Annotated in this window: 43 protein-coding genes and 1 pseudogene (1 of these 44 running past the window's edge); 16 read left to right on the plus strand and 28 right to left on the minus strand. The window is 58.5% G+C overall.

All coding sequences use genetic code 11. The features are described 5' to 3' along the window. The 3 genes and pseudogenes from ACJ8PE_RS15395 to rlmKL all read right to left on the minus strand — a co-directional run. A pseudogene (locus ACJ8PE_RS15395) lies at nt 1–200 on the minus strand (paraquat-inducible membrane protein A); the annotation flags it as partial. Between the two features lie 73 nt (nt 201–273). Next, the gene (locus tag ACJ8PE_RS15400; RefSeq protein WP_046686785.1) at nt 274–2,178 is read right to left on the minus strand and encodes an ABC transporter ATP-binding protein; all 1,905 of its coding nucleotides are present in this window, start codon (nt 2,176–2,178) and stop codon (nt 274–276) included. Between the two features lie 5 nt (nt 2,179–2,183). Then, on the minus strand, nt 2,184–4,310 hold the full coding sequence (gene rlmKL / locus ACJ8PE_RS15405) for a bifunctional 23S rRNA (guanine(2069)-N(7))-methyltransferase RlmK/23S rRNA (guanine(2445)-N(2))-methyltransferase RlmL (RefSeq protein ID WP_197793211.1): 2,127 nt from the start codon (nt 4,308–4,310) through the stop codon (nt 2,184–2,186). A gap of 103 nt (nt 4,311–4,413) precedes the next feature. Here rlmKL and ACJ8PE_RS15410 point away from each other — a divergent pair, with 103 nt between their 5' ends. Further along, entirely contained in the window at nt 4,414–5,517 is a 1,104-nt protein-coding gene (locus ACJ8PE_RS15410) for a YcbX family protein (RefSeq protein ID WP_197793210.1), read from the plus strand. A gap of 6 nt (nt 5,518–5,523) precedes the next feature. Here the strand turns inward: ACJ8PE_RS15410 and ACJ8PE_RS15415 are convergent, their stop codons facing one another. After that, entirely contained in the window at nt 5,524–6,072 is a 549-nt protein-coding gene (locus ACJ8PE_RS15415) for a cell division protein ZapC (protein WP_004928171.1), read from the minus strand. Nucleotides 6,073–6,248: 176 nt separating this feature from the next. Beyond that, nucleotides 6,249–7,259, minus strand: a complete 1,011-nt coding sequence (gene pyrD, locus ACJ8PE_RS15420) for a quinone-dependent dihydroorotate dehydrogenase (RefSeq protein WP_019454516.1) — start codon at nt 7,257–7,259, stop codon at nt 6,249–6,251. A 258-nt stretch (nt 7,260–7,517) separates the two neighbouring features. Here pyrD and ssuE point away from each other — a divergent pair, with 258 nt between their 5' ends. From ssuE to ssuB, 5 genes are read left to right on the plus strand one after another with little or no spacing between them, the layout of a single operon-like run. Further along, the gene (gene ssuE / locus ACJ8PE_RS15425) at nt 7,518–8,096 is read left to right on the plus strand and encodes an NADPH-dependent FMN reductase (RefSeq protein ID WP_033642583.1); all 579 of its coding nucleotides are present in this window, start codon (nt 7,518–7,520) and stop codon (nt 8,094–8,096) included. A gap of 24 nt (nt 8,097–8,120) precedes the next feature. Continuing rightward, on the plus strand, nt 8,121–9,086 hold the full coding sequence (locus tag ACJ8PE_RS15430; protein WP_033642582.1) for a sulfonate ABC transporter substrate-binding protein: 966 nt from the start codon (nt 8,121–8,123) through the stop codon (nt 9,084–9,086). Nucleotides 9,087–9,105: 19 nt separating this feature from the next. Further along, nucleotides 9,106–10,254: an FMNH2-dependent alkanesulfonate monooxygenase gene (ssuD, locus tag ACJ8PE_RS15435; protein WP_016928301.1), complete on the plus strand. Its 1,149-nt coding sequence runs from the start codon at nt 9,106–9,108 to the stop codon at nt 10,252–10,254. Nucleotides 10,255–10,265: 11 nt separating this feature from the next. Further along, nucleotides 10,266–11,060, plus strand: coding sequence for an aliphatic sulfonate ABC transporter permease SsuC (gene ssuC, locus ACJ8PE_RS15440; protein WP_033650683.1), 795 nt, complete (start codon nt 10,266–10,268; stop codon nt 11,058–11,060). Next, nucleotides 11,057–11,830 (plus strand): aliphatic sulfonates ABC transporter ATP-binding protein, encoded by a 774-nt coding sequence (ssuB, locus tag ACJ8PE_RS15445; RefSeq protein ID WP_182073913.1) that lies wholly within the window; start codon nt 11,057–11,059, stop codon nt 11,828–11,830. The genes ssuC and ssuB overlap by 4 nt, the downstream gene beginning before the upstream one ends. Nucleotides 11,831–11,882: 52 nt before the next feature. On the opposite strand, the gene pepN is transcribed toward ssuB, so the two are convergent. After that, entirely contained in the window at nt 11,883–14,501 is a 2,619-nt protein-coding gene (pepN, locus tag ACJ8PE_RS15450; protein WP_033642579.1) for an aminopeptidase N, read from the minus strand. Nucleotides 14,502–14,837: 336 nt separating this feature from the next. On the opposite strand from pepN, the gene ACJ8PE_RS15455 reads away from it, so the two are divergent. The 5 genes from ACJ8PE_RS15455 to ACJ8PE_RS15475 all read left to right on the plus strand — a co-directional run bounded on the left by ACJ8PE_RS15455 (nt 14,838) and on the right by ACJ8PE_RS15475 (nt 22,471). Next, nucleotides 14,838–16,532, plus strand: a complete 1,695-nt coding sequence (locus ACJ8PE_RS15455) for a GGDEF domain-containing protein (RefSeq protein WP_197793209.1) — start codon at nt 14,838–14,840, stop codon at nt 16,530–16,532. A 255-nt stretch (nt 16,533–16,787) separates the two neighbouring features. Next, a complete protein-coding gene (pncB, locus tag ACJ8PE_RS15460) occupies nt 16,788–17,993 on the plus strand; it encodes a nicotinate phosphoribosyltransferase (protein ID WP_197793208.1) in 1,206 nt (401 codons plus the stop codon). Nucleotides 17,994–18,210: 217 nt separating this feature from the next. Further along, nucleotides 18,211–19,611 (plus strand): asparagine--tRNA ligase, encoded by a 1,401-nt coding sequence (asnS, locus tag ACJ8PE_RS15465; protein WP_033642576.1) that lies wholly within the window; start codon nt 18,211–18,213, stop codon nt 19,609–19,611. A gap of 300 nt (nt 19,612–19,911) precedes the next feature. Beyond that, nucleotides 19,912–21,036: a porin OmpC gene (gene ompC, locus ACJ8PE_RS15470; RefSeq protein WP_269474700.1), complete on the plus strand. Its 1,125-nt coding sequence runs from the start codon at nt 19,912–19,914 to the stop codon at nt 21,034–21,036. Between the two features lie 244 nt (nt 21,037–21,280). Then, complete coding sequence (locus tag ACJ8PE_RS15475; RefSeq protein ID WP_197793207.1) at nt 21,281–22,471, plus strand: amino acid aminotransferase; 1,191 nt, start codon at nt 21,281–21,283, stop codon at nt 22,469–22,471. A 74-nt stretch (nt 22,472–22,545) separates the two neighbouring features. Here ACJ8PE_RS15475 and ACJ8PE_RS15480 read toward each other — a convergent pair whose 3' ends face one another. The 7 genes from ACJ8PE_RS15480 to cmoM form a co-directional block, all read right to left on the minus strand. Further along, nucleotides 22,546–23,193, minus strand: coding sequence for an MBL fold metallo-hydrolase (locus ACJ8PE_RS15480; RefSeq protein WP_197761430.1), 648 nt, complete (start codon nt 23,191–23,193; stop codon nt 22,546–22,548). 64 nt (nt 23,194–23,257) lie between these two features. After that, entirely contained in the window at nt 23,258–23,806 is a 549-nt protein-coding gene (locus ACJ8PE_RS15485) for a YcbK family protein (protein WP_004928217.1), read from the minus strand. 180 nt (nt 23,807–23,986) lie between these two features. Next, the gene (ldtD, locus tag ACJ8PE_RS15490) at nt 23,987–25,795 is read right to left on the minus strand and encodes a L,D-transpeptidase (protein WP_071991639.1); all 1,809 of its coding nucleotides are present in this window, start codon (nt 25,793–25,795) and stop codon (nt 23,987–23,989) included. Between the two features lie 221 nt (nt 25,796–26,016). Continuing rightward, a complete protein-coding gene (mukB, locus tag ACJ8PE_RS15495; protein ID WP_033642571.1) occupies nt 26,017–30,465 on the minus strand; it encodes a chromosome partition protein MukB in 4,449 nt (1,482 codons plus the stop codon). Continuing rightward, the gene (mukE, locus tag ACJ8PE_RS15500) at nt 30,462–31,190 is read right to left on the minus strand and encodes a chromosome partition protein MukE (RefSeq protein ID WP_004928226.1); all 729 of its coding nucleotides are present in this window, start codon (nt 31,188–31,190) and stop codon (nt 30,462–30,464) included. Before mukE ends, mukB begins: the two co-directional genes overlap by 4 nt. Then, nucleotides 31,171–32,493 carry a chromosome partition protein MukF gene (mukF, locus tag ACJ8PE_RS15505; RefSeq protein ID WP_004928228.1) on the minus strand — a complete coding sequence of 441 codons (1,323 nt, stop codon included), beginning with the start codon at nt 32,491–32,493 and terminating at the stop codon, nt 31,171–31,173. The genes mukE and mukF overlap by 20 nt, the downstream gene beginning before the upstream one ends. Further along, nucleotides 32,490–33,275, minus strand: coding sequence for a tRNA uridine 5-oxyacetic acid(34) methyltransferase CmoM (gene cmoM, locus ACJ8PE_RS15510; protein WP_197761428.1), 786 nt, complete (start codon nt 33,273–33,275; stop codon nt 32,490–32,492). The genes mukF and cmoM overlap by 4 nt, the downstream gene beginning before the upstream one ends. A gap of 151 nt (nt 33,276–33,426) precedes the next feature. Between cmoM and elyC the strand changes: the two genes are divergently transcribed. After that, complete coding sequence (elyC, locus tag ACJ8PE_RS15515) at nt 33,427–34,200, plus strand: envelope biogenesis factor ElyC (RefSeq protein ID WP_042784114.1); 774 nt, start codon at nt 33,427–33,429, stop codon at nt 34,198–34,200. Nucleotides 34,201–34,209: 9 nt separating this feature from the next. Here the strand turns inward: elyC and ACJ8PE_RS15520 are convergent, their stop codons facing one another. From ACJ8PE_RS15520 to cspE, 6 genes are all read right to left on the minus strand, one after another. Then, on the minus strand, nt 34,210–35,106 hold the full coding sequence (locus tag ACJ8PE_RS15520; protein ID WP_042784113.1) for a YcbJ family phosphotransferase: 897 nt from the start codon (nt 35,104–35,106) through the stop codon (nt 34,210–34,212). 151 nt (nt 35,107–35,257) lie between these two features. Continuing rightward, nucleotides 35,258–36,007, minus strand: a complete 750-nt coding sequence (kdsB, locus tag ACJ8PE_RS15525; RefSeq protein WP_033642567.1) for a 3-deoxy-manno-octulosonate cytidylyltransferase — start codon at nt 36,005–36,007, stop codon at nt 35,258–35,260. Beyond that, nucleotides 36,004–36,186: a Trm112 family protein gene (locus ACJ8PE_RS15530; protein ID WP_004928237.1), complete on the minus strand. Its 183-nt coding sequence runs from the start codon at nt 36,184–36,186 to the stop codon at nt 36,004–36,006. Before ACJ8PE_RS15530 ends, kdsB begins: the two co-directional genes overlap by 4 nt. Before the next feature lie 297 nt (nt 36,187–36,483). Then, complete coding sequence (locus tag ACJ8PE_RS15535) at nt 36,484–37,710, minus strand: winged helix-turn-helix domain-containing protein (protein WP_197793206.1); 1,227 nt, start codon at nt 37,708–37,710, stop codon at nt 36,484–36,486. A 113-nt stretch (nt 37,711–37,823) separates the two neighbouring features. Next, nucleotides 37,824–38,045: a cold-shock protein gene (locus ACJ8PE_RS15540; RefSeq protein ID WP_004928241.1), complete on the minus strand. Its 222-nt coding sequence runs from the start codon at nt 38,043–38,045 to the stop codon at nt 37,824–37,826. A 222-nt stretch (nt 38,046–38,267) separates the two neighbouring features. Then, complete coding sequence (gene cspE, locus ACJ8PE_RS15545; RefSeq protein WP_004928244.1) at nt 38,268–38,477, minus strand: transcription antiterminator/RNA stability regulator CspE; 210 nt, start codon at nt 38,475–38,477, stop codon at nt 38,268–38,270. Between the two features lie 525 nt (nt 38,478–39,002). On the opposite strand from cspE, the gene hglS reads away from it, so the two are divergent. Continuing rightward, nucleotides 39,003–40,409 carry a 2-oxoadipate dioxygenase/decarboxylase HglS gene (gene hglS, locus ACJ8PE_RS15550; protein ID WP_197793205.1) on the plus strand — a complete coding sequence of 469 codons (1,407 nt, stop codon included), beginning with the start codon at nt 39,003–39,005 and terminating at the stop codon, nt 40,407–40,409. Between the two features lie 2 nt (nt 40,410–40,411). On the opposite strand, the gene lpxK is transcribed toward hglS, so the two are convergent. The 9 genes from lpxK to ansB all read right to left on the minus strand — a co-directional run bounded on the left by lpxK (nt 40,412) and on the right by ansB (nt 52,710). Then, the gene (gene lpxK, locus ACJ8PE_RS15555) at nt 40,412–41,392 is read right to left on the minus strand and encodes a tetraacyldisaccharide 4'-kinase (protein ID WP_197793204.1); all 981 of its coding nucleotides are present in this window, start codon (nt 41,390–41,392) and stop codon (nt 40,412–40,414) included. Beyond that, complete coding sequence (gene msbA, locus ACJ8PE_RS15560) at nt 41,392–43,140, minus strand: lipid A ABC transporter ATP-binding protein/permease MsbA (protein ID WP_033642563.1); 1,749 nt, start codon at nt 43,138–43,140, stop codon at nt 41,392–41,394. Before msbA ends, lpxK begins: the two co-directional genes overlap by 1 nt. Nucleotides 43,141–43,175: 35 nt before the next feature. Beyond that, nucleotides 43,176–45,452: a ComEC family protein gene (locus ACJ8PE_RS15565; RefSeq protein WP_404768976.1), complete on the minus strand. Its 2,277-nt coding sequence runs from the start codon at nt 45,450–45,452 to the stop codon at nt 43,176–43,178. Between the two features lie 270 nt (nt 45,453–45,722). Beyond that, a complete protein-coding gene (gene ihfB, locus ACJ8PE_RS15570; protein ID WP_004928264.1) occupies nt 45,723–46,007 on the minus strand; it encodes an integration host factor subunit beta in 285 nt (94 codons plus the stop codon). 62 nt (nt 46,008–46,069) lie between these two features. Then, on the minus strand, nt 46,070–47,743 hold the full coding sequence (rpsA, locus tag ACJ8PE_RS15575; RefSeq protein WP_004928267.1) for a 30S ribosomal protein S1: 1,674 nt from the start codon (nt 47,741–47,743) through the stop codon (nt 46,070–46,072). Nucleotides 47,744–47,927: 184 nt separating this feature from the next. Beyond that, the gene (gene cmk / locus ACJ8PE_RS15580; RefSeq protein WP_004928270.1) at nt 47,928–48,617 is read right to left on the minus strand and encodes a (d)CMP kinase; all 690 of its coding nucleotides are present in this window, start codon (nt 48,615–48,617) and stop codon (nt 47,928–47,930) included. A gap of 258 nt (nt 48,618–48,875) precedes the next feature. Continuing rightward, a complete protein-coding gene (gene aroA / locus ACJ8PE_RS15585; RefSeq protein WP_197761422.1) occupies nt 48,876–50,162 on the minus strand; it encodes a 3-phosphoshikimate 1-carboxyvinyltransferase in 1,287 nt (428 codons plus the stop codon). Between the two features lie 113 nt (nt 50,163–50,275). Then, complete coding sequence (gene serC, locus ACJ8PE_RS15590; protein WP_028127991.1) at nt 50,276–51,361, minus strand: 3-phosphoserine/phosphohydroxythreonine transaminase; 1,086 nt, start codon at nt 51,359–51,361, stop codon at nt 50,276–50,278. A 302-nt stretch (nt 51,362–51,663) separates the two neighbouring features. Further along, nucleotides 51,664–52,710, minus strand: coding sequence for an L-asparaginase 2 (ansB, locus tag ACJ8PE_RS15595; RefSeq protein WP_197761420.1), 1,047 nt, complete (start codon nt 52,708–52,710; stop codon nt 51,664–51,666). A 148-nt stretch (nt 52,711–52,858) separates the two neighbouring features. On the opposite strand from ansB, the gene ycaO reads away from it, so the two are divergent. The 3 genes from ycaO to pflB form a co-directional block, all read left to right on the plus strand. Then, on the plus strand, nt 52,859–54,622 hold the full coding sequence (gene ycaO / locus ACJ8PE_RS15600; RefSeq protein ID WP_197761418.1) for a 30S ribosomal protein S12 methylthiotransferase accessory factor YcaO: 1,764 nt from the start codon (nt 52,859–52,861) through the stop codon (nt 54,620–54,622). A gap of 460 nt (nt 54,623–55,082) precedes the next feature. Further along, a complete protein-coding gene (gene focA, locus ACJ8PE_RS15605; RefSeq protein ID WP_019454548.1) occupies nt 55,083–55,943 on the plus strand; it encodes a formate transporter FocA in 861 nt (286 codons plus the stop codon). 54 nt (nt 55,944–55,997) lie between these two features. Further along, a protein-coding gene (pflB, locus tag ACJ8PE_RS15610; RefSeq protein ID WP_004928286.1) for a formate C-acetyltransferase crosses the window boundary here: on the plus strand, nt 55,998–57,671 show its 5' portion. 609 nt of this gene lie beyond the right edge of the window; only the first 1,674 of its 2,283 coding nucleotides appear in the window; its start codon is at nt 55,998–56,000; the stop codon falls past the right edge of the window.

Genomic DNA, 57,671 nt, shown 5'->3' on the forward strand with positions numbered 1-57,671 from the left:
CCGATCGGCCGCTTGCGCGGCTCGTCCCAGCGGGCGCTGAGCGTGGTTTTGCAGCGCGGGCATACCGCTTTGCTGCCATAGGCCAGCGGCGGCAGCGCCACCAGCATGTCGCACTGCGGACACAGCATCAGGTTATCCTGCTGCGCCGCCGAGGGTGCAGAATGACTATGCTGCTGATGATTGTTGTGGGAACACACCATATTCCTCCTAAATAACGTTGCTCACCGGCACGTCGATACCGCCCGCAGCAGCGCGCGGACGGTATCGCAACGGTCAGCCGTTTTTCATCGCTTCCAGCTCTTCCCAGCGGGCGAAGGCCTGCTCGAGCGCCTGCTCAGCGTTAGCCAACGCCGTCAGCACTTCTTGCGTTTCGCTGTGCGGCCGCGTGAAGAAGTCGGCATCGCTCATCTGCGCCTGCAGCGCTTCGATTTCCGCTTCCAGCTGTTCGAGCCGCTGCGGCAACTGTTCCAGTTCGCGCAGCAGGTTGTAACTCAGCTTGGCCGCCGCTTTCTTCGGCTGTTCGGCCTTTTTCTCCGCCGCCGGTTTGCTCGCGCTCGGCGCCGCCTGACGAATCGGTTTCGCTGTCGCGCGCTGGTGATGCGCATCGTAGTAACCGCCGACGAAGGCGTTGATCACGCCATTGCCTTCGAAGATCCAGCACTCGGTCACCGAGTTGTCGACGAACTGACGATCGTGACTGACCAGCAACACAGTGCCCTGATAGCCGTCGATCAGCTCTTCCAGCAGCTCCAGCGTTTCGACGTCGAGATCGTTGGTTGGTTCATCGAGGATCAGCAGATTGCTCGGTTTCAGAAACAGCTTAGCCAACAGCAAGCGGTTACGCTCACCGCCCGACAGCGCCTTCACCGGCGTCATCGCACGTTTCGGGTGGAACAGGAAGTCCTGCAGGTAGCCCAGCACGTGGCGAGGACGGCCATTAACCATCACTTCCTGCTTGCCTTCCGCCAGGTTGTCCATCACCGTGCGCTCCGGATCGAGATCGGCCCGGTGCTGGTCGAAATAGGCCACTTCCAGCTTGGTGCCGCAGTGCACGCGGCCGCTGTCGGCTTTCAGCTGACCGAGCATCAGTTTCAGTAGCGTGGTTTTGCCGCAGCCGTTCGGCCCCACCAGCGCAATCTTGTCGCCGCGCTGCACCTGGGCGGAGAAACCGCGCACCAGCACCTTTTCGCCAACCTGATAATTGACGTCTTCCAGCTCGAATACGATTTTGCCGGAGCGGGTCGCCTCTTCCACCTGCATCTTGGCGGTGCCCATCACTTCACGTCGCTCTGAACGCTCGACGCGCAGCGCCTTCAGCGCGCGCACGCGGCCCTCGTTGCGGGTGCGGCGCGCCTTGATGCCCTGACGGATCCAGACCTCTTCCTGCGCCAGCTTGCGGTCGAACTCGGCGTTTTGCAGCTCTTCCACCCGCAGCGCTTCTTCTTTGCTCTGCAGGTACAGATCGTAGTTACCCGGCCAGGAAACCAGCTTGCCGCGATCCAGATCGACGATGCGCGTCGCCATGTTGCGGATAAACGAACGGTCGTGCGAGATGAAGACGATGCTACCGTCGAACTCTTTCAGGAAACCTTCCAGCCAGTCGATGGTTTCGATATCCAGGTGGTTGGTCGGTTCGTCGAGCAACAACACGCGCGGCGAGCTCACCAGCGCGCGGCCCAGCGCCGCTTTGCGCAGCCAGCCGCCGGACAGCGAGGAAAGCTCTGCGTCGCCGTTCAGCCCCAGCTGCAGCAGCACTTCGCTGATGCGGCTGTCGAGCTGCCACAGCCCCTGGTGATCGAGGATCTCCATGATTTGCGCCATGCGCGCCAGGTTTTTCTCGCTCGGGTCGCTTTCCACCAGGTGGGAGATCGCGTGATACGCCTTCAGGTGTTCCGCCTGCTCCGCGACGCCTTCCGCCACAAAGTCGAATACGCTGCCGCCGATATTGCGCGGCGGATCCTGTTGCAAACGCGCCACGATCAGATCCTGTTCGTAGATCACCCGGCCGTCATCCAGCGGGATCTCTTTGCCTAGGATCTTCAGCAGCGTGGATTTGCCGGCGCCGTTGCGCCCGACCAGACACACGCGCTCGTTGTCTTCGATATGAATTTCGGTGTTGTCTAACAATGGCGCATCGCTGAAAGAGAGCCAGGCGCCGGACATGCTGATTAACGACATAGTAATTATTTTCCTTCGCCGGCGTGAGTCACCAGCCAGCAGTTGTGGATCTGACGGTTACGGGCAAAATCCTGCGACAGCGTCTTGGCGGTGATCTCTTTCGCCTCCAGGCCCAGCGCACTCAGCCCTGCCATATCCATTTGGAAACCGCGCTTGTTGTTCGAGAACATGATGGTCCCGTTGCGGCGCAGCAACCGTTTCAAATCTTTCATCAGCGCCAGGTGATCGCGCTGCACGTCAAAGGTGTTCTCCATCCGCTTGGAGTTGGAGAACGTCGGCGGATCGATGAAGATCACGTCGAACTGTTCATTGGCATTGCTCAGCCACGACAGGCAGTCGGCCTGGATCAGCCGATGCTGGCGGCCGGTCAGGCCGTTGGCGCGCAGGTTCTTCTCCGCCCATTCCAGGTAGGTGCGCGACATGTCCACCGTGGTGGTGCTGCGCGCGCCGCCCAGCCCGGCATGCACGCTGGCGGTGCCGGTATAGGCGAACAGGTTGAGGAAGTCCTTGCCGCCGCTCATCTCGCCCAGCATACGGCGCGCAATGCGGTGATCGAGGAACAGGCCGGTATCGAGATAGTCGGTCAGGTTGACCCACAGCTTGGCGTTATACTCTTCCACCAGCAAGAACTCGCCCTTCTGCGCCAGTTTCTCGTACTGGTTTTTGCCCTTCTGCCGCTCGCGGGTTTTCAGGATCAGCTGATTCGACGGCAATTCCAGCACCGCCAGCGTCGCGTTGATCACATCGAACAGGCGCTGACGCGCCTTCTGCGCATCGACGGTTTTCGGCGGCGCATACTCCTGCACCACCACCTTGCTGCCGTAACGGTCCACCGCGACGTTGTATTCTGGCAGATCGGCATCGTACAGGCGGTAGCATTCGATGCCTTGTTGCTTCGCCCACTTGTCGAGCTTCTTCAAATTCTTGCGCAGACGGTTGGCGAAATCTTCCGCCACCTGCACGCCGCCGGTAGCATTGCCGGCCGGGCTTGCCGCCAGCTGATAGTTTTTCTGCACGCACTCCAGCGGGCCGTTCTTCGCCTTAAACTGGCGCTCGGCGCGCAGCTGCAGGCAGCTCAACAGCTCCGGCGAGGCGCTGAACAGCGACAGCTGCCAACCGCCGAAGGCGCTTTTCATCACGCGCCCCAGCATGTTGTGCAGCGCGATCAGCGCCGGTTCGCTTTCCAGACGCTCGCCGTACGGCGGGTTGCTGATCACCGTGCCGTGCGGGCCTTCCGGCAGCGGGTTGGTCAAGCGCGCGACGTCGCCGACGTTGAAGGTGATCAGCTCGGCGACGCTGGCGCGGCGGGCGTTGCCGCGCGCCATCTCAATCACCCGACGATCGATATCGGAACCGAAGAAGCGAGAGGTAGTTTCCTGCAGGCCGCGACGCGCGCGCACCTGCGCTTCGGTGGTGACTTCACGCCACAGTTCGGCGTTGTGACCATTCCAGGCGCTGAAGCCCCAGTGTTGACGGTGCAGGCCCGGCGCGCGATCGGCGGCGATCATCGCCGCTTCGATCAACAACGTGCCGGAGCCGCACATCGGATCGAGCATCGGCGTGCCCGGCTGCCAGCCGGAACGCAACACGATGGCGGCCGCCAGGTTTTCCTTCAACGGCGCCTGGCCGGTGAGATCGCGGTAGCCGCGCTGGTGCAGGCCTTCGCCGCTCAGATCGAGCGCCACGCTGGCCATATCGCGTTGCAGGAAGACGTTAACGCGAATGTCCGGCTGCTGTTTGGCAACCGTCGGGCGTTGGTCGAGCTTACGGGTGAAGCTGTCAACGATGGCGTCTTTCACCTTCAGCGCGCCATACTGGCTGTTGCGGATCTCTTCGTTCACGCCGCTGAAATGCACGGCGAAGGTTTTATCCACGCCAAAAATGCTCGGCCAGTCAATCGCCTGCACGCCGAGGTACAGATCCAGGTCGCTGTGCACGCGGAATTCGTTCAGCGGCAACAAAATGCGCGAAGCCAGGCGGCTCCACAGCAGGCTTTGGTACAGAAGACGATCGTCACCCTGAAAATGTACCCCGCCCTGCACCACTTTGCAGTCGTGAGCGCCAAGCGTTTCCAGCTCGCTTTTTAACAGTTCTTCCAATCCACGCGCCGTGCTGGCAAACAGAGAGTTCATATCGTACTTATCACCAAAAAGAAAATTGTTGCGCATTATAGCTAATCCGCACCGCTTGTCATAAAGTTGCTCCCTTCTATTTAATCATCGTACGGAGATAAGGGTGATCACGCTTTCCAGACTCTACGTCCATCCGGTTAAATCACTGCGCGGCTTGCAGCTTTCCTACGCCCAGGTCGGCAACAGCGGTCTGGCCTTCGACCGCAACTTTATGATCACCGAACCGGACGGCACCTTTATTACCGCGCGCCAATATCCGCAGATGGTGTTGTTCACGCCGGCGCTGTTGCCGGACGGGCTGTTTCTGACCGCGCCGGACGGTGAAAGTGCCGCCATTCGCTTCAGCGACTTCGCGGCCGCGCCGCAGCCGACCGAGGTGTGGGGCAACCATTTCACCGCGCTGATCGCGCCGGATGAGATCAACCGCTGGCTGAGCGGCTATTTCCAGCGCGACGTGCAGCTGCGCTGGCTGGGGCCGGAGCTGACCCGCCGGGTCAAGAAACACCCTGAAATCCCACTGACGTTTGCCGACGGCTACCCTTATCTGCTGATTAACCAAGCCTCGTTCAACGACCTGCAGCAGCGTTGCCCCGGCAGCATCAAGCTGGAACAGTTCCGCCCCAATCTGGTGGTGGGCGGCGCTACCGCCTGGGCTGAAGACGGCTGGCAGGTGATCCGCGTCGGCGATGTGATGTTCGATCTGGTGAAACCCTGCAGTCGCTGCGTGCTCACCACCGTCAGCACCGAGCGTGGCCGCAAGCACCCGAGCGGCGAACCGCTCAGCACGCTGCAAAAATTCCGCTCCGCCGACAACGGCGACATCGATTTCGGCCAGAATATGATCGCGCGCAACAGCGGCATCATTCGCGTGGGTGATACGGTGGAAGTCTTGTCAACCAAGCCGCCGCGCCCTTACGGCGCAGGTAGAGTGGTGGAGAGCGTGCAGGCGCCGCAGGACAGCGCGCACAGCGTCACGATCGAATATGAAGGAAAGGTATTTACCGGCAATAACCAGCAGATCCTGCTCGAACAACTGGAACAGCAAGGCATTCGCGTGCCTTACTCGTGCCGCGCCGGGATTTGCGGCAGCTGCCGCATTACATTGCTGAGCGGTGAAGTCGCGCCCCTGAAGAAAAGCGCGCTGGGCGACAACGGCACCATCCTGTGCTGCAGCTGCATCCCGAAAACTGATTTGACGTTGGCGTAATCCGCCTTATACCGCCCTGTCGTAAGCCGGGGCGGCGCTTTCATCCTGCGCGCAAGGTTTCAGCCGATCGTGCATCACCTTGATGGCGTCGCCCAAGACCATGGTGCGGCCGGCGACCGTCAGCTGATTTTGCGCCAGCAGGCACAGGCTGGCATTATCCCCGGCCTCCACCACCAGCAGGCGCGCTTCCGCGCCGCTTTCCATCACTTTCACCGCCGCCAGCTCGCCGTTTTTCGGCTGCAACGGGTAGTGCTGCTGCGAGAAATGCCAGCTCTTCGGCATCAGCGGTTTCAGGAAGCGGTAGGCGACCAGCGCATTCAACACCAGCTCGGCGCGCTGTTCATGGCTCAGCTTGACCTGCTTGCACTGTTCTTCATAGGTGAAATAAAGGGCGGCGTCATCCACGCAAAAAGCGCATTCATCGAAGGCGTCCGGCGTTAACATTTTGGCCGGGAAACGTGAACGAAAGATCATACCATTAGCTAAATCCAGCATTAGCCGATCGTGTTCGGCATCAAAATACCAACGCCAATTATCGTCAGGTTTTATCTTCATTTCGTATCCTTCTCGCTGCCCATGCCAACGCCGCACTCACCCTAAAAGGCGATTTTATCACCGATGAAATAGCTTAAACATCGGATAATTCCGCGAACGATATTTAAGCTAACGAACAAAATATAGACGAGCCGGGGGCAGAAATAAACCCCCGGAATAAAATGAGAGGAAAAATATTAGATATGGGTAACGATATCTTTAATCAAACGCGGGCCGTGATAGATAAATCCGGAATAAATTTGCAGCAGGCTCGCGCCGGCCTCCATTTTTTCGCGCGCCGCCGTCAGCGAATCGATGCCGCCTACGCCGATAATCGGCAGACGCCCTTGCAGTTCGGTGGAGAGGCGACGGATCACTTCGGTGCTGCGTGATTGCAACGGACGCCCACTTAACCCGCCCGCTTGTTCGCAGTAATTCAGCCCTTGGATCAATTTTCGATCCAACGTGGTATTGGTGGCGATCACGCCATCGATATTATGCCGCACCAGGCTATCGGCAATTTGGATCAATTCTTCTTCAGAAAGATCCGGCGCGATCTTTACCGCCACCGGCACATATTTGTGATGGCGCGCATGTAATTCCTGCTGCTTATTTTTAATCGCAGCCAAAAGATCGTCCAACGCTTCGCCATACTGTAAGGATCGTAACCCCGGCGTATTCGGTGAAGAGATGTTAATCGCGATATATCCGGCATACGGATAAACTTTATCCATGCAGATCAAATAATCGTCTTTGCCCTGCTCGACCGGCGTGTCTTTATTCTTGCCGATATTGATCCCAAGAATGCCGCCGAAATGGGATTTCTTAACGTTTTCAACCAGATTGTCCACGCCATGGTTATTGAACCCCATGCGGTTAATCAGGCCTTCCGCCTCAACCACGCGGAACAAGCGCGGCTTGTCGTTGCCCGGTTGCGGACGCGGCGTCACGGTGCCGACTTCCACATGGCCGAAGCCCATCGCGCCGAACGCATCGATGCATTCGCCGTTTTTATCCAGACCGGCGGCCAATCCCAGCGGGTTTTTAAACGACAGCCCCATGCAGCTGACCGGTTTGGTCGGCACGGACTGACGGACAAGAAACGCTAATGGGGTGCCGGTAATACGGCTGAGCTGACGAAAGGTCACTTCGTGCGCGCGCTCCGGATCGAGCTGGAACAACGCTTTCCTGATGAGGGGGTAGTACATGGACTCTCCTGATTTCCCGGTTGCAAACCGGGGGCGTATTATCCGGTATCCCCCGCCTAATTGGAATTGATTAAAGGCAAAAAAAGCCGTTTTTACGCAATCGTTTTCCCTCTTCATCGCCAAATCGGTGCCAATCCGCTTTTACGCATATCCAAATCAAAAAATGAGATTTAAAAAACGCGCCCGGTTGCTGGTAGGTTTAAAACACTTCCCATTAATTTTCTAATTAAACCTAACTTTTAGTTATAAGGAGTGGCAATGCGCGTTATATCACTGGCCGGTAGCCCACGCATCCCATCACGTTCCGCCGCGCTGCTCTCGTTGAGTCAGAACTGGCTGCGGCAACAAGGGGTGGAGGTGACGGCCTATACCCTGCACGACTTCGATGCCGAAGATCTGCTGTACGCCAACTTCAACAGTCCGGCGATCAAGGCGTTTGCCGACCAGCTGGCGCAGGCCGACGGCCTGCTGATTTCCACGCCGGTTTATAAAGCGTCGTTCTCCGGCGCGCTGAAAACCCTGCTGGACCTGCTGCCGGAACGCGCGCTGGACCATAAAGTGGTGCTGCCGCTGGCGACCGGCGGTTCTGTCGGTCACATGCTGGCGGTGGACTATGCGCTGAAACCGGTTCTGGCGGCGCTCAAAGCGCAAGAGGTGCTGCACGGCGTGTTCGCCGACGACAGTCAGATCCAGCTGACCGGCGAAAGCGCCACGCTCACCGACGCCGTAGCCGCCCGGTTGGAAGAAGCGCTCGCCAGTTTCTATCTGGCGCTTGGGCGCCGCAAACCGCCCGCGCTGCGCGTCGCCTCGCCGCTGACGGCGCGTCAAACCGCCTGAAATGCCTGGAAAAGGAGAGCCTGAATGAAACAACGCAACGCTTTGCGACGTTGGCTGAACGCAGCGGCCTTCACCGGCCTGCTGTCGCTGGTCTGGGCCAACGCCGCCGTCGCGCAGGATCCGGCGCAATTTCGCATCGGTTACCAGAAAGGATCGGTGAGTCTGGTGCTGGCGAAAAGCCACCGGCTGCTGGAGGAGCGCTTCCCCGCCACCCGCATCAGTTGGATTGAATTTCCCGCCGGCCCGCAGATGCTGGAAGCCTTGAACGTCGGCAGCATCGATCTGGGCAGCACCGGTGATATTCCGCCGATCTTCGCGCAGGCCGCCGGGGCGGACCTGCTGTATGTCGGCGTTGAGCCTCCCAAACCGAAGGCGGAAGTGATCCTGGTGCCGGAAAACAGCCCGATCAAAACCGTCGCCGATCTGAAAGGCCATAAGGTCGCATTTCAGAAAGGATCCAGCTCACACAACCTGCTGCTGCGATCGCTGCAAAAGGCCGGCCTGAAATTTACGGATATCCAACCCGCCTACCTGACCCCCGCCGATGCGCGCGCCGCATTCCAGCAGGGCAACGTCGATGCCTGGGCTATCTGGGATCCTTATTATTCCGCCGCGCTGTTGCAGGGCGGCGTTCGGGTGCTCGGCGACGGCACCGATCTGAACCAGACCGGTTCCTTCTATCTGGCGGCGCGCCCTTATGTCGAAGCCAATGGCGCCTTTATCAGCCAGGTCCTGACGGTGCTGACCCAGGCCGATGCGCTCACCCGCAGCGACCGGGCGCAAAGCGTGACCTTGCTGGCCAACGCCATGGGGCTACCGGAACCGGTGATCGCCAGCTATCTGGATCACCGTCCCCCGACCGCCATCACACCGCTCGATGCGCATACGATCGCCGCGCAGCAGCAAACCGCCGACCTGTTTTACGCCAACCGGCTGGTGCCGGTGAAGGTCGACATCTCGCAACGCATCTGGCGCCCAAGCGCGCAATAAATACGGGAGAGCATTGACGATGAGCCTGAACGTTTTCTGGTTTTTACCCACCCACGGCGACGGCCACTATCTTGGCAGCGCACAGGGCGCTCGCAGCGTCGATCACGGTTACTTGCAACAAATCGCCCAAGCGGCGGACCGGCTGGGATTCGGCGGCGTGCTGATCCCCACCGGTCGCTCTTGCGAAGACTCCTGGCTGGTGGCCGCCTCGCTGATCCCGGTCACCCAGCGGCTGAAATTTTTGGTCGCGCTGCGGCCGGGTATCATCTCCCCTACGCTGGCGGCGCGTCAGGCGGCGACGCTGGATCGCCTGTCCAACGGGCGCGCCCTGTTCAATCTGGTCACCGGCGGCGATCCGGAAGAGCTGGCGGCGGAGGGGTTGCATCTCAGTCATGAAGAGCGTTACGAAGCCTCGACCGAGTTCACTCATATCTGGCGCCGGGTGCTGGAAGGTGAAACCGTCGATTTCCACGGCAAGCATATTCAGGTGAAAGGCGCCAAACTGCTGTTCCCGCCGGTGCAGCAACCGCGCCCGCCGCTCTATTTCGGCGGATCCTCCGCCGCCGCGCAGGATCTGGCCGCCGAGCAGGTAGAAATGTACCTCACCTGGGGAGAGCCGCCGGCACAGGTCAAAGAGAAGATCGAAGAGGTGCGCGCCAAAGCGGCGGCGAAGGGCCGGCAGGTACGCTTCGGCATCCGTCTGCACGTCATCGTGCGGGAAACCACCGAAGAAGCCTGGCGCGCCGCCGATCGGCTGATCGCTCACCTCGATGAGGAAACCATCGCCAACGCGCAGCAGGCCTTTGCCCGCTTCGACTCCGTCGGCCAACGGCGCATGGCGGCGCTGCACGGCGGCAAGAAGGATAATCTGGAGATCAGCCCGAACCTGTGGGCCGGCATCGGCCTGGTGCGCGGCGGCGCCGGCACCGCGCTGGTGGGCGATGGCCCGACGGTCGCGGCGCGCATGCAGGAATACGCCGATCTGGGCATCGACACCTTTATTCTCTCCGGCTATCCGCATCTGGAAGAGGCCTACCGCGTCGGCGAACTGCTGTTTCCGCACCTCGACCTGGCGCAGGAAGAAACGCCCGCGCGCCTTCAACCGGTGCGCCCGCAGGGCGAAGTAGTGGCCAACATCTATGTTCCGCAAAAAGTGTCGCAGAGCTGAGGAGCGCCCCGATGGCAAAGAACGCGCAACGCATCCTGTACCGGCTGGCCCCTTGGGCGCTGCCGCTGGCGCTGGTGATCATCTGGCAAGTCGCCGTCGAAACCGGCTGGCTGTCCAACCGCATTTTGCCGGCGCCGAGTGCGGTGCTGGCCGCCTTCTGGCGCCTGAGCCAAAGCGGCGAACTGTGGCAGCACCTGAGCATCAGCAGCCAGCGCGCGTTGATCGGCTTTGGCATCGGCGGCAGCATCGGACTGATTCTCGGCTTTATTACCGGGCTGTCGCGCTGGGGTGAACGCCTGTTGGACAGTTCGGTGCAAATGATCCGCAACGTGCCGCACCTGGCGCTAATCCCACTGGTGATCCTGTGGTTCGGCATCGATGAATCCGCCAAGATCTTTCTGGTGGCGCTCGGCACGTTGTTCCCGATTTATCTCAATACCTATCACGGCATCAAAAACATCGATCGCGGCCTGCTGGAGATGGCGCGCAGCTACGGTCTGAGCGGTTTTCGCCTGTTCACGCAGGTGGTGCTGCCGGGCGCGTTGCCGTCGATTATGGTCGGCGTGCGTTTCGCCCTCGGGTTCATGTGGTTGACGCTGATCGTCGCCGAAACCATCTCGGCCAACTCCGGCATCGGTTATCTGGCGATGAACGCGCGTGAATTTCTGCAAACCGACGTGGTGGTGGTGGCGATCGTGCTGTACGCCCTTCTCGGCAAGCTGGCGGACGTGGGCGCGCAACTGCTGGAACGCGTCTGGCTGCGCTGGCATCCGGCCTATCAACTGAAACAGGGAGAAGCGCTATGACCCTTCCCGCTCGCCTTGCGCAAGGCACGCCGGTGACGCTGGAGTCCATCGGCAAACGTTACGGCAACCGCACCGTGCTGGATAACATTCAGCTACGCATCTCTGCCGGGCAGTTCGTGGCGGTGGTCGGCCGCAGCGGCTGCGGCAAGAGCACCCTGCTGCGTCTGTTGGCCGGCCTGGAACAGGCCAGCAGCGGCGCGCTGCTCAGCGGCAATGCGCCGCTTGCCGCCGCCAAAGAGGATACCCGGCTGATGTTTCAGGATGCGCGCCTGTTGCCGTGGAAAACGGTGATCGACAACGTGGGTCTGGGGCTGCGCGGCCAGTGGCGCGACGCGGCGCTGCAGGCGCTGGCCGCGGTCGGTTTGGCGGATCGCGCCCGCGACTGGCCGGCGGCGCTGTCCGGCGGACAAAAGCAGCGGGTCGCCCTGGCGCGCGCGTTGATCCACCGCCCCCGCCTGCTGCTGCTGGACGAACCGCTCGGGGCGCTGGATGCCCTGACGCGCATCGAGATGCAGGGGCTGATAGAATCGCTGTGGCAACAGCACGGTTTTACCGTACTGCTGGTGACGCACGACGTCAGCGAAGCCATCGCGCTGGCGGATCGGGTGATCCTGATTGAAGAGGGCCACATCGGACTGGATCTGAGCATCGATCTGCCGCGGCCACGCCGCAAAGGCTCGGCCAGGCTGGCGGAACTGGAAGCTGAAGTGCTGGAGCGGGTGTTATCGCCGCCGGTCACCGCGGCCAGCCCACGCCAGGCGGCGAATTGAACGAAAAAAGGGACGGCGCAGGCCGTCCCTTTGGGTATTCACGGTGAGAAGATTAGGCGTCGAGCGCCTTGCTGATCTTCTCGTACAGATCGCCGGACAGGTTTTCCAACCCTTTCAGCTGTTCCAACGCTTTGCGCATCAGCGCCTGGCGACCGGCGTCGTAACGCTTCAGGCGAATCAGCGGTTCGATCAGGCGCGCGGCGATCTGCGGGTTGCGCTGGTTGAGATCGCTGAGGATCTCCACCAGGAATTGATAACCGCTGCCATCCGCCGCATGGAACGCCGCCGGGTTGCCGGAAGCGAAGCCGCCGATCAGCGAGCGGGTGCGGTTCGGGTTGCTCAGGCTGAACGAGCGGTGTTGCAGCAGCGCACGCACCTTGCTCAACACATCCGCCGACGGGCTGCTCCCCTGCAGCACGAACCATTTGTCCATCACCAGGCCATCCTGATGCCAGCGCTCGTCGAACGCCGCCAACAGCGCATCGCGACACGGCAACTGGGCCGCAACCGCAGCGGACAGCGCCGCCAGCGAGTCGGTCATGTTATCCGCCTGGCGATACTGTTCGCTCACCAGTTGGTCCGCCAGCGCCGCATCTTCGCCGAACGCCAGATAACCCAGGCACACATTGCGCAAGGCGCGCTTGGCGATGTCGGCGTGCTCCACGCGGTAGCCGTCGGTCTTGTTGGCGTGATACACCGCCAGCCACTCATCGGCCAACTCCCGCGCCAGGCAGCGAACGATCGCTTCGTGCACCGCGGCGATCGCTTCCGGATCGATGGTGGCGAACAGTTCAGCGATTTCGTTCTCCGACGGCAGCGTCAGGATCTGCGCCGCCAGCGCCGGATCCAGCGTCTCGTTCAGCAACACCGCACGGAACGCGTCGGCCACGTGCAGCGGCAGCGACAACGGCTGCTTCTGCTGGTGCCGCGCCACGTTCAGTTTGATGTAGGTCGCAAGCAGGCTCTGCGCCGCATCCCAACGCGCAAACTCATTGCGCGCGTGCTGCATCAGGAAGGTCAGTTGCTGATCGCTGTACGGATAATCCAGTTTCACCGGCGCAGAGAATTCACGCAGCAGCGACGGCACCGGCTTGTGCGCCACGCCGTCGAACACGAAGGTCTGCTCCGCTTCGGTGACGTTCAGCACGTTGTTGACCGGCAGGCCACCCTTCTGCAGCGCGATGACGTTACCTTCGCTGTCGTACAGCTCGATATCCAGCGGAATATGCAGCGGCAACTTCTCAGGCTGATCGGCGGTCGGCGCGGTTTTCTGGCTGACATGCAGGCGATATTGCTGAGTTTCCGCATCGTACTCGTCGCGCACCGTCAACAGCGGCGTGCCGGACTGGCTATACCAACGGCGGAAGCGCGACAGATCCACGTTGGACGCGTCCTCCATCGCCTGTACGAAGTCATCGCAGGTGGCGGCGCTGCCGTCGTGGCGTTCGAAATAGAGCTGCATCCCTTTCTGGAAGTTCTCTTCCCCCAGCAGGGTGTGCATCATGCGGATCACTTCAGAACCTTTCTCATACACCGTCAGGGTGTAAAAGTTGTTCATCTCGATGACTTTATCCGGACGAATGGCATGCGCCATCGGGCTGGCGTCTTCGGCGAACTGCGCGCCGCGCATCACGCGCACGTTATCGATGCGGTTGACCGAACGCGAGCCCAGATCGGAACTGAACTCTTGATCGCGGAACACCGTCAGCCCCTCTTTCAGGCTGAGCTGGAACCAGTCGCGGCAGGTGACGCGGTTGCCGGTCCAGTTGTGGAAGTATTCGTGGCCAATCACCGCTTCGATGTTCAGGTAATCTTTGTCGGTGGCGGTTTCCGCCTTCGCCAACACGTATTTGGAGTTAAAGATATTTAACCCTTTGTTCTCCATCGCGCCCATATTGAAGAAATCGACCGCCACGATCATATAAATGTCGAGATCGTATTCCAGACCGAAGCGGGTCTCGTCCCACTTCATCGAGTTTTTCAACGAGGTCATCGCCCAGTCGGCGCGATCCAGGTTGCCGCGATCGACAAACAGCTCCAGCGCGACCTTACGGCCGGAACGGGTGGTGAAGCTGTCGCGCAGCACGTCGAAGTCCCCCGCCACCAACGCGAACAGGTAGCAAGGTTTCGGGAACGGATCCTGCCATTGCACCCAGTGGCGACCATCGGCCAATTCACCCTGGCCAATACGGTTGCCGTTCGACAGCAGGAACGGATAGCGCGCCTTGTCGGCCACGATGCGGGTGGTAAAGCGCGCCAGCACGTCCGGGCGATCCTGGTAATAGGTAATATGATGGAAGCCTTCGGCTTCGCATTGCGTGCACAGCGCATCGCCGGACAGATACAGCCCTTCCAGCGCGGTGTTTTTCGCCGGGTGAATATCGTTGACGATGGTCAGAGTGAATTGTGCCGGCAACGCTTCGACGATCAGCTGGTTATCCTGCTGACGATAGGCGCTCCACGGTTGACCGTCGACCTGAATGCTCACCAGCGTCAGATCCTCGCCATCCAGCACCAGCGGTGCGCCGGCCGCGCCCTGACGTTTGATTTTACTGACGGCGGTCACGCGCGTGGTTTCCGCGTCCAGACTGAAGTCCAAATCGATGTCGGTCGTGGTGTAATCGGGCGCGCGATAATCGTGGCGATATTTTGCCTGTGGCTGTTGTGTCATAAAAACCCTTAAACGTCTCAGTGAGTTATAGGTGCCAGGCCGCTCTTCTCCTCCGCGCCGTCGCTGGAGATTTCCCCAGCGGCGCTCGGCGAACCTGATTGTGAATAAACTGTATCACAGCTGGCTGAAAAGCCCAGATCCGCCGGGCAAGCGCGATAAAGAAATCAGAGGCAAATCATAGTTCACCCACCAGATGGCAGCGCGGGTGACCAATGGCTAAATAAAAATCAGCATTTAATGCTAAAAAACCGCCTTCGCGGCGCTCCGGCATTGTTGAGGCGGCACAGGCGGCATGATGGTATAATTGCCGAATCAGGCTCAGGGATGACTCGCACTATGAAAATCAAATACGCTATCTATTTTTTCACCCTGTGCCTGATGACCTCCTTCTCGCTGTTCATCGTCGAGGAACTGCTCGAAGCCCATACCGAGTACCGCGATAACCAGCTCAACCTGTATAAGATCGATCGCGCCAAAGAAATCTCCGAGGCCTTTCAGGCTTCGCTGCAGGCTCACCGTCTCAAACGCTTGAGCCTGATCGATCCGCAAATCACTCGCGCGCAGTGTCTGGCCGCCGATCGGGTGGCGCGCGAGAAAATCGCCCGGATCCGCGAGCATCTGAACGACACGGTCGCCAGGGAGCTGGGTGTGCGGCAAAAAATCGCCGCGCTGTCGATGATCGGCCTGATGGAACAGTTGCTGGATAACGACAACCTGCAGCTTTCGCAGGTCAACAACGCCAACCTGTTCAACATCAACAGCGCCTATTACATCTCGCAAACCAGCAAGAGCTATTACCGCTACACCTACGATACTCGAATGGTGGATACCGACTCCTTTATGTTTCTCGAGGCCATTCGCCTCAACAACCGGCTGAATATGTCGCTGACGGAGTTAAGCGATCAGATTATCGACGTCAACGTCAGCCCGCTCGATCGCAAAGACGCCTATCTGAAGTCCATTCAGTTGACCGGCGTCCTGAACGCGCTGAGCACCCGGTTGATCTTCATGAAGCTCAACTACGACGACGTGCAAACCACCAGCATCGTCAATCAGTTGCTCACCCAGGTGTCTACCGAACGCCTCAAGCAGATTACCGATGGGCTATACACCGCCATCAATACCCAAAAGCCCTATCCCGCCGCGCTGATCTCGCGCTATGTCGACGAGTTGAGCGGGCTTTCGCAGACGCTGTATCAACGCAGTTTCGAGCTGGAAACCGTCGCTTCGCGTCACAAGATTTATGACAGCCAGACCACCATTTACGGCATGATCGCGCTCGCCGGTCTGGTAGTGCTGCTGTTCATTTTGCCGGCGCTGGTGTTCTGCACCAACATCAACCGCTGGTTGACCAAAACCCACAACAATATCGTGCGGCTGTCGCGCGGCGAGATGAATATCGATCGCAACGACGCCTTCTACAGCCGGGAACTGATCGCCATCAGCGACGCCATTCAACAGCTCAGACAATATCAGTTGGACAAGGTCTCGCTGGAAAGCGAGAAACAGCTGCTGATTAAAGAGCTTGAGGCCTCTTCCTTCCTCGATCCGCTCACCAACATTTATAACCGCCGTAAATTCTTCCTCGAATGCCAGCTATTGGGCGACGGTAGCTACCCGCAGGCCTTTTGCCTGATCGATATCGACAACTTCAAACAGCTCAACGACAGCTACGGCCACGATGTCGGTGACCGGGCGTTGGTGGAATTCGGCCATCTGTTGCAACGCGCGTTTCGCGCCAGCGACATCTTCTGCCGCTACGGTGGCGAAGAGTTCGCGGTGCTGCTGGGCAACTGTTCGTTGGACAACGCGCGGGACATCATGGAGCAATTGCGCGCCCGCACCCATCGCCTGACGCTAAATTTGGCCGACGGGCGGCAAGTGCGTTTCACCACCAGCTGCGGCATTGCGCCGGTCAACGCGTTCACTGCGCTGCAGGCGGCGATAAAACAGGCGGACGAAGCGCTCTATTTTTGCAAAAAGAACGGCAAGGATCGGGTCAGCGTGCACACCCAGGCCGGGTTTATCTGATTTGTTGTTTAAAATAATTAACATTATAATTTTTATGACTAATTAGGCTAAGTCATTCACCTTACAGGCATATCTGGCTTTTTTCTCCCGCCGCCGTCGCCAGCCCGCCATAAAGGCACGTTTAATCCTCGACCCGCTTCGGTGATTTATGGTGTGATGCAGCTTCAATAACAGGATAATCCGGGTATACTCCCCCCCCACTTTTATGATTATCCGGATTTGGACACGCGCCTGACGAGGATGCTGTAACGCGCTATGACTCAATACGCTTCCCCGATTTTGACATCACTGCTTGATACCGATGCTTACAAGCTTCATATGCAGCAAGCAGTATTCCATCGCTATCCCGCGATCAGCGTGGCGGCGGAATTCCGCTGCCGCGGCGACGAACTGCTGGGCGAATATGCCGACGAGATCCGCGCGCAGGTCGCCCTGATGAGCCAGCTGGCGCTGACCGACGCCGAATTCGCTTACCTTTCGGGCCTGCCCTTCTTCCGTCAAGATTACCTGAGCTGGCTGCGCACGTTCCGATACGACCCGCAGCAGGTGACCATCGACAACCGCGACGGCAAGCTGCACATCCGCATCGCCGGGCCGTGGCGTGAAGTGATCATGTGGGAAGTGCCGCTGCTGGCGGTGATCAGCGAAGTGGTGCACCGCCGGCGTTCTCCGCTGGCGACGCCGGAACAGGCGGTAGCCCACCTGCAAACCAAGTTGGCGCAGTTCAAGACGCTGGCGGGCGATTTGGATCTTTCACGCTTCAAGCTGATGGACTTTGGCACCCGTCGCCGTTTCTCCCAGGGCGTACAACAGGCCATCGTCAGCACCTTGCAGGCCGAATTCCCGTACCTGTCGGGCACCAGCAATTACGATCTGGCGCATCAGCTCGGCCTGGCGCCGGTCGGCACGCAGGCGCATGAATGGTTCCAGGCGCATCAGCAGATAAGCCCGGTGCTGGCCAACAGCCAGCGCGCCGCATTGCAGGCCTGGCTGGATGAATACCCCGATCAGCTTGGCATCGCGCTCACCGACTGCATTACCATGGATGCTTTCCTGCGCGACTTCGGCCCGCAGTTCGCCGAGCGTTATCAGGGGCTGCGCCACGATTCGGGCGATCCCGTCGAGTGGGGTGAGAAAGCCATTGCCCACTATCAGAAACTGGGCATCGACCCGATGAGCAAAACGCTGGTGTTCTCGGACAACCTGGATCTGGAAAAAGCGCTGGCGCTCTATCGCCACTTCTATCAGCGCATCAATCTCAGCTTCGGTATCGGCACGCGCCTGACCTGTGATATTCCGGGCGTTAAACCGTTGAATATCGTGATCAAGCTGGTCGAATGCAAAGGCAAACCGGTGGCTAAGCTCTCCGACAGCCCCGGCAAGACCATCTGCCAGGACCAGGCATTCGTGCGGGCCTTGCGCAAGGCCTTCGATCTGCCGCTGGTGAAGAAAGCCAGCTGAACCTTCTCTATATAGAGAGAAAGAAAGCCGGCCCGGTTTACGCGCCGGCTTTTTTATTTTTATCCCGAACGCCCTCTTTTCAGTCAGCCGCGATAAATGTTGCGACAATCCGATGATTTCTGCTTGTGCTCTGCACCGCGGCAAGTAACATAGCCATTACCCCCATATTCTTGGGTTGTAAGCTATTTCTAAACCAAATTATTAAAGAGAGAAATCTATGAGCGTAGTGCCTGTAGTCGACGTACTGCAAGGTCGTGCTGCGGTTGACAGTGAAGTCACCGTACGCGGCTGGGTACGTACCCGGAGAGATTCAAAAGCTGGTATCTCCTTCCTGGCCGTCTATGACGGTTCCTGCTTTGATCCGTTACAGGCCGTCGTTAATAATTCTCTGCCGAATTATCAGGATGAAGTGCTGCATCTGACCACCGGTTGTTCGGTTGAAGTCACCGGCAAAGTCGTCGCTTCACCGGGCGAAGGCCAGAGCTTCGAACTGCAGGCTACCGCGATCAAAGTGGTCGGCTGGGTCGACGATCCGGACACTTACCCAATGGCGGCCAAGCGCCACAGCATCGAATACCTGCGCGAAGTGGCCCACCTGCGCCCGCGCACCAACCTGATTGGCGCCGTGGCGCGCGTACGTCATACTCTGGCGCAGGCGATCCACCGCTTCTTCCATGAAAATGGGTATTTCTGGGTCTCTACTCCGCTGATCACCGCCTCCGATACTGAAGGCGCCGGCGAGATGTTCCGCGTGTCCACGCTGGATCTGGAAAACCTGCCACGCACCGACAAAGGCACCGTCGATTTCAGCGAAGACTTCTTCGGTAAGGAAGCCTTCCTCACCGTTTCCGGCCAGCTGAACGGCGAAACCTACGCTTGCGCGCTGTCGAAGGTTTACACCTTCGGCCCAACCTTCCGCGCCGAAAACTCCAACACCAGCCGCCACCTGGCGGAGTTCTGGATGATCGAACCGGAAGTGGCCTTCGCGACGCTGGACGACGTCGCCGGCCTCGCCGAAAGCATGCTGAAGTATGTGTTCCAGGCGGTGCTGGATGAACGTGCCGACGATCTGAAATTCTTCGCCGAGCGCGTGGATAAAGACGCTATCGCTCGTCTGGAGCGCTTCGTGTCTTCCGATTTCGCCCAGGTGGACTACACCGACGCCATTGAGATCCTGCTGGCCTCGGGCCAAACCTTCGAAAACCCGGTTTCCTGGGGCATCGATCTCTCTTCCGAGCATGAACGTTACCTGGCGGAGAAACACTTCCAGGCGCCGGTGGTGGTGAAAAACTACCCGAAGGACATCAAAGCGTTCTACATGCGCATGAACGAAGACGGCAAGACCGTCGCGGCCATGGACGTGCTGGCGCCGGGCATCGGCGAAATCATCGGTGGCTCGCAGCGTGAAGAACGCCTCGACGTGCTCGATCAGCGTCTGGAAGAGATGGGGCTGAATAAAGAAGACTACTGGTGGTATCGCGATCTGCGCCGCTACGGCACCGTGCCGCATTCCGGTTTCGGCCTGGGCTTTGAACGTTTAATCGCCTATGTCACCGGCGTGCAAAACGTGCGCGATGTGATTCCATTCCCGCGCACCCCGCGTAACGCAAGCTTCTAATTATACGATCACACGTTTTTTAAACGATTTCGTTACAAAACAAAGGCCAGCATCGCTGGCCTTTCGCATTTTTTAATATTGACGCACGTCACAAAGTTCCCGAAAAATTACATTTGGTTACACATACTTTCCTTTTGCAACCTGATTGGGACATTGGTATCATTTTCGTCCTAGATTAACCCGCCTGTGAATGGAACACTGCGTTCAGACACAGGACGACACCAATCTATCAACAATAGTTCCCAAAGAATTATTGGCGGCAGTGGCAAAGGTGTCCGAATAACACCAATGAGGGTAATAATGATGAAGCGCAACATTCTTGCAGTGGTAATCCCGGCTCTGTTGGCTGCTGGTGCAGCAAACGCAGCTGAAATCTACAACAAAGACGGCAACAAGCTGGATCTGTACGGCAAAGTTGACGGTCTGCACTACTTCTCCAAAGACAAAGGTAATGACGGCGATCAGACCTATGTTCGTTTCGGCTTCAAAGGTGAAACCCAGATTACTGACCAACTGACCGGTTACGGCCAGTGGGAATACAACGTTCAGTCCAACCACGCCGAATCTCAGGGCACCGAAGGCACCAAAACCCGTCTGGGCTTCGCCGGTCTGAAATTTGCTGACTACGGCTCCTTCGACTACGGCCGTAACTACGGCGTACTGTACGACGTGGAAGGCTGGACCGATATGCTGCCAGAGTTCGGTGGCGATACTTACACCTACACCGACAACTTCATGACCGGCCGTACCAACGGCGTTGCGACCTATCGTAACAACAACTTCTTCGGCTTGGTTGACGGTCTGAACTTCGCTCTGCAATACCAGGGCAAAAACCAGAACGACGGCCGTGACGTCAAAAAACAAAACGGCGACGGCTGGGGCATTTCCTCTACTTATGACATCGGCGAAGGCGTAAGCTTCGGCGCTGCATACGCTTCTTCCAACCGTACCGACGACCAGAAACTGCGTTCCAACGAGCGTGGCGACAAGGCTGACGCATGGACCGTGGGCGCGAAATACGACGCCAACAACGTCTACCTGGCGGCGATGTATGCAGAAACCCGTAACATGACTCCGTTCGGTGGCGGTAACTTCACCAACACTTGCGCAGCGACTGAAAACTGCGGCGGCTTCGCTAGCAAAACTCAGAACTTCGAAGTGACTGCTCAGTATCAGTTCGACTTCGGTCTGCGTCCAGAAGTGTCTTACCTGCAGTCTAAGGGTAAAAACCTGAACGTCCCAGGCGTGGGTTCTGACCAAGATCTGGTTAAATATGTTTCTGTTGGTACCACCTACTACTTCAACAAAAACATGTCCACCTACGTTGATTACAAAATCAACCTGCTGGATGACAACGCGTTCACCAAAGCAACCGGCATCGCAACTGACGATATCGTAGGCGTTGGTCTGGTATACCAGTTCTAAGTTGTCTTGCTTATCGGCGGTTCACCGTCGGCTAAGTTATAAAACAGGGCTTCGGCCCTGTTTTTGTTTGTATCAGCCGGTAACTTTTTATCCTGCCGATTCCCCCTTCCCCATCATTTTTTCTGTCGAATCCTTCACGTTCATAAGATCGCGGTGTTTTTATCGCAAACGGTTGGCAAAGCCGATAACTGGCGCTACCCTGATGCTTCTGTCTGCTTAACTCCGAGATTTGGAAGCACCTGACATGTTTGAAAAAATCACCGCCGCACCCGCCGACCCGATCCTGGGTCTGACCGACATTTTCCGCGCCGACGCCCGCCCGAATAAAATCAATTTAGGCATTGGCGTTTATAAAGACGAAACCGGTAAAACCCCGGTGCTGACCAGCGTAAAGAAAGCTGAACAGTATCTGTTGGAAAATGAGACCACCAAAAACTATCTCGGCATTGAGGGCATCCCGGCGTTCGCCAACTGCACGCAAGAACTGCTGTTCGGTAAAGAGAGCCCGATCGTCGCCGATCGCCGCGCGCGCACCGCACAGACGCCAGGCGGCACCGGCGGCCTGCGCGTGGCGGCAGACTTTATCGCCAACCAGACCAGCGCCAAGCGCATCTGGATCAGCAACCCAAGCTGGCCGAACCACAAGAACGTCTTTAGCGCCGTGGGCCTGGAAGTGCTGGAATACGCCTACTATGACGCCGCCAACCACGCGTTGGATTTTGACGGTCTGCTGAACAGCCTGAAACAGGCGCAGGCCGGCGATGTCGTGCTGTTCCACGGCTGCTGCCATAACCCGACCGGTATCGATCCAACGCCGGAACAGTGGGCGCAGCTGGCTGAACTTTCCGTCGCCAACGGGTGGTTGCCGCTGTTCGACTTCGCTTATCAGGGCTTCGCCAACGGCCTGGAAGAAGATGCGCAGGGCCTGCGTATTTTCGCCGCCAAACATAAAGAACTGATCGTCGCCAGTTCCTATTCGAAAAACTTCGGTCTGTACAATGAGCGCGTCGGCGCTTGCACTATTGTAGCCGCCGATGCCGAAACCGCCGATCGCGCCTTCAGCCAGGTGAAAGCGGCCATTCGCGCCAACTACTCCAACCCGCCGTCACACGGCGCCGCCGTTGTCGCCACCATTCTGGGCAACGATGCGCTGCGTGCGATGTGGGAACAAGAGCTGACCGATATGCGCCAACGCATTCACCGCATGCGTCAGCTGTTTGTGAACACCCTGCAGGAGAAAGGCGCGCAGCAGGACTTCAGCTTCATCATCCAGCAGAACGGCATGTTCTCGTTCAGCGGCCTGACCAAAGAGCAGGTGCTGCGTCTGCGTGAAGAGTTTGGCGTTTACGCTGTGAACTCGGGTCGGGTGAACGTGGCGGGCATGACGCCGGACAATATGGCGCCGCTGTGTGAAGCCATCGTCGCCGTGCTCTAAGCGCGTCGGCGAAAGCCACCAGTTTGAAGGGGCGCGCTATGCGCCCCTTGATTATTTCTGCCGGGAAATGATCGTTACCACACCGCCGGCTCTTCGCGCAGGAACGGGTTGGTCTGGCGCTCGTGACCGAAGGTCGACATTGGACCGTGGCCGGGAATAAAGCGCATGTCGTCGCCTAACGGCAACAGCTTGGTGCGAATAGAGGCGATCAGCGCCTGATGGTCACCGCGCGGGAAGTCGCTGCGCCCCACGCCGCCGTTAAACAGCACATCACCCACCAGCGCCAAACACGCCTGCTCATTGATAAAGACGATGTGGCCCGGTGTGTGCCCAGGACAATGCAACACCTTGAGCTTCATCTCGCCCACCTGCATCTCATCGCCTTCCGACAACCAACGGGTCGGGGTCAGCGGCGCACACTCTTCCAGCCCGAACATCCGGCTCTGCGCCGGCAAACCATCCAGCCAAAAAGCGTCCTCTTTATCCGGGCCGTAAATCGGCACCTGATAATGTTCCGCCAGCTCCGCCGCCGCGCCGACGTGATCCAAATGGCCGTGCGTCAGCAAAATCTGCGTGATTGTCACACCCTGCTTCGCCACTTCCGCTTTGATTTTTTCCGCTTCGCCGCCGGGATCGACCAACGCCGCCTGCTGCGTGTTTTCACACCAGATCAGGCTGCAATTCTGGCTAAAAGCGGTAACGGGAATAAGATGGTATTTCATAAGGCTCCAACGACAATAACGCCGCCTCCGCAAGGAGCGGCGTTATTCACTGAGGGCACCGCGATTACCAGCTCCGAACCGGGCCGGTATCGATGTGCACGAAGTTGCTACGTGGGTAATATCCTACACCACCAGCGCGCATTTTTAACGCCGCTTTACGGATATTACTCAATTGGATACCTTCAATATGGAAATCCATCGCCTGGCCCTTGGTATGGTAGCTGTGCTTGGCCACACCACGGCTGTGCGCGCGCAATTCGTTGTTGGTATCTACGGAACGGTAACCGGAGATCAGCTGCACCGGCTTGCTGGTACCCAGCAGCCCCTGCAGGCGATAGAGGTGATCAAACAAACTGGGATCGATCGATTTAACCTTGTTGGCGCGATAATCGCGGAACAGATGATTTAGCCGAACCAACTCTTCTTTATTGTAGCCTTTGCCGTCAAAGAACTCGGCTTTAATAGATTCACCGGTATTCAGGTTATTCAACACTAAAATACGCGGTCGAGCGGTGGAAAGACTGGCAAACGCCTGCCCAGGGAGCAGCGCTATGCCCATAGCTGCGCCGCCTAGCGCCAGCCATTTACGGCGATGATGATCAATTTTGTCCATGACTCTGTTAAACCCGGCAAGAATGTCAAAATAAATGCACAAAGCAGCGCACTGTCCGAACCATAACCGCCTGCGTATGCTGAGTCAACCCGCGATACGCCTAGGTTTACAGGCCCCCAGGTAAGAGGGCCTGCGGTATAGCCAAACATTCTGACCGTTATTTATTTATAATTACTGCATTTACTGCATTAATTTTTTGGCCTGAGCCAAAATTTGTGCGCCCGATCTCACCGTATTATCATAATTGTAAATATCTGTACGGAATTGCGGTTGGCCGTCATCCGAAACCCAGGCGGTCAGATAATACAGTTTTACGGGAATACGCTGGCGAATATTCACATAAGTGGTATTCCCCTCTTTCAGCGTGGAGGAAACGCGGCTATTGTTCCAGCCTGCATCCTGCAGCAGCATATTCGCCAAATCGGAAGCCTTGTTCACCCGCACGCAGCCGGAGCTGAGCGCGCGAATGTCTTTCTGGAACAGGCTGTGGTTCGGGGTATCGTGCAGGTAGATCGCGTCCGAACTCGGCATATTGAACTTGAAACGCCCCAGCGAGTTAGTGGCGCCCGGCGCCTGGCGCACGCGATACGGGAAGTTGCGCGCAGAGACCATGCTCCAGTCGATCATCGCCGGGTTGATCACCTCCGCATCGTTGCTCCAGCCCGACAGCACGGTATAGCCGTGTTTCTGGAAATAGTTACCGTCGCGCATCGCCTTCGGCACGATATCCTCACGCACCAGCGTAGTCGGTACGTTCCAAGGCGGGTTGACCACCACGTTGTTCAACGCGCTGCTCATCAGCGGTGTCTTGCGGCTCGGCCGCCCGACGATAACGCGGGAGGACAGCACTTCGTTGCCGTTCTGGTAGTAGGTCAGCGAGTAGTTGGGAATATTCACCATAATGCCGGTGCCGACATGCCCCGGTAAAATTCGCAGACGTTGGATATTCAACGCCAGCAGCGCGGCGCGGGTTTTCGGAGACACGTTGAGCCACTCGCGAGTGCGCACGCCGATCACGCCGTCCGCCGTCAGCCCCTGCCATTTCTGGAAACGTTTGACGCCCTCCACCAGCTCGTTGGTATAGAGGTTGTCGCTCACCACGCTGCCGACCTGCGGCGGCGTCTGTTCAGCGGTCAACTCCGTCACCGGCGCCGCCGACGGACTGACCGTCACACGCCCCTTCTCTTCGTCTACCGTCAGCCCGCCGTCATCAGGCTCATTGCTCTTCGCCGAGACGACCGCCGGCTCCGGCTCGGCCTCCGGAGCCGAAGCGGCCAGCATGCCGGTGCGCGTCAGGATCTCACGCAGCGCAGGAATATCGTTGCTCATTTGTCCTGGGCGCAGGCTCGGGCCGCTGCCCACCTGCGGCCAGGGGCGGTTATCCGCCAACATATCGCGCAGCGCCTGATGCATCTTGGCGTATTGCGGGTGCTGCGGCGCGAGCGAATTCACGTAGCTCAGCGTGCGCGCCTGACGCACCGCCAGCTGCCATTGGTTGATCACCGCAGTGGGCGGCAAGCCAAGCTTGTAGGGAATATTGCTGTACAGCCAACTGGTGCCGTTGGCGCCGATAGCGGACACGAACTGCAAATAGCCCAACATCGCATCGGACAGCACCACATCGCGGCCTACGTCATTGAGCGCCGGATTGGTCAACATCTTCACCCATTGGGTGAACTGCGGCTGCACGCCGGACATCGCCAGCTCGGCCAGCTGCTGTTGAAACTGCTGAACGGCCTCGCGATCCTGCCACATCGGCTGCATATGATTCGCCGCATACAGCGGCGCCAGCGTGGAAAGGTAGTGCAGATCCATGCCGCGCGGCAACGCGGCCAGCAGTTCAGAACGGCTCTGCGCAACGGACATGCCTGCTGATGCCACCGGTAACGCCGTTACGGTGGCCAATGCGGAAAACGACGACACAAGACTACAGGCGATAGCGCCACTCAGCGCCAAACGTCGTAGAGAGTTTCCCTTTTTAAGCAACATCCCTTGCCCCCTGTATGCTCACAAAAAAAACGTCAAAAAACTGCATATAGCTTCAGTATACAAACAGAAAGGCCGTTTCGCCCTGCGGACGTCGAATTACTGTTTATCTGATTAAACTAACCGCTTTTCAACGGATAAAAAAGCAGGACTATCATCCACGCGCACAAAAAAATAGCCACCCTGCGGCGGCTATTTTCAGATTTTTAGGGCGTTTTTCTGCGTTACGGCGTTTCGACCGGCGCAGTGCCCAGCGCCGGCGGCTCGCTGGCGAAACCGCGCAGCCCCACCACGTGCACATGCTCGTGGTTCTGGAACACCTTACGCACCAGTTTATAGGTGGTGCCCTTCTCAGGACTGATGTTTTCCGGCGCCGCGATGATCAGCTGCATCTCCAGACGGTCACACAACTCGAACAGCGTGGCGATCGATTTGGCATCCAGACGCGCCGCTTCATCGAGGAACAGCAAGCGACATGGCGAGATGTCTTTACCGCGCAGGCGGCGGGATTCTTCTTCCCAGCTCTGCACCACCATCACCAGAATTGACATCCCGGTACCGATGGCTTCACCGGTAGACAAGGCGCCGCTTTCCGCACGCAGCCAGCCGTCGGAGCCACGATACACTTCCACTTCCATCTCCAGGTAGTTGCGGTAATCCAGCAACTCCTCACCGATGGTCTGCGGCGTGCGCTGCCCCATATCGATCTGCGGATTAAGACGCTGATACAGCTTGGCCAACGCTTCAGAGAAGGTCAGGCGGTTGCTGTTGAACAGATCCTGATGCTGTTCCTGCTGCTCGGAGAGCACGTCCAGCAGGGTGGCGTGCGCTTCGCGCACGTTGACGTTCAGACGGACGCTTTTCACCTGGCCGAAAGCAACGGCCTGCAACCCCTGGTTCAGCATGCGAATGCGGTTCTGCTCGCGCTGAATGGTTTTGCGAATGATGTTGGCCACGCTTTTCGAACTGATCGCCAGCTTCTGCTCGCGCGCGGTCAGTTCTTCGGTCAGACGGCCCAGCTCAATCTCCATCTGCTCGATGGCCTCGACCGGATCGTCGGTACGGATGATGTCCTGGCGGATACGCTCACGCAGGTGTTGGTACACCGCGATATAGAACTGAATCTTACGCTCCGGCCGCTTCGGATCTTCCGACAGACGCAGCACGTCGCGCAGGTGTTCGTTGTCCGCCACCGCCAGACGCAGCGCGCCGAGCGCCTTATCCGACATCGAGCGCAGCTCGTCGCCATCCATATACGCCAGCTCGCGGCGGTGCAGGCGGCGTTCCACGCCGTTGTCTTTCACCAGACGCATCACCGCGCACCAGCCCGCCTTGGCGGTCACCACCTGCTCGCGCAGCTGATGGTAGTCGCGTTCCAGCTTGCGCAGTTTCTTCTGCAGGCCATCCATTTCGGCTTCGCAGAAGGTCAGCTGTTTCTCCAACTGATTGCGGCGAGCGCGGTTGTTGCTCAGCGCCGCATGCAGCTCGTCGCGGCGCTGACGCGCGCGCGCTTCCGCGTTAGCGTCGGCCTGCACGCCGATATCCACCAGCTCCTGGCTCAGCTCTTTCAGCATGTCGCGCTTGGCGTCATACGAGCTTTTCAGCGAGGCCAGCACCTGACTGTATTGGGTGAACTGGGTTTGATATTGACGCAGCTGCTCACGGGCGCGGGCGCGTTCGGCTTCCGCCTGTTCCAGACGCTGGCGCAGCTTGTCGTTGAGATCGTTGTTGGCATTCTGCATGCCGGCGGAGTCGGTATAGCTGAAGTGCGCGCGACGCTGCACCACCTCTGTCAACGCGAACGCCTGCTGTTTGGCCTGACGCTGCACGCTTTGCGCCTGCGCGTAGTCCTGCTGCAGCTGTTCATGCTGCTGCGGATCGCTCTGCAGCACCGACAGCAGCGGCTCCAGTTTGGTCAGTGACACCCCGTGCTGTTGAATGTGGCGCGCGGCGTCCTGCGCTTCTTCCAGCTCTTCACGGATCTCGTCGACGCGGTCCTGCAGCGTTTCATCGTTCAGCAACGACACCAGCGGCATCAGGCGGTTGAGCGCGGAAATGCCCTCTTTGGCCTGATCGTACTGCTGGCGCTGCTGCTGATTCTGCGCTTCGTGATTGTTCAGCGCACGTTCGATCTCGCCGCGACGGGCGTTCAGATTGCGGATCTCCGCTTCCGGGTCAGCGTCGAACGCCACCGCCAGATGGGTGCCGATAAAACGGCTGAAGGCCTGATGCGAACGCTGGGTTTTCTGCACGTCGAACGACAGCGTGGCATAGCGCTCCGCCAGCGTTTCACGCTCGGCATGCAGCACTTCCAGGCGGTTTTCACGCGCCGCGCGGCCGAACAACGGCACTTCCGGGTAGCGGGAATAACGCCACTGGCGATCGGCGATCTTCACCACCACCGCTTTGTCCTGCTCTTCGACGGCGAATACGCTGTCATCGAACGACTGCGGATCCCCTTCGATCAGGTAAAGATCTTCCGGGCAATCTTCCAGCCCTTCCAGCATCTCGCGCACCAGCGACAGATCCGGCACCACGATGGCGTGGCGCGAAGGGCCGTACAGCGCCGAGAAGTAAGGCGCGTCGTCGATGGTGACGTCATCGTAAATTTCCGACAGCAACACGCCGCCGAAACGTTCGGCCAAGGTGACCAGGCGTTGATCTTCCGCGCCGCCCGGCTGGCTGAGACGTTCGATCTGCGCTTCCACTTCGCGCTTGCGGGCCGCCACTTCGTCGCGCTCGACGGTGGTTTCACGCTCGCGCTCCAGCAGTTGCTGCATGTATTCGGTCACCTGCTGGCTGTTTTCTAGCGGCTCTCCGCTCTGATCGCTGAGCTGGCTCAGGGCGTCCTGCGCCGCCAGCCAAACCGGCGCACGCGCCGTCAGCTCACGGATGCGCTGCTGGATCTGCTCCAGCTCCTGGCGCATCTCCATGCGGCGTTCACCGGCTTCGCTGACGTTCTGCGACAGCGCTTCCAGGCGCTCTTCCAGCTCCTGCTGCAGCATGTCGAGATCGTCCGGCTGGTACTCCTGACCATGGCGTTTGCAAAATTCTTGCAGCAGCCGCTCGGCATCCTGCTGCGAGCGCAGGCGCTGTTCCAGTTCGCTCAGGCGCAAACGCAGCGGCTGAACGCGCTCGGCGAGGTGTTGCTGCGAAGGCCAGTCGCGCAGCAATTCGCGCGCACACTGCCAGGCTTCGCTGCGGCTGACCTGGCCGGCGATTTTACCCACCAGCTGATAGGCCTGCTCGAACTGGCCGTGCGCGGCGTCGGCCACGCTCAGCTTCTGCTCCAGCATCAGCAGCGCTTCGGTCGCCTCCTGCTCACGAGCCTGGAAGGTGTCCAGCCACTGTTCGGCGTTGTCGGCGGTCAGGTCCGGCAGTTGGCACAGCGCGCGCGCGCGCTCCAACGCCTGCAGCGCCTGTTGGTACTGAATGGCGCGGGTCTGCTGCACGTCAAGCGCCTGCTGGTAGTCGGCCAGCTGGCTCTTCAGCTCATCCACTTCCAGCTCGGCCGCTTCGGCGCGCGCTTCGTTCTCGGCCTGCTGCTCGCTCGCCTCGGCCACCACTTCGTTCTGCTCTTCCAGACGGTAGGTCAGCTCTTCCAGATCGGCTTCATAGCGTTCGATCTTCTCCTGCTGACGCATCGCCGTCTGCACCAGGTTCAGGTGGTCGCTGGCGGCCTGGTAATCGGTTTCCAGATCGGATTCGGCGCCGCTCTGCTCGCTCAGCTCACGCGCCATTTCCACATGGCGATACTGTTCGGCGGCCAGCTGCTTGCGGCTGCCCAACAGATCGCTGCGCAGCGCCAACGCGCCGTCCAGGTGGATGCGGCGTTCGTTGGCGTGGCGCATATAGTCCGCCGCCACATAAGAGGTGGCCTCGGAGATCAAATGCTTGAACAGGTCGCGATCCGACTGGGTAACGCGGATCGCTTCCAGCGTCATGCGGTTTTCGCGCAGCGCCGCTTCCATGTCCTGGAACGCCTTGCGCACGCCGCTGTTTTCCGGCAACAGGTAGTCGCGCAGCGAGCGGGTGATGGCGCTGGAGATGCCGCCGTACAGCGACGCTTCAATCAGACGATAGAATTTGCTGCGATCGGCGGACGAACGCAGGCGTTTCGGGATCACGCCCAGATCGAACATCAGCGAGTGGTAATCGGTGATCGAGTTGAACTGCTTGAACTGCACGCCTTCCATCTCTTCCACGCGCTCTTTCAACTCTTGCAGCGACAGCACGCGTGCCTGGCGCTCACCCACGGTCTGGGTCAGCAATTCAGTCGGCTGTACCGCGGTCGGCAGGCCCTGGATGGTGAAAGGTTTGATATCGACCTTGCGATCGCGTCCCGCCACCTGCTGCAGACGCACGCCAACCACCACGCGCTGGTGGCGCGAGTTGACGACGTCGAGGGTGGAGTAACACACGCCGGCGCGCAGCTTGCCGTGCAGGCCCTTGTCGCGCGAACCGCTGGTGGCACCCGCTTCGGTGGTGTTACGGAAGTGCAGCAGCGTCAGATCGGGGATCAGTGCGGTGACGAAGGCCGCCATGGTGGTGGATTTCCCCGCCCCGTTCCCGCCGGACAGCGTGGTCACCAGCTCATCGAGATCAAAGGTGCGGGCAAAGAAGCCGTTCCAGTTAACCAGCGTCAGCGAGCGAAATTTACCGCGTTCAATCATTCCTGTTCATCCTCTGCACCGTCAGGAGCGTTATCAACCTGCTGATCCTCAGCGTCATTCTCATCGTTAAGCGACAGGCTGGTTTCAACCGGCATCGCCTCGCCGTCGCGAATCATGCGCAGCTGCGCTTCACGCGGATCGTCGCCGCTGCGCACGTCGGCGCCGAAGCGGAACACCGCCTCGGTAATGCGGAACTTGCTGCTGTCATTGCCCATGAAATAGACCATGCCGAGGCGGCGCAGGCGGTTGAGCGAGGTGCGCACCTTCTCGTGCAGCTTCTGCCGATCGAGATCCGAACCGGTGGAGCGCTGGTTGACGAACTTGAGCAGCTTGTTCTCATCCGCCAGGCTCAGCAGTTCATCGTACAGCTCCTGATGGCTGAAAATGCCTTCGTGCGCCAGGCGCTCGGGGCTGAGATACAGGTAACACAAGATCTTGCCGACCATCATATCCAGCTCGGACAGCACCGACCGCGGGATCAGCGTGGTGGAGCGCGGGCGCAAATAGAAGAAACCTTCCGGCGCCCGAATCAGCTCGACGCTGTAACGGTTGTAAAACTCTTCCAGCTCATCCTGGAAATCCATTAAAAAGGCGTGGTTGTCCAGCTCATCGATACCGATGTGACGACCCGCGCGCAGTTGGCTGTCCAGCGCCGGGAACAGCGAGTTGGACAACGCTTTGGCCAGCTTGACTGGCATTACTTGTTCAATATTTGTCGATGACATGGGCCTGGACCTTGGCTCCGTAATCATTGATTGCCTGCCATTCCGCCGGCAACCCTGAGAAATCTGCTTCAGCCACACCGAGGCGCACTGCCTGGTCGACCACTAAACGTGCCACGTCGAAATGACGCGCACGCGGATATTGCGCCAGGTAATCGCGCATCACCGCTGCAAGGTTGAGCGGCATCTGCTGTTCCTGGTACACCTTCAACGCCTCTTCGATCATCGCCGCCAGTTGTTCGCGAATCTCGCTGAACTCTTCGAACTCCAGATCCGGCGGCAGTTCCCCGGTCACTTCCTCGCTGCGCAGCGCCAGTTCTTCGTCGCGCATGTCCAGCAGACGATCGGCATTGGCATGAGTCAGCGCCCACGGGTGGTCGAAATAGGTTTGCACCGACTGGCGCAGGCGTTGGGCGAACACGCGGTTTTTATCCATATCGATAGCGGTACGGATAAATTTGTGCACGTGACGATCGTAGCCGATCCACAGGTCGATCGCCTGCTGGCCCCAGCTGATGATGCGATCCAGCTTGCTCTGCAGATCGAACACCAGCTTGTCGACGAAGCCGAGCTCCACGTTGCCGAGGGTTGCGTCCTGGATGCGCAGCAGATTGGCCTGCAGCTTGTCGCCCGCCGCATCCAGCGTATCCTGCAGTTCGCGCAGGGTGCCTGAGGTTTCCGACAGCAGCATTTCGCAGCTGGAGATCGCCGCCCGCCAGTCTTTGCTCAGCAGCGCCGCGATGTCGTTTTTCACGCTCTGCTGCTGCTCGTCCATCACGCGTTGCGTCATGTCGATGCTGTCGAAGATTTCCGCCACCGAATATTTCAACGGCGCGAACACGTTGCGGTGCCAATGGAAATCGTCGCCGCCCTCGTCGGCGGCATCGGCGGCGCGCTTCAGTTCCTGCGCCACGATCGACAGCTGCATAGACAGACGCAGCGTGGAGAATTCGCGTTGGCGAATATAGTAATCGGTAATGCCGATACCCAGCGGCGTCAGGCGGTAAATCGCGTTACCGTCCGCCAGTTCGCTGGTAAAGCGGTTCAACAGGCGCTGGCGCACCATGTCGTTGATCGCATTGTTGGCGCGCATCGCCACCGTTTCATGCGTCTGTTCAAAACCCTTGCTGACATGGCGAAATGCATCAACCAGCTCACCTTCGCTCATCTCGCCGTCCAGCCGTTCGCCATTCAGGGTGGCGATAGCGAGCAGAAATGCGAGACGCTCCGTAGGGAGCGAAATAGAGAAATCATTTTTCCGTGCCCAGGCGACCAGTTCGGGTACTGTCTGGGAAAATTCACTCATAGTTCGTCCTTCAGGTTTGGTTTATGCGCCATGACGTGAATATAGCGCCCCAAACTCACGTACGGCTCCTGCCGGCAATAGTGCTGTTCAAGCGCCAGTAACTCTTCAAATTTTTGGGTTTGCAGCTGTCTGCTCTGCAGATAGTCGTGGAACACCCGCACGCCGGTTTTGCCGCTGATGCGCATGCCCAACTGTTCCAGCCAGCCGTAGACCAATAGCGGATCGTGCGGATATTGCGGCGACAGCGAACGCTTGCGGCGCCGTCTGACCTCGGGATCCACCAATTGGAAGTTACCCAACACCACGTTACGCATCAAGAGACCGTTGGCGTTGAAGAACATCAGCGACAGCGCGCCGCCCGGCGTCAGACAATCGCACAACGCCTGCAGCGCCACCACGGGTTCAGCGATCCATTCAAGCACTGCATGAAACAATATCAGATCAACCGGCTGTTCCAAATGTTGAGCGATATCCTGCGCAGAACTTTGTACGAATTGCATGTTCTGGCTCACACCTTTCTGCTCCGCCAGCTGCGCGGCGCGCTGGATCATCTCACCAGAAAGATCGCACAACAACACCTGATGTCCTAATTCTGCCAGTTGGCAAGCCATATGGCCTTCACCGCCCCCGGCATCGAGGATGCGCAGCGGCCGCTGCGGCAACTGGGCCAGCAGCCCGGTCAGATCCTGCCAAACCACCGCCTGGCGGATTTTTCCTTTCGTGGTGCCGTAAATATTACGCGCAAATTTTTCAGCAATATCGTCAAAATTTCGATCCTGCATGGACACGGCTCCGCTGATCTCAGTCTTGTCGGCGGCAAAGCGCACGCCCATTCAAACCTGCTATTTTGGCACAGACTGGCTTAGAATGTATCTTCTTGCGGCCTGTTTATGCCTGGATGCCGTTTTTTCACTCAAAAGGATCTGATTTTCGATGCTGTTCAACCTGAAAAAGTTCTTTGGCGCTCTGCTGATGCCGCTGCCGCTGTTGATGCTGCTGATGGGGCTGGCGCTGCTGCTGCTGTGGTTCACCCGCTGGCAAAAAAGCGGTAAGACGATTTTCACGCTGAGCTGGCTGTTTTTACTGCTTTTCAGCCTGCAACCGGTGGCCGACCGCCTGCTGCGGCCGATCGAAGCCGAATACCAGACATATCGCGGCAACGATGCGGTCAGCTACATCGTGGTGTTGGGCGGAGGCTATACCTACAATCCCGACTGGGCACCCAGCTCGAACCTGCTCGGCAACAGTCTGCCGCGCGTGACGGAGGGCGTGCGGCTCTATCTGGCACACCCTGGCGCCAGGATGGTGTTTACCGGCGCGCCCGGCGGGCGCATGCAGAGCAACGCCGCCACGGCAGCGCTGGTAGCGGAAAGCCTGGGCGTGCCGCGCAGCGACATGGTGATCCTGGGGGAACCGCGCGATACCGAGGAAGAAGCCGCTCAGGTAGCCAAGTTGGTCGGCGAACACCCCTTCCTTCTGGTGACTTCCGCCAACCATCTGCCGCGCGCCATGCGTTTCTTCGAGGCTAAGGGCCTGCACCCGATCCCGGCCCCGGCCAACCAATTGGCGATCGACTCGCCGCTGAATATCTGGGATCGCGCCACGCCGTCGTCAATGTTCCTCGGCCATACCGAGCGCGCCTGGTATGAAACGCTGGGCAGCCTGTGGCAGCGGCTGAAAGGCGCGGATAGCGCCGGCGCCGAGTAAGGCCCCGTTTCAACCGGCCAGCCAGGGCAGCAGCTGTTGCGACGCATAGTCGAACGGCTGCCGCTCCAGCTTGCCGGTATGGATCAAACGCCCTATCGCTTCCCACACCACGTACAGCCAGCGCCGCGCCAGGAAAGCGTCGGCGACCGGTGCCCGCTGCAGATAGCTGAACAACAGTTGGCTGGGCATGCCCGCTTCACAGAGGCGGAAAAGATCGTATTCGCGCGGTGCCCACAGCACCACACCGGGATTAAGCATCGCCAACAGCTGATCGCTTTTGGGATCTTTCAACATGCTGCGCAGCGACAGGTTACCGTGCACCAGGACGCAGGGATCGTCGAAACCGACGAAGAAATGGGTCAGCGCTTCGCGCGTGCGGTACAGCAAACGCCGATCTGCCATGGTCAGCTGTGGGGTAGTGAGATTGACCACCGTCGCCCACAGCACTTCGACCCGCTGTTGATACCAGCAAAACCAGTCATTCTCCTGCGTACTGTCAACGGTGCCGACGCTGCCATGGCTGTCGATGCGGTGCCAGGCCAACATCCCGTCAACGATCTGCTCCATCAACATGTTCCAGCGATCCGGCGAACGCGTTGGCGCTTCGGCCGACACGCCGCGCAGACGCTCGATCAGCAGGATTTCCGTATACGGCGCCTGGTGGGTGCATACCACGCCGTACACCGTGGGCAGGCGGATATCCCCGTCGCGCGCCAGCATCGACAGCTTGTACGCCTCCTGCTGGGCGATGCCCTGGCAGATAAAACTTTTCGCCATCAGCGGGATGGCGTTGCCCTGGCGATCGTACAGTGAATACATGTGCGCATAAGGCTGTTCGCTCACCCGTTCCAGCCGGCTGACGGACTCACCCAGCACAATGCTCAGTTCGGCGCGTAACTGCTCCATAAGGCATTCACCTCAGGCTAATAAGGGGGTATGCGTGACATCATCGAACGGTGAGCGGAAAAATTCTTCAACGCAGATCAACAAAACGGGGATCAATAATGGGAGGTATTGCATCGTCGGCGCGTTGCGCGTCGCGCCGACGAAATCAGGCTCAGGGTTGAATGCTGTCGCGCACGCGCTGGAGATCTTCCGGCGTATCGACCCCCACGCTCGGGACCGCTTTCGCGACCGCCACGTGGATTTTTTCACCGTACCACAGCACGCGCAGCTGTTCCAACAGCTCGATCTGCTCCAGCTGGCTCGGCGCCCAGCTGACGTAGCGGCGCACGAAACCGGCGCGGTACGCATAGATGCCGATGTGGCGCAGCAGGCTGTCGCCGATGCTCTCCTTCGATGCGGCGAAACGCTCGCGATCCCAGGGAATGGTGGCGCGCGAGAAGTAGAGCGCGTAACCCTGCGCGTCCATCACGACCTTCACCGCATTGGGGTTGAATGCCTCTTCGGCGCTGTCGATAGGCACCGCCAACGTCGCCATGCCGGCCTGGCTGCCCGCCAGGTTTTCCGCCACCTGCCGCACGATAACGGGTGGGATCAGCGGCTCATCGCCCTGCACGTTAACGATGATCTGGTCGTCGGCAAAGCCGTAGTGCGCGATCACTTCCGCCAAACGCTCGGTGCCGGAATGGTGATCCGGGCTGGTCATGCACACTTCGCCGCCGGCGGCTTCTACCGCTTTGGCGACTTCAGGGTGATCGGTCGCCACGATGACGCGGCTGGCGCCGGACTCACGGGCGCGTTCCATCACGTGCACCACCATCGGCTTGCCGTGAATATCGGCCAGCGGTTTGCCCGGCAAACGGGTGGAGGCGTAGCGGGCGGGAATAATAGCGATAAAACTCATGCGTGCTTCTCGTCCAGGGACAGCGCACGCGCTTCATTTTCCAACAGCACCGGAATGCCGTCGCGCAGCGGGTAAGCCAACCCGTCCGCTTTGCACACCAGCTCCTGGTTTTCTTTATTGAAATAGAGTTTGCCGTTGCATACCGGGCAGGCAACGATTTCGAGTAAACGGTGGTCCATGCATCCTCCGCAAGGGGATAGGTCATCTGGGAAGGCTGTGAGGATAGCATAACGCCCGGCCTCAGGTTAATCATCGGCGGCGCCAAGCCGCCGATATTTCCTCATGGCGCCCGCGCAACGGCTTGAACTGCGGCGCCACACGGCGTAGAATTTTGTGATGAAAATCACAAAAAAGACCGTAATACGTGATCAAACGTCTGCATAAAATCATCGCTCTGTTCGCTAACTTCAGCCACTGAGCCCCCTTTGTAACGAGCGGCGCTTAACTTCGTTTTACCCCACCGACGGCGTCGCTCGTTATCCCACTTCCCAGCCGGCTCCCCATTCAGCGGCCAACGCCGCTGGAATGTCGCCCAGCGCAACGCGTTGCGCGCCGTGCCAATGAGCCGTACGCGCGATGGCTTGCCGGATATCCTGCGTTCGCTGTTTGCCGAAGCGCACCTGCGGCTCCGCATGGAAACTGATGATCTCGAAGATGCCCTGGCGTCGGTGCGCCTTGGCATCAATCCGCCCCACCAGGTCGCCCCGATGCAGCACCGGCAACGTGAAGTAACCGTAGCGGCGTTTTTCTTTCGGCGTGTAACACTCCAGCCGATAGTCAAAGTTGAACAGCTCCAGCGCCCGACGACGATCCCACACCACCGGATCAAAAGGCGACAACAGGCTGGTGACCGTCGATTTGAGTTTGCCCTGCTCCGCCAGCGGCAGCAGTTCCGCCAGTGATTCATGCACATAAAACGGCCCTTCCAGCCCCTCGACCTGCACCGGCGTAATCTCGCCCTGTTCCTGCAGCGCTGCCAGCAAGTCTTTTGGCGCCACGCGCTTCAGCCGATAGTAGTCCGCCAACCACTCGGCGCGGAAAATGCCCAGATAGCGGCAGGTGCGGCACAGCATCTGCCGGCGCGCCTGCTCCACGGGCAGCGCATGCCGCGCATCGTCCCAGGCCGGCAGCAGCCTTTCGGTCAGATCGTAAACCCGGTGGAAGTTGCGACGTTCGGCCACCATCAGCTTGCCGGCGGTAAACAGGATCTCCAGATGCCGTTTCTCTGGTTTCCAGTCCCACCACCCGCTGTTGCCCTTCTTCTCGGCGCTGAAATCCGCGGAGCGCACCGGCCCCTGTTGTTCGATGTGCCGCAGCAAGCTGTCCATCGCGGCCTGGTGCTGCTGCACCCAGTCGGCGGAGTATTTCCAGCCCATATCATGCGGCGCCAGCATGCGGTGGCGCAGCAGACCAAAATCTTCGATCGGCAGGAAACAGGCCTCGTGCGCCCAATACTCGAACAGCTTGCGGCCGGCGAGCGCCTGCTCAAGCCACTCCGGCTGATAGGCTCCCAAACGGCTGAACAGCACCAGATACGGGCTGCGAGCAACGACGCTAATGGTATCGATTTGTAACAGCCCCATGCGCTGGATCGCACTCACGACGTCATCGGGCCGAGCCTGGCGTTTAAGCGGAGAAAGCAGCCCCTGGGCGGCAAGGTGCAGCGCGCGAGCGGCGGTAAGGGAAATGGTCGGGGTGGTCATCCTGATATCCGTGGCGAGTAGGCAATGGCCTGATAATAGTGGATATCGCGGGATTTATCTTCGCCAGTGCTTGCGGGTGGCGACACCGGCACTGGCGAGGAAGGAGGATGCGATCAGAACGCGATAACGTCTGCCGCGGACAGCCCATGCGAGCTGCGATAGATCGAGAACTCAACGTTCTGACCTTCGTTCAACGACTTATTTTTGGTGTTGGCGATAGCGTTGCGATTGACATAGATTTCGTCGCTGCCATCTACCGGTGAAATAAAACCATAGCCTTCGGCCTGATTAAACCATTTCACACGGCCCATTTTTAACACAGTATTTTTAAACATAACTTATATCCTTTTACTTGAGCATCCTTGACAACGTCATTTTTTATATTGTCTGGACGCTACCAGCCCATCCTAAAGTTTTTCGTAACAAACCTCTCGTGAGCAAAAATTAAAAAACCCGCACTAAGGCGGGCTTGTTGAACTTAATATCTTCCGCATGACTCAGCGCTGAAGCGTCACCATGGTTGTATTAAGATCTCTTTATACGCGTTCCCTGTCTTCTTACAGAGCAACTACGTTGGCGGCAGCCGGCCCGCGCGGGCTGTCCTGGATGGTGTACTCGACGCGCTGGCCTTCAGCCAGGGTCTTGAAACCGTCGGTCATGATTGCGGAGAAGTGTACGAATACATCTTTGCCGCCATCGTGCTGCTCAATGAAACCAAAACCTTTGCTTTCGTTGAACCACTTAACTTGACCCGTCTTCTTAGACATTACTTTTACCTTTAAATATATTTACAAAATCTGCCATAAGAGGCAATTGCGGCCATTTCAGAAACATTACTTATGGGAGGTACTTAGAAGGTTCGTCTTTGAAGCGGAATCGGATGATAACGTTTTTGGAGGAACTGCTTAACTCTAAACTCGAACATAAATAGGTCTGGATCACAGGCCGACTTGCATTTACTCATAAAAATGGTGAATGCACAAGGGGTTTATTGCATTAAATTCATAAATATGCCGAATTTATTTTTATCCCCCTGAATATGCATGACTTAATTTAACGCTCGCCGCGGCCGATCCATCGCGTTCCCCTCCTCACCGGGGCATCATTTGTCCGTCCGTGCGCTGCAAATGAGAGCTAACGCATAAAACTCTAATATGCTTGCCACGTCTATAACAAATCCCAAATCAGATGGCTAAACTTGAGGGGAAAACAAGGCAGACGGCTTTTTCGCCAGCACTTTTGCCGCTAAAAACACTATTTTTCAGATTATGCTGAATCAAGGAGCTATGCGCATGACCGCCCAGCAGTTCGTTTCACCTAATGAAATCCGCGCCAGATTCTCTCACGCGATGTCGGACATGTACCAAAATGAGGTACCGCTGTACGGCGATCTGCTGGAACTGGTGGCGGAAACCAACCGACAGGTTCTGCGCGAAGATGCCGCACTGGCTCATCAACTGCAAATCACCGGCGAGATCGAACGCCTTGCGATGGAGCGCCACGGCGCGATCCGGGTCGGCACGGCGGACGAACTGGCCACGCTACGCCGTCTGTTCCAGGTGATGGGCATGGCGCCGGTCGGTTACTATGATCTGTCGGTGGCGGGCGTTCCCGTGCACTCGACCGCCTTTCGCGCCGTACACGAAGACGCCCTGCAAATCAGTCCGTTCCGCGTGTTTACCTCCCTGCTGCGCCTGGAGCTGATAGAAGATCCCGCGCTGCGTGAGCTGGCTGAGCGCTTGCTGGCGCGCCGCCGCATCTTTACCGATCGCGCGTTGGAACTGATCGCGCTGCAGGAAGCGCAAGGCGGGCTGAATGAAGTGCAGGCGCAAGAATTTGTCGAACAAGCACTGGAAACCTTCCGCTGGCACAACCAGGCGACGGTCAGCGCCGAAGAATACCGGCAGTTGCACGATCAGCATCGCCTGATCGCCGACGTGGTGGCGTTTAAAGGGCCGCATATCAATCATCTGACACCGCGCACGCTGGATATCGATCGCGTTCAGCAGGCGATGCCCGCCCGCGGCATTACGCCCAAGGCGGTCATCGAGGGCCCGCCGCGTCGCCGTCGCGCGATCCTGCTGCGCCAGACCAGCTTCAAGGCGTTGGAAGAACGCGTCGATTTCGTCGAGCATGACGGCCGCGTCGTCGCCGGTCATCATACCGCGCGCTTTGGCGAGATCGAACAGCGCGGTGTGGCGCTGACGACTAAAGGAAGAGAACTCTACGACCGTCTGCTGAAGGCCACCAACGATGCGCTGCAGGCGCCGCCGAGCGAGAAAAATGCCGAACGCTATTATCAGCTGCTGGAAGAAAACTTCCGGGCGTTTCCGGATGATTACGCCACGCTGCGCGAGCAACAGCTGGCCTGGTTCCGCTATTTCCCGACCGAATGCGGCCTGGCGGCCAAAGAATCACTGGATAAGCACAGCACCCTGGAGCAACTGATCGAGAAAGAACACGTTCGCTTCCAGCCACTGGTATATGAAGATTTTCTGCCGGTCAGCGCGGCGGGGATTTTCCAATCGAATCTGGGGGACAGCCGCCATGCACAGTACAATGCGGCGTCAAGCCGGGCAGCGTTTGAACAAGCATTGGGCAGTGAGGTGATCGACGAGCTGGCGCTGTATCAGCAAACCCAGCAGCGCTCGCTGGAAGCCTGCGCGCAAGCCTTGGGGCTTGTCACGCTGGCATCCTGAGATTACTTAGACAGCAGGGACTCGATATCCTGCAGCAGTTGCTCAGCCTGAGCGGACGGTAGCACCGCATCAACCGGTAGATACCACCAATTGGGCTGGGCAAAGGCGCGACACTTCACCGCGTCCTTCTCCGTCATCAACAGCGTTTGATCTGCATTAACCAACGCCGCCAGCTGCGCCTGCTGATATTCCTGATGATCGGCAAACGCCACTTCCTGCACGACTTCGACGTTCAACTTTTCCAACGTCGCGAAGAAACGCGGCGGATGGCCGATACCCGCCATCGCCACCACGCGCGGCAGCTCGGCCACCGGGCGACGTTCACCGCTCAGCAGGTTCACCGCATCACGCGCCTGCAGACGCATGGCAATTTCCCCGGCCTGCGCCACGCCGCCATTGGCGACGCGCGCATCGACACTGCCAAGCCGCGCAGCGCGCTCGCGCATCGGCCCGGCCGGCAACCACCAGCCGTTACCGAAACGACGCACACCGTCGATGACCACCAGCTCGAAGTCACGCTGTAAAGCGTAGTGCTGCAAGCCATCGTCGGTGATGATCACATCCAGCTGCTGTTGTTGCAGCAGAGCCTGCACCGCCTCGGCGCGCTTGGGCGCGATCGCCACGGGCGCCCCGGTACGCCGATAAATCAGCACCGGCTCATCACCCGCCTCGCGGGTCGACGTATTCTGACCCAGCACCAGAGGATAGACCGCCGACTTGCCGCCGTAGCCGCGCGACACCACCCCAACACGGTAGCCCCGTTGCTGCAGGTGCTCCACCAGCCAGATCACCATCGGCGTTTTGCCGTTGCCGCCGGCGGTGAGGTTACCCACCACCACGACCGGCACCGGCGAACGCCAACTTTTACGCAGGCCGCAGCGGTAACTGAGGCGAATCAGCCAACTGAACAAGCCATACAGCCACGAGAGCGGCAATAGCGCCAGATAAAGCAGCGAACCGCCGGACCAGATGCGCTCAATCATTATTGACCAAACTGCATGCGGTGCAGCTGCGCATAGGCGCCCTGCCGCTCAAGCAACTCGGCGTGCTCACCGCGTTCGACGATGCGGCCGTCTTCCACCACCAGGATCTCGTCCGCCTTTTCAATGGTCGACAGACGGTGCGCGATCACCAGTGAAGTTCGGTCTTTCTGCAGTTCGTCCAGCGCGGCCTGAATGGCCCGCTCGGACTCGGTATCCAGCGCAGAGGTCGCCTCATCCAGGATCAGGATCGGGCAGTCACGCAGCAGCGCGCGCGCGATGGCGATGCGCTGGCGTTGGCCGCCGGACAGCATGACGCCGTTTTCACCGATCACCGTATCCAGGCCGTTTTCCATCTTGTTGATGAAGTCCATCGCGTACGCCATTTCGGCCGCTTTTTCGATCTGCTCGCGGCTGTATTCGCTCTCACGCGCATAGGCGATATTGTTGGCGATGGTGTCGTTGAACAGGTGCACGTTTTGCGAAACCAGGGCCACCTGATTACGCAGTGAAGCCAGGGTGTATTCGCGCAGATCGTGGCCATCCATCAGGATTTCGCCTTCCTGGATATCATAGAAACGCGTCAACAGGTTGGCGATGGTCGATTTCCCCGAACCGGAACGGCCCACCAGCGCTACGGTCTTGCCTTCGGCGATGTTCAGGTTGATATCACGCAGCGCCGGCGTTTCCTTCGACGGGTAGTAGAAGGTGACATTGCGGAATTCGATATCGCCTTTCGCGCGCTTCACTTCGCGGGTGCCGGTATCTTTTTCCTGTTCCATATCCAAAATGGAGAACAGCGTCTGGCACGCCGCCATCCCGCGTTGGAACTGGGCATTGACGTTGGTCAGCGACTTCAGCGGACGCATCAGCGCAATCATCGACGAGAACACCACGGTAATGGTACCGGCGGTCAGGGTTTCCATCACGCTTGGGAAGCTGGCGGCAAACAGCACGAACGCCAGCGCCAGCGAAGCGATCAGCTGAATGATCGGATCGGAAATCGAAGACGCGGAAACCAGCTTCATGCCTTGCTGACGCATGCGGTTGCTGACCGAATTAAAGCGCTCGGTTTCCACCTGCTGGCCGCCGAAGATCAGCACTTCTTTATGGCCTTTCAGCATCTGTTCGGCGCTGGTGGTCACCTGCCCCATCGTGTTCTGCATGTTCTTGCTGATGTTGCGGAAACGCTTGGACACCAGGCGAATGGCAATCGAGACGATCGGCGCCAGCACGATCAGGATCACCGACAGCTGCCAGCTGTAATAGAACATCATGATGAACAGGCCAATGATCGAAGCCCCTTCGCGCACCACGGTCACCAGCGCGCTGGAAGAGGAGGAAGCCACCTGTTCGGAATCATAGGTAATGCGCGACAACAGGGTCCCGGTGGACTGTTGATCGAAGAAGGCCACCGGCATTCTCATCATGTGGCCAAACAGGCGGCGGCGCATCTGCATCACCACCATGCCGGAAACCCAGGAAATGCAGTAGCTTGAAACAAAGCTGGTTACGCCGCGCATCAACATCAGCGCGATGACGGCCAACGGCATCCACACCAGCACGCTGCTGTCGGTTTTTCCAAACCCATCGTCCAATAGCGGTTTAAGCAGAGACAGCATCAGCGTGTCCCCCGCTGCGTTCATAATCAACGCAATGGCGGCTACAATCAGCCCGGTCTTAAAAGGAGTGATCATCGGCCAGAGTCGACGGAATGTCTGCCAGGTCGAGAGATCTTTATCATTCATCATGCAAATACCAGCATCGGAAGAAATAGCGGCCTATTTTACTCATTATCACCCTCTACGCCAAACCGCTGATGGTACCAACGGGGCATTAATTGTTCGCGAAAGCCTTTAATTTGCCAATCGTTGTCGAAAAAAAGTACCGATAACTGGCCGGAGCGCGTCGTATCGCGCCATATAATGCCATTTGCCCGGTATCTGGCGACCACTTTACGCGCCGGCAAACGCCATTTGTTGTAACGAGATGCTGACGCCAATGCCGCCTGAGGATTGACCGCGCGCAGAAACGGCGGCGTGGAAGAGGTTCGGCTGCCATGATGCCCTACCTGCAACACCGTCGCCGCCAAGCGATCGCGCCGCAATCGGAGCAGCTGCGCTTCCGCCTTTTTTTCCGCATCACCGGTAAGCAGCAGGCTGTGTTTCCCGTCGTCGATACGAACCACGCAAGAGTCGTCATTGCCCGGCTTTTTACGCGTTTTCGGCGGCCACAGCACTTCGAATTGCAACCCCTGCCAGCGCCAGCGCTCACCGGCGACGCAGGGCAAGTGCCCCTCCCCGCGCATCGGGCTGCGTATCGTAGCCCCTGGAAACGCCCGTCGCACCGTCGGCAGGCCACCGGTATGATCGAGATGATCATGGCTGATAATGATCTGTTCCAATTCAATCCCCCGCCAGTTCAACATTGGCAAAATATGCCGTTCGGCGGCGCTGCCGCCCGGCCAACGATCGCCGGTATCGTACAGTATTCCCTTGCCGTTTCGCTCAATGACCACCGCCAAGCCGTGCCCGACATCGAGCATATCGACTCGCCAGCGGTATCCCGGCTCTTTTTCCCGCCACAGCACACAGCATATCGCTATCGTCGCCAGCCCCGGTGCATAACGCCGCCACCAATGAAAGCGCCAACAGACGACGATGAGCCACCCCGCCGCGCTGGCCAGCAGCGAGGCAGCCCCCAGATCCACCCAACCGCGTTGGAGGTAATGCAGCGGCACAAACACCCAGTACAGCGTGAAGTCCGCCAGCCACCATAGCCCGTAGCTTAATGAGGGAAAGAAGCCAAATATCACCGCCAGCAAAATCAGCGGCACCGCCACCAATGAGACAATAGGTACCGCCCACAGATTGGCGGGTAGCGAGGTCAGCGTCAGGCCCAGAAACAGCGCGGCCTGCATCGGCACCAGCAGCAGCGTCATGCCGAGCTGAATATGCAGCCAGCGCACCGGCGCCCAATACCAGGCCGACCGGAATCGCTCACCGAGCGGTGCCCATTCAAACCAAAAAATCAGGCAACCTACCGCCAGCACCGATAGCCAGAAACTGTCTGACAATACCGCCAGCGGATCGCACAGCAAAATCAGCCCGATACACCATAGCCACACCTGCCAGGAAGAACAATGAACGCCGCGCAGGCGCAGCAACATCCACAATGTCATGGCCAACACGGTACGCACCGCCGGCGGCTGGGCGCCTACCAACCAGACATAGATCAGCGTCGCCACCCAGCCCGCGACCAGGGGAAAACGATAGCCAATCAGATGGGAGAGCAGAAAAAACTGCAGCGCCCGCAGCGCAGCCCAGAACAAAATGGCGACCATCGCCACATGAAGCCCTGAAATGGCCATTAAATGCGCAATGCCGGTTTTCAGCATCAGCGTGCGTAAAGGCTGTTCCAGCGCGGTTCGCTCCCCAAATGCCAGCGCCAACAATACCGCCTTGTAACGCAGCTCACCGATGTTGGTTTCCGCATGGCTGATTATGCGCTGACGCAGGCTACAACCGCCATCCAGCAAACGGGCCTGCCTGACCAGGCCCGTCAACGGCTGGCGCTGTGCGATCGCCCAACGTTGGCTGTCGAAGCCCCCTTCATTGAGCTTGCCGTGCACCGGCCGCAAGCGCAGTTTCAATTGCCAACGCTGCCCGGCGCACAGCCGCTGCTGTTCCGGGGCCCATAGCGTGGTAAACATCAATGCAGGCGCCAGCCAATGGCCATCGATCCGCTCGATACGCATTAGCGTCTGCTTGCTGGCGGCCGGATTCAACGCGATGCTGCTTACCTGCACCACCGCCGTCACTTCCGGCCCGCGGCTCAAACGCTCCATTTGCCCGATCAGGCTTCCGGCATTGAAAACCGCCCACGCGAACCCCAACCCCAGGCAGGCCAAATAACGGCAGAATGGCCTGCGCGTGCGCAGCAGTAAACAGACAATAAGCAAAAGCGGCCACAGCAGCCATTGCTCAGGCAACTGCGGTAAAACCAACAGCGGCAGGATGCCGCAGATAACGGCGAATATCGCCAGATCCAGCGAAATTTTGATCGCTTTTCTCCCATCGGCTCCGCCATGAGCAAAAACGCGTCACGGCAAGCAAGCAGGATCATTCAGGCGACACGTCGCCGCCAGCGGGCTTTAACGAAGATGCGCTGAACATGGCAGGATAAGAGAGATCTTTGCAGGAGCCACATCGTCAATGCGGCGCAGTACGCAACTCGCGAGCGTGTCGCGGAGAATTGCAGGCGAAAAAAAACGGCGCCTTACAGGCACCGTTTTATATTCTTTTCAAGCAACAACGCTATGAGCAGTCAGCGACTAGCCATAGATATTGGCGCGGTCACGCAACTCTTTGCCTGGTTTGAAGTGAGGAACGTACTTGCCGTCCAGCTCAACTTTGTCACCGGTTTTCGGGTTGCGACCTACACGCGGGGCACGGTAGTGAAGAGAAAAACTGCCGAATCCGCGGATCTCAATGCGTTCGCCCTCGGCCAGCGTAGCGGCCATGTGCTCAAGCATCTCTTTCACTGCATCCTCAACGGCCTTCGCCGGAATATGAGATTGCTGGCCAGCAAGTCTTTCAATAAGTTCAGACTTGGTCATAGTACCTCCAAGCTTTGCAGCTAAACTACCGTATCGGGGCGGTCAGAGACCGCCCCCCGTCATTACTCGCCTTTAGCCGCTTTGAAAGCTTCAGCCATTGCGTTAGAGAAGTTGCCTTCTTCCTGTTTGTTGTTAACAGTTGCGATGGCGTCTTTCTCGTCAGCTTCGTCCTTAGCACGTACGGACAGGCTTACAACGCGGTTCTTACGGTCAACGCCGGTGAATTTAGCTTCAACTTCGTCACCTACGTTCAGAACCAGAGTTGCATCTTCAATGCGGTCGCGAGAGGCTTCAGATGCACGCAGGTAACCTTCTACGCCGCCTGCCAATTCAACTGTAGCACCTTTGGCGTCAACTGCAGTGACTTTACCAGTAACAATAGCACCTTTCTTGTTCATAGACAGGTAGTTATTGAACGGGTCTTCAGCCAGTTGCTTCACGCCCAGGGAGATACGCTCGCGCTCTGCGTCAACTTGCAGAACAACCGCAGCGATTTCGTCGCCTTTCTTGTATTCACGTACTGCTTCTTCGCCTGCAACGTTCCAGGAGATGTCAGACAGGTGAACCAGGCCGTCGATGCCGCCGTCCAGGCCGATGAAGATACCGAAGTCAGTGATAGACTTGATTTTACCTTCAACGCGGTCGCCCTTGTTGTGGGTCTCTGCGAACTGCTGCCATGGGTTGGATTTGCACTGCTTCAGGCCCAGGGAGATACGACGACGTTCTTCATCGATGTCCAGAACCATCACTTCCACTACGTCGCCCACGTTAACAACTTTGGACGGATGGATGTTTTTGTTGGTCCAATCCATTTCAGAAACGTGTACCAGACCTTCAACGCCTTCTTCGATTTCTACGAAGCAGCCGTAATCAGTCAGGTTGGTTACACGGCCAGTCAGCTTGGTGCCTTCTGGGTAACGTTTCGCGATAGCAACCCATGGATCTTCGCCCAGCTGTTTCAGGCCCAGGGATACACGAGTACGCTCGCGGTCGAACTTCAGCACTTTAACAGTGATTTCATCGCCAACGTTGACGATTTCGCTTGGATGCTTAACGCGTTTCCAAGCCATGTCAGTGATGTGCAGCAGGCCGTCTACGCCGCCCAGATCAACGAATGCACCGTAGTCAGTGAGGTTCTTAACGATACCTTTAACTTCCATGCCTTCCTGCAGGTTTTCCAGCAGTTGATCGCGCTCAGCGCTGTTCTCGGATTCGATAACCGCACGGCGAGAAACGACAACGTTGTTGCGCTTCTGATCCAGCTTGATGACTTTGAACTCAAGCTCTTTGCCTTCCAGGTGCAGAGTGTCACGTACCGGACGCACGTCAACCAGGGAACCTGGCAGGAACGCGCGGATGCCGTTCAGCTCGACGGTGAAGCCACCCTTCACTTTGCCGTTGATAACACCGGTTACAGTCTCAGCTTCTTCGTAGGCTTTTTCCAGCGTGATCCAAGCTTCGTGACGCTTAGCTTTCTCACGGGACAGCAGGGTTTCACCGAAGCCGTCTTCAACAGCATCCAGAGCAACGTCAACTTCGTCACCAACCTGGATTTCCAGCTCGCCCTGGGCGTTTTTGAATTGCTCAGCCGGGATGGCAGACTCAGATTTCAGACCGGCGTCAACCAGTACGATATCTTTGTCGATAGCAACAACGACGCCACGAACGATGGAACCCGGGCGGGTTTCGATTTCTTTTAAGGATTCTTCAAAGAGTTGAGCGAAAGATTCAGTCATGTTGTTAATCTTCAGGGTTCTTTAGTTTAACGTCCATTTAGCATCCCGCCGAATGGGGTTGTTTCACATACCCCGCCATTGGCTCCATGCCGACAGGGTTTAAGGTTACAGGGGTAAAATTTTACCCGATATATTGCGATACCGCTATGACAAATATGACAAAAAGCCAATAGCGCCGCCGCGCTTATTGCTGCGGCAACGCCAACACTTTCTGTGCATACGTCAACGCCTGCCGGATCACTTCTTCGATCGACATGCTGGTAGAATCCAGCACGAGGGCGTCAGAAGCGGGCACCAGAGGCGCGATAGGCCGATTACGGTCACGGTCGTCCCGTTCCTTTATCTCGGCTAAAAGACGTTCAAAGTTAACATTAAAGCCCTTTTCCTGCAACTGCAGCATGCGGCGGTGTGCGCGCTCCTCCGAGCTGGCGTCGAGGAAAATCTTGACCGGCGCGTCCGGGAACACCACCGTGCCCATGTCGCGGCCATCGGCAATCAGGCCGGGCGCCTCGCGAAACGCGCGCTGGCGGCGCAGCAGCGCCTCGCGCACACGCGGAAACGCCGCCGCTTGCGACGCGGTGTTGCCGACGGTTTCGGTGCGGATCTCATTGCTGACGTCCTCACCTTCCAAAATCACTTGCAGCTTGCCGTCCTGGGCAACGAAGCGAACATCGAGATGTGCGGCCAGCGGAACCAGCGCTTCCTCAGAAGTGATATCCACCTGATGATGCAACGCCGCCAGCGCCAGCACGCGATAGATCGCGCCGGAATCCAGCAAACGCCAACCAAGGGACTCGGCCAACGCTTTACACAGCGTGCCTTTGCCTGCGCCACTTGGTCCATCAACGGTTATCACCGGGGCTGTAGCCGTCATTTCTCTCTCCTTCAGGTAGAAAACCTCACAGAGACACGGCGCGCTTCGACTCGAAGCCCGGGCGCTCTGTCACCTGCCCAATCAGGGGCAAATACGGTGGCGTATTATACGCTGCCCTACGGCGATCTGTTACCCTGGAACTGTCCGGTTGTTGAAAATAAGCGCACAACCGCGAAAAAGTATAGAAGAAACGCCGGTCGCCGGGGGTTAAAAACGATAAAGGCCCGCAAAGGGGCCTTAAAATAAATGATCTGACGGTTACGCCGGCTGGCTGATGCGCGCCAGCTGTTCGAAATAGTCCGGGAAGGTTTTCGCGGTGCACTTCGGATCGAGGATCGTGACCGGGGTATCCGACAGCGCCACTAACGAGAAGCACATCGCCATGCGGTGATCGTTGTAGGTGCCGATCTCGGCGAACTGCAGTTTGGCCGGCGGCACGACGTGAATGTAGTCTTCGCCCTCGTCAACTTCCGCCCCCACTTTACGCAGCTCGGTGGCCATCGCCGCCAGACGGTCAGTTTCCTTCACCCGCCAGTTGTAGATATTGCGGATGGTGGTCGGCCCCTCGGCAAACAGCGCCGCGGTGGCGATGGTCATCGCCGCATCCGGAATGTGGTTCATGTCCATATCGATGCCGCGCAGTTCACCGCGGCTGCACTCGATGAAATCGTCACCCCAGGTGATGCGCGCGCCCATTTTCTCCAGCACGTCGGCAAACTTGGTGTCGCCCTGCACGCTTTTGCGGCCGATGCCGGTCACGCGCACGGTGCCACCTTTGATCGCCGCCGCCGCCAGGAAGTAGGACGCGGAAGAAGCGTCGCCTTCAACCAGATAGTCGCCCGGCGCGATATACGTCTGGCGCCCCTGAATGTGGAACACCCGATAATTGTCGTGGCTCACCGATACGCCGAAGGTGCGCATCAGGTGCAACGTGATATCAATGTACGGCTTGGAAACCAACTCGCCCTTGATGTGGATCTGCGTATCCCGCGGCGCCAGCGGCGCGGTCATCAGCAACGCGGTCAGGAACTGGCTGGAGACGCTGCCGTCAACGGTGACGTCGCCGCCCTGGAAACCGCCGCGCAGGCGAATCGGCGGGTAATCGGTCTGCTCGAGGTAATCAATCTGCGCCCCGCCCTGGCGCAACGCGTCCACCAGATGGCCGATCGGGCGTTCTTTCATGCGGGGTTCCCCGGTCAGCACCACATCACCTTCACCAAGGCACAGCGCCGCCGCCAGTGGGCGCATCGCGGTGCCGGCATTGCCGAGGAACAGTTCCAGCGGCTGGTCGGCCACCAGCGGCCCGGCCACGCCGGTCACTTCACACACGGTGCGGTCGGCGGAAAGCTGATAGTTCACGCCCAACGCCTGCAGCGCATTCAGCATATGACGCACATCGTCGCTGTCCAGCAGGTTGGTCAGCCGGGTCGTTCCCTCCGCCAGCGCCGCCAGCAGCAGAGCGCGGTTAGAAACGCTCTTCGAGCCGGGTAAGTTGACAGTGCCATTGACCAGGGCGACCGGTTGTAACGTCAGGGAATCCACCATGTGAACAAAACTCTCCAATTCTGATAAACGAAACGGCTCCGGAATAATGCCGGAGCCGCTTTAATGCAAAAGGACAACAGCTTGGTCAGCCCGCGCCCGGCGAGCTGACGGGATCAACCGTGACGACGCTCGAAGTCGGTCATAAAGTCGGTCAGCGCCTGTACGCCGGCCAGCGGCATGGCATTGTAAATAGAAGCGCGCATGCCGCCAACTACGCGGTGACCTTTCAGCGCCTGCAGGCCGATGGCCTCGGCTTCGCTGAGGAACACCTTATCCAGCGCTGCATCGGCCAGCTGGAACGGCACGTTCATCCACGAGCGGTTGGCGATGGCAACCTGGCTGCGGTAGAAGTCGGATTTATCGATGGTCGCGTACAGCAGCTCGGCCTTGGCCTGATTGCGTTTTTGCATCTCCACCAGGCCGCCCTGCTCTTTCAGCCATTTGAACACCAGCCCGGACAGGTACCAGGCGAAGGTCGGCGGGGTGTTGAACATCGAATCGTTCTCGGCCAACACGGTGTAATCGAGGATCGACGGCACTTCTTTACGCGCCTTGCCCAACAGATCGTCACGCACGATCACCAGCGTCAGACCGGCCGGGCCGATATTTTTCTGCGCGCCGGCGTAAATCACGCCGAAGCGGCTGACGTCGAGCGGGCGGGACAGAATGGTCGAGGAGTAATCGCCGATCACCACTTTGTCGCCGAAGTCCGGCGTTTCATCGATGGCTACGCCGTCGATGGTTTCATTTGGGCAATAGTGCACGTAAGCCGCGTCGTTGCTCAGCTGCCACTCTTTCATCGGCTTGATGCCGCTCAGGCCGTCGATGCGGGTTTTCACGTCGATGACGTTCGGGGTGCAATACTTTTCCGCTTCCTTGATGGCGCTGTGCGCCCAATAGCCGCCGTCGATGTAGTCGGCGGTGGCCTTGTCGCCCAGCAGGTTCAGCGGCAGCGCGGCGAATTGCGCGCGAGCGCCGCCGTGGCAAAACAGCACTTTATAGTTGGAGGGGACTTTCAGCAGATCGCGCAGATCCTGTTCCGCCTGCTCGGCAACGGCGATGAATTCTTTGCTGCGGTGACTGATCTCCATCACTGACGTTCCCAGGCCGTGCCAGTTGCACAGTTCCTGTTCCGCACGACGCAACACTTCCACCGGCAGCATCGCCGGGCCAGAGCTAAAATTATAAACCTGAGTCATTTCCCCTCACCACATTCACTGTTCGCCGCAGAAAAGCGACCTGTCGAAAAGACGCCCGAAGTTAACGCTCGCGTTAACCAACCCTTCGGTTTTATCACTCACGCCCCATGGCTGCAACGCTTATTCGCCCGCCGGCGGTAAACAGGCGCACCGGGTGATGACAGGCTCTGCGGCCGGCGCGTTTTTTTGGACGATAAAACCCTGCGACATGGGGAAATTCAGCGGGTTAACGCGGTGTTTTATGCTGTATTCAGCCGAGATGGCTGCGGGAGCCCGAGCGGCTCCCGCAGGAGAGAAAACGATCAGTACTGATTGAACATTTGCTGGATCTGCTTCGCGTCTTTGGTTTGCGTCAGCGCCAGCTGCAGCAGAATGCGCGCTTTTTGCGGATTCAGCGTGCCGGCGGCCACGAAACCGTATTTGGCGTCGTCCACTTCCGCATCCTCGGTGGTCGCGCCGGTCGGCACGCGCGAAGAACGCACCACCGCCACGCCGTTGTGCGCCGCCGTCGCCAGGGTGTCGAACACGGTTTTATACAGGTTGCCGTTGCCGACCCCGGCGCTGACGATGCCCTGGTACCCTTCGGCGATCAGCGCCTTGACCGGCGCATCGGAGGCGTTGGCGTAGTTGTAAATGATGCCGACCTTCGGCAGTTCGTTCAGCTTGCTGACGTCGAACGGCGTCTCCCGGGTATGCTTGCGCTGCGGCGAACGCTGATAATCGATCTTGCCGTTGTGGATGTATCCCAGCGGGCCGAAGTTCGGCGACTGGAAGGTTTGCACGGCGGTGGTGCTGGTTTTAGTGACATCTCGTGCGTCCAGCACGCTGTCGTTCATCGCCACCAGCACCCCGCGGTTGGCCGATTGCGGATCCGCCGCCGTCACCACCGCGTTATACAGATTGAACGGGCCGTCGGCGCTCATCGCCGTCGCCGGCCGCATCGCCCCGACCAGCACTACCGGTTTGTCGCACTTCACCGTCAGATCGAGGAAATAGGCCGTCTCTTCCAGCGTATCGGTGCCGTGGGTGATGACGAAGCCGTCGGTTTTGCCGCAGTCGGCGTCAATTTTCTTCGCCAACGTCAGCCAGACCTGATCGTTCATGTCCTGCGAGCCGATGTTAACCACCTGCTCCCCCTGCACGTTGGCGATGTTCTTCAGCGCCGGCACCGCATCGACCAGCGCCTCGACGCCCAGTTTGCCCGCGGTATAGTTGGATTTCGTCGCCGAATCGCCGCCGCCGGCGATGGTGCCGCCGGTCGCCAGCAGGGTGATGTTGGGCAGCGCCAGCGCCGAGGCGCTGACGCCGGTCAACAAAAGGGTTAACACGCTGAGTTTCACTGATTTCATTAGATTTCTCCGTGACAGATAACTCGCTGAATTATGGCCTTTATCCTTAAAAAAACTGTGACTTTGCCGCCGCTTTAGGAATACGTGGAGCTCCAGCGTAAAACCCCGTATCATTGCGCGTTTTTAGTACGCGCAAAAAGTGAAGACAATGACGCAAACTTTTATCCCCGGTAAAGACGCCGCCCTGGAAGATTCCATCGCCCGTTTCCAGCAGAAACTGAGCGATCTCGGTTTCAACATCGAAGAAGCCTCCTGGCTGAACCCGGTGCCGCACGTATGGTCGGTGCACATTCGCGATCGCGATTGTCCGCTGTGCTTCACCAACGGCAAAGGCGCCAGCAAAAAAGCCGCGTTGGCCTCTGCGCTGGGTGAATATTTCGAGCGCCTGTCCACCAACTACTTCTTCGCCGATTTCTATCTGGGCAAGCAGATCGCCGAAGGCGACTTCGTGCACTACCCGAATGAGAAATGGTTCTCGATCCCGGCGGACGATGCGCTGCCGGCCGGCATCCTCGACGAGCGTCTGCACGCCTTCTACGATCCGCAACAAGAGCTGAGCGCCAGCGATCTTGTCGATCTGCAGTCCGGCAATGCCGATCGCGGCATCTGCGCGCTGCCGTTCACCCGTCAGTCCGATCAGCAAACGGTGTACATTCCGATGAACATCATCGGCAACCTGTATGTTTCCAACGGCATGTCCGCCGGCAACACCGCCAACGAAGCGCGCGTGCAGGGCCTGTCGGAAGTGTTCGAGCGCTATGTGAAAAACCGCATTATCGCCGAATCCATCAGCCTGCCGGCGATCCCGGACGAGGTGCTGAACCGCTACCCGGGCGTGGTGGAAGCCATCGCCAAGCTGGAAGAGGAAGGTTTCCCAATCCTCTCCTACGACGCCTCGCTGGGCGGCAACTACCCGGTGATCTGCGTGGTGCTGTTCAACCCGACCAACGGCACCTGCTTCGCCTCGTTCGGCGCGCACCCGGACTTCGGCGTGGCGCTGGAGCGTACGGTGACCGAACTGCTGCAGGGCCGCAGCCTGAAAGATCTCGACGTGTTCACCGCGCCGACCTTCGATGACGAAGAAGTGGCGGAACACACCAACCTGGAAACGCACTTCATCGACTCCAGCGGCCTGATCTCGTGGGATCTGTTCAAGCAGGACGCGGACTATCCGTTCGTTGACTGGAACTTCAGCGGCAGCACGCAGGAAGAGTTCGCCACCATGATGAGCATCTTCGACAAAGAAGACGCGGAAGTGTACATCGCCGACTACGAACACCTGGGCGTCTACGCTTGCCGCATCATCGTGCCGGGCATGTCCGATATCTACCCGGCGGAAGACCTGCTGCTGGCCAACAACAGCATGGGCGCGCACCTGCGCGATACGCTGCTGGCGTTGCCGGGCAGCGAGTGGGAGCCGGAAGAATACCTGGCGCTGATCGAGCAGTTGGACGACGAAGGGCTGGACGATTTCACCCGCGTACGCGAACTGCTGGGCATTGCCAGCGGCAAAGACAACGCCTGGTATACCCTGCGCGTGGGCGAGCTGAAGTCGATGCTGGCGCTGGCGGGCGGCGATCTGGATCAGGCGCTGATTTGGACCGAGTGGACGCAGGACTTCAACGCCTCGGTGCTGAGCCCGGCGCGCAGCAACTACTACCGTTGCCTGCAAACGCTGTTGCTGCTGGCGCAGGAGCCTGAGCGCGAAGCGGCGCAATACTATACCGCGTTCGTGAAAATGTACGGCCAGGAAGCGGTGGACGCGGCCTCGGCCGCCATCAGCGGTGAAGAACGCTTCAACGGGCTGTTCGCCGTGGATGCCGATCTGAAGGCGTTGCCGGCCCATCAGGCGCTGCTGGCGGCCTACGAGAAGCTGCAGGCGGCCAAGCGCCGTCACTGGGCCAAGGCCTAATCGCCATTGGGGGTACCGCCACTTTTGGGGTACCCTCCCCGGTCAAACGCCGCACTCCGCTGCGGCGTTTTCATTTTGCGGTTTATTTCAACGCATTCTGTTTTATTTTCCCGCAGGAAAATAGGCGGTTAAACGAGCATAAGAATAAATAAACCGGCGATTGTTGCCGGACGGTGAAATAATAATTAACCGATAATTAAACTTTCAGCGACGAACGGCGACAAAACGCCTAAAAATTTAACTTTGACACCCTCGGCACACCGGGTGGATTCAAAAAAAATTGCAAACATTAAAAAATTGTTTTTTGTTTAAATTCAATAAATTAACCATAAAAACCACACATAAAACATGCCATTTTGGCGCTCTACTTCCCCGCCTTATGATCCAAATCAAATTTTCCCCTATACTGCTTTGCTAGTATCTCATTGCGTTGTTTTAACCCTTAAGAGCGAGAGTTAGTTTGAAAACTGACAGCCCATTCGATCTGATTTTACCTGCGGCAACGGCGAAAATCGCTGAAGATGCCGGCGTGTATAAAGCCACCAAACATCCGCTGAAAACGTTTTATTTGGCGATCACCGCCGGTGTCTTCATTTCCATCGCCTTCGTTTTCTACATCACGGCGACCACCGGCACCGCCGGCGTGCCTTTCGGGCTGGCTAAACTGGTCGGCGGCATCTGTTTCTCTCTCGGGTTAATGCTGGTGGTGGTGTCGGGCGCCGACCTGTTCACCTCTACCGTGCTTATCGTCATCGCCAAGGCCAGCGGCCGCATCAGCTGGGGCCAACTGGGCGCCAACTGGCTGAACGTTTATCTCGGCAACCTGGTCGGTGCGCTGTTCTTCGTGGCGCTGATCTGGTTCTCCGGCGAGTATATGGTCGCCAACGGCCAGTGGGGCCTGAATGTTCTGCAAACCGCAGACCACAAGCTGCATCACACCTTTATCGAAGCCGTCTGCCTCGGCATTCTGGCTAACCTGATGGTCTGCCTGGCGGTCTGGATGAGCTACTCCGGCCGTACCCTGACCGACAAGATGCTCGCCATGGTGCTGCCGGTCGGTATGTTTGTCGCCAGCGGCTTCGAACACAGCATCGCCAACATGTTTATGATCCCTATGGGCATCGTGGTCAAACACTTCGCCACGCCGGAATTCTGGCAAGCCGTAGGGGCGGTACCTGAGCAATTCGCTCATCTGACAGTAAGCAACTTCATCATCGACAACCTGATTCCGGTCACCATTGGTAACATCATCGGCGGCGGTCTGCTGGTTGGGTTGACTTACTGGGTAATTTATCTGCGCGGGGGCCGCGAACAGCACTAAGCTGTGAGTTACCGCGCGCAGAGTTAGAAATCCACAATCAAAGGTAGGTGTACAATGACCGAACTTAACGAGAAATTAGCCAACGCTTGGGAAGGTTTCAGCAAGGGTGACTGGCAGAATGAAGTCAACGTTCGTGACTTCATCCAGAAAAACTACACGCCTTATGAAGGTGACGAATCCTTCCTGGCTGGCGCAACTCAAGCCACCACCACCTTGTGGGACAAGGTTATGGAAGGGATCAAACTGGAAAACCGCACTCATGCGCCGGTTGATTTCGACACCAACGTTGCTTCAACCATCGTTTCTCACGACGCGGGTTACATCGCCAAAGAGCTGGAAACCATCGTGGGTCTGCAGACCGACGCCCCTCTGAAACGCGCGCTGATCCCGTTCGGCGGCATCAAAATGGTCGAAGGTTCGTGCAAAGTGTACGGCCGCGAACTGGATCCGCAGCTGAAAAAAGTGTTCACCGAATACCGTAAAACCCACAACCAGGGCGTATTCGACGTTTACACCAAAGACATCCTGAACTGCCGTAAATCCGGCGTGCTGACCGGTCTGCCAGACGCTTACGGCCGTGGCCGCATCATCGGCGACTACCGCCGCGTGGCGCTGTACGGCATCGACTTCCTGATGGCCGACAAGCTGAACCAGTTCAAATCGCTGCAGGAAAAACTGGAAAACGGCGAAGACCTGGAAATGACCATCCAGCTGCGCGAAGAGATCGCTGAACAGCATCGCGCTCTGGCTCAGATCAAAGAGATGGCCGCCAAATACGGTTACGACATCTCCGGCCCGGCCACCAGCGCCCAAGAAGCGGTGCAGTGGACCTACTTCGGCTACCTGGCCGCGGTGAAATCCCAGAACGGCGCCGCCATGTCCTTCGGCCGCGTGTCCACCTTCCTCGACGTGTTCATCGAACGCGACATCAAAGCGGGCAAACTGACCGAAGAGCAAGCGCAGGAACTGATCGACCACCTGGTGATGAAACTGCGTATGGTGCGCTTCCTGCGTACCCCTGAGTACGATGAACTGTTCTCCGGCGACCCAATCTGGGCGACTGAATCCCTGGCCGGTATGGGCGTCGACGGCCGTACCCTGGTCACCAAAAACAGCTTCCGCTTCCTGAACACCCTGTACACCATGGGGCCGTCTCCGGAGCCGAACATGACCATCCTGTGGTCTGAGAAGCTGCCGCTGAACTTCAAGAAATTCGCGGCGAAAGTGTCCATCGACACCTCTTCCGTACAGTACGAAAACGACGACCTGATGCGTCCTGACTTCAACAACGATGACTACGCCATCGCCTGTTGCGTCAGCCCGATGATCGTCGGTAAGCAAATGCAGTTCTTCGGCGCCCGCGCCAACCTGGCGAAAACCATGCTGTACGCCATCAACGGCGGCGTTGACGAGAAACTGAAAATGCAGGTCGGCCCGAAAGAAGCGCCGATGATGGACGAAGTGCTGGACTATGACAAAGTCATGGCCCGCATGGACCACTTTATGGATTGGCTGGCCAAGCAGTACGTGACCGCACTGAACATCATTCACTACATGCACGACAAGTACAGCTACGAAGCTGCGCTGATGGCGCTGCATGACCGTGACGTTTATCGCACCATGGCTTGCGGCATCGCCGGTCTGTCCGTTGCGGCCGACTCCCTGTCCGCCATCAAGTACGCGAAAGTCACCACCATTCGCGACGAAGACGGCCTGGCTATCGACTTC

This window comes from Serratia sp. CY74737 (genome assembly GCF_052166775.1).
In the GTDB taxonomy this organism is placed as follows: domain Bacteria; phylum Pseudomonadota; class Gammaproteobacteria; order Enterobacterales; family Enterobacteriaceae; genus Serratia; species Serratia ureilytica.

Excerpts from the sequence above, each read along its gene's own strand:
- ACJ8PE_RS15400 (WP_046686785.1), bottom strand. The coding sequence starts at position 2,178 with ATGTCGTTAATCAGCATGTCCGGCGCCTGGCTCTCTTTCAGCGATGCG.
- rlmKL (WP_197793211.1), bottom strand. The coding sequence starts at position 4,310 with ATGAACTCTCTGTTTGCCAGCACGGCGCGTGGATTGGAAGAACTGTTA.
- ACJ8PE_RS15415 (WP_004928171.1), bottom strand. The coding sequence starts at position 6,072 with ATGAAGATAAAACCTGACGATAATTGGCGTTGGTATTTTGATGCCGAA.
- pyrD (WP_019454516.1), bottom strand. The coding sequence starts at position 7,259 with ATGTACTACCCCCTCATCAGGAAAGCGTTGTTCCAGCTCGATCCGGAG.
- ssuE (WP_033642583.1), top strand. The coding sequence starts at position 7,518 with ATGCGCGTTATATCACTGGCCGGTAGCCCACGCATCCCATCACGTTCC.
- ACJ8PE_RS15430 (WP_033642582.1), top strand. The coding sequence starts at position 8,121 with ATGAAACAACGCAACGCTTTGCGACGTTGGCTGAACGCAGCGGCCTTC.
- ssuD (WP_016928301.1), top strand. The coding sequence starts at position 9,106 with ATGAGCCTGAACGTTTTCTGGTTTTTACCCACCCACGGCGACGGCCAC.
- ssuC (WP_033650683.1), top strand. The coding sequence starts at position 10,266 with ATGGCAAAGAACGCGCAACGCATCCTGTACCGGCTGGCCCCTTGGGCG.
- ssuB (WP_182073913.1), top strand. The coding sequence starts at position 11,057 with ATGACCCTTCCCGCTCGCCTTGCGCAAGGCACGCCGGTGACGCTGGAG.
- pepN (WP_033642579.1), bottom strand. The coding sequence starts at position 14,501 with ATGACACAACAGCCACAGGCAAAATATCGCCACGATTATCGCGCGCCC.
- ACJ8PE_RS15455 (WP_197793209.1), top strand. The coding sequence starts at position 14,838 with ATGAAAATCAAATACGCTATCTATTTTTTCACCCTGTGCCTGATGACC.
- pncB (WP_197793208.1), top strand. The coding sequence starts at position 16,788 with ATGACTCAATACGCTTCCCCGATTTTGACATCACTGCTTGATACCGAT.
- asnS (WP_033642576.1), top strand. The coding sequence starts at position 18,211 with ATGAGCGTAGTGCCTGTAGTCGACGTACTGCAAGGTCGTGCTGCGGTT.
- ompC (WP_269474700.1), top strand. The coding sequence starts at position 19,912 with ATGATGAAGCGCAACATTCTTGCAGTGGTAATCCCGGCTCTGTTGGCT.
- ACJ8PE_RS15475 (WP_197793207.1), top strand. The coding sequence starts at position 21,281 with ATGTTTGAAAAAATCACCGCCGCACCCGCCGACCCGATCCTGGGTCTG.
- ACJ8PE_RS15480 (WP_197761430.1), bottom strand. The coding sequence starts at position 23,193 with ATGAAATACCATCTTATTCCCGTTACCGCTTTTAGCCAGAATTGCAGC.
- ACJ8PE_RS15485 (WP_004928217.1), bottom strand. The coding sequence starts at position 23,806 with ATGGACAAAATTGATCATCATCGCCGTAAATGGCTGGCGCTAGGCGGC.
- ldtD (WP_071991639.1), bottom strand. The coding sequence starts at position 25,795 with ATGTTGCTTAAAAAGGGAAACTCTCTACGACGTTTGGCGCTGAGTGGC.
- mukB (WP_033642571.1), bottom strand. The coding sequence starts at position 30,465 with ATGATTGAACGCGGTAAATTTCGCTCGCTGACGCTGGTTAACTGGAAC.
- mukE (WP_004928226.1), bottom strand. The coding sequence starts at position 31,190 with ATGTCATCGACAAATATTGAACAAGTAATGCCAGTCAAGCTGGCCAAA.
- mukF (WP_004928228.1), bottom strand. The coding sequence starts at position 32,493 with ATGAGTGAATTTTCCCAGACAGTACCCGAACTGGTCGCCTGGGCACGG.
- cmoM (WP_197761428.1), bottom strand. The coding sequence starts at position 33,275 with ATGCAGGATCGAAATTTTGACGATATTGCTGAAAAATTTGCGCGTAAT.
- elyC (WP_042784114.1), top strand. The coding sequence starts at position 33,427 with ATGCTGTTCAACCTGAAAAAGTTCTTTGGCGCTCTGCTGATGCCGCTG.
- ACJ8PE_RS15520 (WP_042784113.1), bottom strand. The coding sequence starts at position 35,106 with ATGGAGCAGTTACGCGCCGAACTGAGCATTGTGCTGGGTGAGTCCGTC.
- kdsB (WP_033642567.1), bottom strand. The coding sequence starts at position 36,007 with ATGAGTTTTATCGCTATTATTCCCGCCCGCTACGCCTCCACCCGTTTG.
- ACJ8PE_RS15530 (WP_004928237.1), bottom strand. The coding sequence starts at position 36,186 with ATGGACCACCGTTTACTCGAAATCGTTGCCTGCCCGGTATGCAACGGC.
- ACJ8PE_RS15535 (WP_197793206.1), bottom strand. The coding sequence starts at position 37,710 with ATGACCACCCCGACCATTTCCCTTACCGCCGCTCGCGCGCTGCACCTT.
- ACJ8PE_RS15540 (WP_004928241.1), bottom strand. The coding sequence starts at position 38,045 with ATGTTTAAAAATACTGTGTTAAAAATGGGCCGTGTGAAATGGTTTAAT.
- cspE (WP_004928244.1), bottom strand. The coding sequence starts at position 38,477 with ATGTCTAAGAAGACGGGTCAAGTTAAGTGGTTCAACGAAAGCAAAGGT.
- hglS (WP_197793205.1), top strand. The coding sequence starts at position 39,003 with ATGACCGCCCAGCAGTTCGTTTCACCTAATGAAATCCGCGCCAGATTC.
- lpxK (WP_197793204.1), bottom strand. The coding sequence starts at position 41,392 with ATGATTGAGCGCATCTGGTCCGGCGGTTCGCTGCTTTATCTGGCGCTA.
- msbA (WP_033642563.1), bottom strand. The coding sequence starts at position 43,140 with ATGATGAATGATAAAGATCTCTCGACCTGGCAGACATTCCGTCGACTC.
- ihfB (WP_004928264.1), bottom strand. The coding sequence starts at position 46,007 with ATGACCAAGTCTGAACTTATTGAAAGACTTGCTGGCCAGCAATCTCAT.
- rpsA (WP_004928267.1), bottom strand. The coding sequence starts at position 47,743 with ATGACTGAATCTTTCGCTCAACTCTTTGAAGAATCCTTAAAAGAAATC.
- cmk (WP_004928270.1), bottom strand. The coding sequence starts at position 48,617 with ATGACGGCTACAGCCCCGGTGATAACCGTTGATGGACCAAGTGGCGCA.
- aroA (WP_197761422.1), bottom strand. The coding sequence starts at position 50,162 with ATGGTGGATTCCCTGACGTTACAACCGGTCGCCCTGGTCAATGGCACT.
- serC (WP_028127991.1), bottom strand. The coding sequence starts at position 51,361 with ATGACTCAGGTTTATAATTTTAGCTCTGGCCCGGCGATGCTGCCGGTG.
- ansB (WP_197761420.1), bottom strand. The coding sequence starts at position 52,710 with ATGAAATCAGTGAAACTCAGCGTGTTAACCCTTTTGTTGACCGGCGTC.
- ycaO (WP_197761418.1), top strand. The coding sequence starts at position 52,859 with ATGACGCAAACTTTTATCCCCGGTAAAGACGCCGCCCTGGAAGATTCC.